The 54,575-nt window shown below is 74.0% G+C and carries 57 protein-coding genes, 4 tRNA genes and 2 pseudogenes (2 of these 63 running past the window's edge); 38 read left to right on the plus strand and 25 right to left on the minus strand.

From position 1 onward, the window contains the following. Positions 1-114, minus strand: the 5' portion of a protein-coding gene (locus FJQ57_RS03345) for a sensor histidine kinase (RefSeq protein WP_246081562.1). It extends 1,044 nt beyond the left edge of the window; 114 of the gene's 1,158 nt are visible here — the first part of the coding sequence; the start codon lies at positions 112-114; the stop codon falls past the left edge of the window. 140 nt (positions 115-254) lie between these two features. On the opposite strand from FJQ57_RS03345, the gene FJQ57_RS03350 reads away from it, so the two are divergent. The 4 genes from FJQ57_RS03350 to rdgB are packed head-to-tail and all read left to right on the plus strand — an operon-like array spanning position 255 to position 3,403. Beyond that, on the plus strand, positions 255-1,193 hold the full coding sequence (locus FJQ57_RS03350; protein WP_139977800.1) for an ABC transporter ATP-binding protein: 939 nt from the start codon (positions 255-257) through the stop codon (positions 1,191-1,193). Continuing rightward, on the plus strand, positions 1,190-2,023 hold the full coding sequence (locus tag FJQ57_RS03355) for an ABC transporter permease (RefSeq protein ID WP_139977801.1): 834 nt from the start codon (positions 1,190-1,192) through the stop codon (positions 2,021-2,023). Before FJQ57_RS03350 ends, FJQ57_RS03355 begins: the two co-directional genes overlap by 4 nt. A 29-nt stretch (positions 2,024-2,052) precedes the next feature. Then, positions 2,053-2,787 carry a ribonuclease PH gene (gene rph, locus FJQ57_RS03360; RefSeq protein WP_139977802.1) on the plus strand — a complete coding sequence of 245 codons (735 nt, stop codon included), beginning with the start codon at positions 2,053-2,055 and terminating at the stop codon, positions 2,785-2,787. After that, positions 2,780-3,403, plus strand: a complete 624-nt coding sequence (rdgB, locus tag FJQ57_RS03365) for an RdgB/HAM1 family non-canonical purine NTP pyrophosphatase (RefSeq protein WP_281284221.1) — start codon at positions 2,780-2,782, stop codon at positions 3,401-3,403. Before rph ends, rdgB begins: the two co-directional genes overlap by 8 nt. Before the next feature lie 92 nt (positions 3,404-3,495). On the opposite strand, the gene FJQ57_RS03370 is transcribed toward rdgB, so the two are convergent. Continuing rightward, positions 3,496-3,759: a hypothetical protein gene (locus FJQ57_RS03370; protein ID WP_139977803.1), complete on the minus strand. Its 264-nt coding sequence runs from the start codon at positions 3,757-3,759 to the stop codon at positions 3,496-3,498. Positions 3,760-4,348: 589 nt separating this feature from the next. On the opposite strand from FJQ57_RS03370, the gene FJQ57_RS03375 reads away from it, so the two are divergent. Then, positions 4,349-4,669: a hypothetical protein gene (locus FJQ57_RS03375; RefSeq protein ID WP_139977804.1), complete on the plus strand. Its 321-nt coding sequence runs from the start codon at positions 4,349-4,351 to the stop codon at positions 4,667-4,669. 194 nt (positions 4,670-4,863) lie between these two features. On the opposite strand, the gene FJQ57_RS03380 is transcribed toward FJQ57_RS03375, so the two are convergent. From FJQ57_RS03380 to bcp, 3 genes are all read right to left on the minus strand, one after another. Beyond that, positions 4,864-5,760, minus strand: coding sequence for a hypothetical protein (locus FJQ57_RS03380; protein WP_170219252.1), 897 nt, complete (start codon positions 5,758-5,760; stop codon positions 4,864-4,866). Positions 5,761-5,790: 30 nt separating this feature from the next. Then, positions 5,791-5,872 (minus strand) — tRNA-Leu (locus tag FJQ57_RS03385). 23 nt (positions 5,873-5,895) lie between these two features. Next, a complete protein-coding gene (gene bcp, locus FJQ57_RS03390; protein WP_139977806.1) occupies positions 5,896-6,393 on the minus strand; it encodes a thioredoxin-dependent thiol peroxidase in 498 nt (165 codons plus the stop codon). A 98-nt stretch (positions 6,394-6,491) separates the two neighbouring features. On the opposite strand from bcp, the gene FJQ57_RS03395 reads away from it, so the two are divergent. The 8 genes from FJQ57_RS03395 (at position 6,492) to FJQ57_RS03430 (ending at position 12,480) form a co-directional block, all read left to right on the plus strand. Further along, positions 6,492-7,199, plus strand: coding sequence for an energy-coupling factor ABC transporter permease (locus FJQ57_RS03395; protein ID WP_139977807.1), 708 nt, complete (start codon positions 6,492-6,494; stop codon positions 7,197-7,199). Next, positions 7,196-7,525, plus strand: a complete 330-nt coding sequence (locus tag FJQ57_RS03400) for a PDGLE domain-containing protein (protein WP_139977808.1) — start codon at positions 7,196-7,198, stop codon at positions 7,523-7,525. The genes FJQ57_RS03395 and FJQ57_RS03400 overlap by 4 nt, the downstream gene beginning before the upstream one ends. Before the next feature lie 4 nt (positions 7,526-7,529). Further along, the gene (cbiQ, locus tag FJQ57_RS03405) at positions 7,530-8,210 is read left to right on the plus strand and encodes a cobalt ECF transporter T component CbiQ (RefSeq protein WP_139977809.1); all 681 of its coding nucleotides are present in this window, start codon (positions 7,530-7,532) and stop codon (positions 8,208-8,210) included. After that, entirely contained in the window at positions 8,207-9,013 is an 807-nt protein-coding gene (locus FJQ57_RS03410) for an energy-coupling factor ABC transporter ATP-binding protein (RefSeq protein WP_139977810.1), read from the plus strand. Before cbiQ ends, FJQ57_RS03410 begins: the two co-directional genes overlap by 4 nt. Then, positions 9,010-9,258, plus strand: a complete 249-nt coding sequence (locus tag FJQ57_RS03415) for a DUF3618 domain-containing protein (RefSeq protein ID WP_139977811.1) — start codon at positions 9,010-9,012, stop codon at positions 9,256-9,258. The genes FJQ57_RS03410 and FJQ57_RS03415 overlap by 4 nt, the downstream gene beginning before the upstream one ends. 41 nt (positions 9,259-9,299) lie before the next feature. Next, a complete protein-coding gene (locus tag FJQ57_RS03420) occupies positions 9,300-9,599 on the plus strand; it encodes a GroES family chaperonin (RefSeq protein ID WP_139978982.1) in 300 nt (99 codons plus the stop codon). A gap of 47 nt (positions 9,600-9,646) precedes the next feature. Beyond that, on the plus strand, positions 9,647-12,076 hold the full coding sequence (locus FJQ57_RS03425; RefSeq protein WP_139977812.1) for a penicillin acylase family protein: 2,430 nt from the start codon (positions 9,647-9,649) through the stop codon (positions 12,074-12,076). A 116-nt stretch (positions 12,077-12,192) separates the two neighbouring features. After that, a complete protein-coding gene (locus FJQ57_RS03430; protein ID WP_139977813.1) occupies positions 12,193-12,480 on the plus strand; it encodes a hypothetical protein in 288 nt (95 codons plus the stop codon). Positions 12,481-12,497: 17 nt separating this feature from the next. Here the strand turns inward: FJQ57_RS03430 and FJQ57_RS03435 are convergent, their stop codons facing one another. Further along, the gene (locus FJQ57_RS03435; protein ID WP_139977814.1) at positions 12,498-12,956 is read right to left on the minus strand and encodes a hypothetical protein; all 459 of its coding nucleotides are present in this window, start codon (positions 12,954-12,956) and stop codon (positions 12,498-12,500) included. Between the two features lie 132 nt (positions 12,957-13,088). Here FJQ57_RS03435 and FJQ57_RS03440 point away from each other — a divergent pair, with 132 nt between their 5' ends. Further along, complete coding sequence (locus FJQ57_RS03440; protein ID WP_139977815.1) at positions 13,089-13,772, plus strand: hypothetical protein; 684 nt, start codon at positions 13,089-13,091, stop codon at positions 13,770-13,772. A gap of 112 nt (positions 13,773-13,884) precedes the next feature. Here FJQ57_RS03440 and FJQ57_RS03445 read toward each other — a convergent pair whose 3' ends face one another. The 4 genes and pseudogenes from FJQ57_RS03445 to FJQ57_RS03455 all read right to left on the minus strand — a co-directional run bounded on the left by FJQ57_RS03445 (position 13,885) and on the right by FJQ57_RS03455 (position 16,087). Beyond that, the gene (locus FJQ57_RS03445; RefSeq protein ID WP_139977816.1) at positions 13,885-14,271 is read right to left on the minus strand and encodes a universal stress protein; all 387 of its coding nucleotides are present in this window, start codon (positions 14,269-14,271) and stop codon (positions 13,885-13,887) included. A 46-nt stretch (positions 14,272-14,317) separates the two neighbouring features. Continuing rightward, the gene (locus tag FJQ57_RS23215; RefSeq protein ID WP_246081563.1) at positions 14,318-14,551 is read right to left on the minus strand and encodes a hypothetical protein; all 234 of its coding nucleotides are present in this window, start codon (positions 14,549-14,551) and stop codon (positions 14,318-14,320) included. A gap of 68 nt (positions 14,552-14,619) precedes the next feature. Then, positions 14,620-15,824, minus strand: a pseudogene (locus FJQ57_RS23740) (tripartite tricarboxylate transporter permease); the annotation flags it as partial. 11 nt (positions 15,825-15,835) lie between these two features. After that, positions 15,836-16,087 carry a tripartite tricarboxylate transporter TctB family protein gene (locus FJQ57_RS03455; RefSeq protein WP_170219253.1) on the minus strand — a complete coding sequence of 84 codons (252 nt, stop codon included), beginning with the start codon at positions 16,085-16,087 and terminating at the stop codon, positions 15,836-15,838. Positions 16,088-16,251: 164 nt separating this feature from the next. Here FJQ57_RS03455 and FJQ57_RS23745 point away from each other — a divergent pair. From FJQ57_RS23745 to FJQ57_RS03465, 3 genes and pseudogenes are all read left to right on the plus strand, one after another. Beyond that, positions 16,252-16,356, plus strand: a pseudogene (locus tag FJQ57_RS23745) (hypothetical protein); the annotation flags it as partial. Positions 16,357-16,510: 154 nt separating this feature from the next. Continuing rightward, positions 16,511-17,449 (plus strand): TAXI family TRAP transporter solute-binding subunit, encoded by a 939-nt coding sequence (locus FJQ57_RS03460; RefSeq protein ID WP_170219255.1) that lies wholly within the window; start codon positions 16,511-16,513, stop codon positions 17,447-17,449. A gap of 102 nt (positions 17,450-17,551) precedes the next feature. Further along, positions 17,552-17,995, plus strand: coding sequence for a ferritin-like domain-containing protein (locus FJQ57_RS03465; protein WP_139977819.1), 444 nt, complete (start codon positions 17,552-17,554; stop codon positions 17,993-17,995). A 63-nt stretch (positions 17,996-18,058) separates the two neighbouring features. Here the strand turns inward: FJQ57_RS03465 and FJQ57_RS03470 are convergent. Continuing rightward, positions 18,059-18,134 (minus strand) — tRNA-Lys (locus FJQ57_RS03470). Between the two features lie 93 nt (positions 18,135-18,227). Beyond that, positions 18,228-19,826, minus strand: coding sequence for a phytoene desaturase family protein (locus FJQ57_RS03475; RefSeq protein ID WP_139977820.1), 1,599 nt, complete (start codon positions 19,824-19,826; stop codon positions 18,228-18,230). Between the two features lie 102 nt (positions 19,827-19,928). On the opposite strand from FJQ57_RS03475, the gene FJQ57_RS03480 reads away from it, so the two are divergent. From FJQ57_RS03480 to FJQ57_RS22225, 4 genes are read left to right on the plus strand one after another with little or no spacing between them, the layout of a single operon-like run. Continuing rightward, a complete protein-coding gene (locus FJQ57_RS03480; protein ID WP_139977821.1) occupies positions 19,929-20,882 on the plus strand; it encodes a pirin family protein in 954 nt (317 codons plus the stop codon). Between the two features lie 28 nt (positions 20,883-20,910). Beyond that, complete coding sequence (locus tag FJQ57_RS03485; protein WP_139977822.1) at positions 20,911-21,741, plus strand: hypothetical protein; 831 nt, start codon at positions 20,911-20,913, stop codon at positions 21,739-21,741. An 11-nt stretch (positions 21,742-21,752) separates the two neighbouring features. Then, positions 21,753-23,660 carry a penicillin acylase family protein gene (locus FJQ57_RS03490; RefSeq protein WP_139977823.1) on the plus strand — a complete coding sequence of 636 codons (1,908 nt, stop codon included), beginning with the start codon at positions 21,753-21,755 and terminating at the stop codon, positions 23,658-23,660. Beyond that, the gene (locus tag FJQ57_RS22225) at positions 23,657-24,199 is read left to right on the plus strand and encodes a GNAT family N-acetyltransferase (RefSeq protein WP_170219256.1); all 543 of its coding nucleotides are present in this window, start codon (positions 23,657-23,659) and stop codon (positions 24,197-24,199) included. Before FJQ57_RS03490 ends, FJQ57_RS22225 begins: the two co-directional genes overlap by 4 nt. 79 nt (positions 24,200-24,278) lie before the next feature. Here the strand turns inward: FJQ57_RS22225 and FJQ57_RS03500 are convergent. Both FJQ57_RS03500 and orn read right to left on the minus strand, forming a co-directional pair. Beyond that, positions 24,279-24,354, minus strand: a tRNA-His gene (locus FJQ57_RS03500). Between the two features lie 53 nt (positions 24,355-24,407). Further along, positions 24,408-25,061, minus strand: coding sequence for an oligoribonuclease (gene orn, locus FJQ57_RS03505; protein WP_281284222.1), 654 nt, complete (start codon positions 25,059-25,061; stop codon positions 24,408-24,410). A 106-nt stretch (positions 25,062-25,167) separates the two neighbouring features. Between orn and FJQ57_RS03510 the strand changes: the two genes are divergently transcribed. Both FJQ57_RS03510 and FJQ57_RS03515 read left to right on the plus strand, forming a co-directional pair. Continuing rightward, entirely contained in the window at positions 25,168-25,890 is a 723-nt protein-coding gene (locus FJQ57_RS03510) for a DsbA family protein (protein WP_139977824.1), read from the plus strand. A 76-nt stretch (positions 25,891-25,966) separates the two neighbouring features. Then, positions 25,967-27,001: an adenosine deaminase gene (locus tag FJQ57_RS03515; RefSeq protein WP_139977825.1), complete on the plus strand. Its 1,035-nt coding sequence runs from the start codon at positions 25,967-25,969 to the stop codon at positions 26,999-27,001. 27 nt (positions 27,002-27,028) lie between these two features. On the opposite strand, the gene FJQ57_RS03520 is transcribed toward FJQ57_RS03515, so the two are convergent. Further along, a complete protein-coding gene (locus FJQ57_RS03520; protein ID WP_246081566.1) occupies positions 27,029-27,937 on the minus strand; it encodes a helix-turn-helix domain-containing protein in 909 nt (302 codons plus the stop codon). Positions 27,938-28,049: 112 nt separating this feature from the next. On the opposite strand from FJQ57_RS03520, the gene FJQ57_RS03525 reads away from it, so the two are divergent. Then, the gene (locus FJQ57_RS03525) at positions 28,050-28,748 is read left to right on the plus strand and encodes an SDR family NAD(P)-dependent oxidoreductase (RefSeq protein ID WP_139977827.1); all 699 of its coding nucleotides are present in this window, start codon (positions 28,050-28,052) and stop codon (positions 28,746-28,748) included. A gap of 105 nt (positions 28,749-28,853) precedes the next feature. Here the strand turns inward: FJQ57_RS03525 and FJQ57_RS03530 are convergent. The 3 genes from FJQ57_RS03530 to FJQ57_RS03540 form a co-directional block, all read right to left on the minus strand. Beyond that, positions 28,854-28,930: transfer RNA gene (locus FJQ57_RS03530), tRNA-Arg, on the minus strand. 18 nt (positions 28,931-28,948) lie between these two features. Beyond that, the gene (locus FJQ57_RS03535) at positions 28,949-29,767 is read right to left on the minus strand and encodes a hypothetical protein (RefSeq protein WP_139977828.1); all 819 of its coding nucleotides are present in this window, start codon (positions 29,765-29,767) and stop codon (positions 28,949-28,951) included. 56 nt (positions 29,768-29,823) lie between these two features. Then, entirely contained in the window at positions 29,824-31,275 is a 1,452-nt protein-coding gene (locus FJQ57_RS03540) for an aminopeptidase P family protein (protein WP_246081567.1), read from the minus strand. Positions 31,276-31,335: 60 nt separating this feature from the next. On the opposite strand from FJQ57_RS03540, the gene FJQ57_RS03545 reads away from it, so the two are divergent. From FJQ57_RS03545 to ettA, 5 genes are all read left to right on the plus strand, one after another. Then, positions 31,336-32,457 carry a PrsW family intramembrane metalloprotease gene (locus FJQ57_RS03545; protein WP_246081568.1) on the plus strand — a complete coding sequence of 374 codons (1,122 nt, stop codon included), beginning with the start codon at positions 31,336-31,338 and terminating at the stop codon, positions 32,455-32,457. Continuing rightward, positions 32,454-34,223: a dynamin family protein gene (locus tag FJQ57_RS03550; RefSeq protein ID WP_246081569.1), complete on the plus strand. Its 1,770-nt coding sequence runs from the start codon at positions 32,454-32,456 to the stop codon at positions 34,221-34,223. The genes FJQ57_RS03545 and FJQ57_RS03550 overlap by 4 nt, the downstream gene beginning before the upstream one ends. Then, positions 34,220-35,896 carry a GTPase gene (locus tag FJQ57_RS03555; protein ID WP_139977829.1) on the plus strand — a complete coding sequence of 559 codons (1,677 nt, stop codon included), beginning with the start codon at positions 34,220-34,222 and terminating at the stop codon, positions 35,894-35,896. The genes FJQ57_RS03550 and FJQ57_RS03555 overlap by 4 nt, the downstream gene beginning before the upstream one ends. Before the next feature lie 150 nt (positions 35,897-36,046). Beyond that, the gene (locus FJQ57_RS03560; RefSeq protein WP_139977830.1) at positions 36,047-36,457 is read left to right on the plus strand and encodes a single-stranded DNA-binding protein; all 411 of its coding nucleotides are present in this window, start codon (positions 36,047-36,049) and stop codon (positions 36,455-36,457) included. Positions 36,458-36,535: 78 nt separating this feature from the next. Next, positions 36,536-38,218 (plus strand): energy-dependent translational throttle protein EttA, encoded by a 1,683-nt coding sequence (gene ettA / locus FJQ57_RS03565; protein WP_139977831.1) that lies wholly within the window; start codon positions 36,536-36,538, stop codon positions 38,216-38,218. 219 nt (positions 38,219-38,437) lie between these two features. On the opposite strand, the gene FJQ57_RS03570 is transcribed toward ettA, so the two are convergent. From FJQ57_RS03570 to FJQ57_RS03580, 3 genes are all read right to left on the minus strand, one after another. Continuing rightward, the gene (locus FJQ57_RS03570) at positions 38,438-38,935 is read right to left on the minus strand and encodes a MarR family winged helix-turn-helix transcriptional regulator (RefSeq protein ID WP_139977832.1); all 498 of its coding nucleotides are present in this window, start codon (positions 38,933-38,935) and stop codon (positions 38,438-38,440) included. A gap of 73 nt (positions 38,936-39,008) precedes the next feature. Next, entirely contained in the window at positions 39,009-40,223 is a 1,215-nt protein-coding gene (locus FJQ57_RS03575; protein ID WP_139977833.1) for an acetyl-CoA C-acetyltransferase, read from the minus strand. Positions 40,224-40,273: 50 nt separating this feature from the next. Next, positions 40,274-41,038 (minus strand): class I SAM-dependent methyltransferase, encoded by a 765-nt coding sequence (locus tag FJQ57_RS03580; protein WP_139977834.1) that lies wholly within the window; start codon positions 41,036-41,038, stop codon positions 40,274-40,276. A gap of 51 nt (positions 41,039-41,089) precedes the next feature. Here FJQ57_RS03580 and FJQ57_RS03585 point away from each other — a divergent pair, with 51 nt between their 5' ends. Beyond that, positions 41,090-41,959 carry an acyl-CoA thioesterase gene (locus FJQ57_RS03585; protein ID WP_170219257.1) on the plus strand — a complete coding sequence of 290 codons (870 nt, stop codon included), beginning with the start codon at positions 41,090-41,092 and terminating at the stop codon, positions 41,957-41,959. A 10-nt stretch (positions 41,960-41,969) separates the two neighbouring features. Here the strand turns inward: FJQ57_RS03585 and FJQ57_RS03590 are convergent, their stop codons facing one another. From FJQ57_RS03590 to FJQ57_RS03600, 3 genes are read right to left on the minus strand one after another with little or no spacing between them, the layout of a single operon-like run. Next, entirely contained in the window at positions 41,970-42,512 is a 543-nt protein-coding gene (locus FJQ57_RS03590) for an SMI1/KNR4 family protein (RefSeq protein WP_139977835.1), read from the minus strand. Between the two features lie 42 nt (positions 42,513-42,554). Then, the gene (locus tag FJQ57_RS03595) at positions 42,555-42,935 is read right to left on the minus strand and encodes a globin (RefSeq protein ID WP_139977836.1); all 381 of its coding nucleotides are present in this window, start codon (positions 42,933-42,935) and stop codon (positions 42,555-42,557) included. Positions 42,936-42,965: 30 nt separating this feature from the next. Beyond that, positions 42,966-44,012, minus strand: coding sequence for a mechanosensitive ion channel family protein (locus FJQ57_RS03600; RefSeq protein ID WP_139977837.1), 1,047 nt, complete (start codon positions 44,010-44,012; stop codon positions 42,966-42,968). 72 nt (positions 44,013-44,084) lie between these two features. On the opposite strand from FJQ57_RS03600, the gene FJQ57_RS22230 reads away from it, so the two are divergent. Both FJQ57_RS22230 and FJQ57_RS22235 read left to right on the plus strand, forming a co-directional pair. Continuing rightward, positions 44,085-44,516: a hypothetical protein gene (locus tag FJQ57_RS22230; protein ID WP_170219258.1), complete on the plus strand. Its 432-nt coding sequence runs from the start codon at positions 44,085-44,087 to the stop codon at positions 44,514-44,516. Then, complete coding sequence (locus FJQ57_RS22235) at positions 44,503-44,886, plus strand: DUF5130 family protein (RefSeq protein ID WP_170219259.1); 384 nt, start codon at positions 44,503-44,505, stop codon at positions 44,884-44,886. The genes FJQ57_RS22230 and FJQ57_RS22235 overlap by 14 nt, the downstream gene beginning before the upstream one ends. Before the next feature lie 77 nt (positions 44,887-44,963). Here FJQ57_RS22235 and pepN read toward each other — a convergent pair whose 3' ends face one another. Next, positions 44,964-47,519, minus strand: coding sequence for an aminopeptidase N (pepN, locus tag FJQ57_RS03610; protein ID WP_139977839.1), 2,556 nt, complete (start codon positions 47,517-47,519; stop codon positions 44,964-44,966). A gap of 209 nt (positions 47,520-47,728) precedes the next feature. Here pepN and FJQ57_RS03615 point away from each other — a divergent pair, with 209 nt between their 5' ends. The 6 genes from FJQ57_RS03615 to FJQ57_RS03640 form a co-directional block, all read left to right on the plus strand. Beyond that, the gene (locus tag FJQ57_RS03615) at positions 47,729-49,318 is read left to right on the plus strand and encodes a CHAP domain-containing protein (RefSeq protein ID WP_170219260.1); all 1,590 of its coding nucleotides are present in this window, start codon (positions 47,729-47,731) and stop codon (positions 49,316-49,318) included. A 70-nt stretch (positions 49,319-49,388) separates the two neighbouring features. Beyond that, positions 49,389-50,015 carry a mycothiol-dependent nitroreductase Rv2466c family protein gene (locus tag FJQ57_RS03620; RefSeq protein WP_139977841.1) on the plus strand — a complete coding sequence of 209 codons (627 nt, stop codon included), beginning with the start codon at positions 49,389-49,391 and terminating at the stop codon, positions 50,013-50,015. 71 nt (positions 50,016-50,086) lie between these two features. Beyond that, a complete protein-coding gene (locus FJQ57_RS03625; RefSeq protein ID WP_139977842.1) occupies positions 50,087-51,244 on the plus strand; it encodes an N-acetylmuramoyl-L-alanine amidase in 1,158 nt (385 codons plus the stop codon). A gap of 29 nt (positions 51,245-51,273) precedes the next feature. Beyond that, positions 51,274-52,158, plus strand: coding sequence for an MOSC domain-containing protein (locus FJQ57_RS03630; protein ID WP_139977843.1), 885 nt, complete (start codon positions 51,274-51,276; stop codon positions 52,156-52,158). 10 nt (positions 52,159-52,168) lie between these two features. Continuing rightward, positions 52,169-53,962, plus strand: a complete 1,794-nt coding sequence (gene metG / locus FJQ57_RS03635; RefSeq protein ID WP_139977844.1) for a methionine--tRNA ligase — start codon at positions 52,169-52,171, stop codon at positions 53,960-53,962. Between the two features lie 16 nt (positions 53,963-53,978). After that, a protein-coding gene (locus FJQ57_RS03640) for a DUF3626 domain-containing protein (RefSeq protein WP_246081570.1) crosses the window boundary here: on the plus strand, positions 53,979-54,575 show its 5' portion. It continues 168 nt past the right edge of the window; 597 of the gene's 765 nt are visible here — the first part of the coding sequence; it begins with the start codon at positions 53,979-53,981; the stop codon falls past the right edge of the window.

Here is a 54,575-nt window from a genome sequence, read left to right on the forward strand (position 1 = left end):
CGTGACCCACACGACGGCGCTGATGCCCAGCACCAGCAGCGTCCGCCAGGTGTGGCCCCACCACGACAGCCGCGGCTGGTAGTCCTCCGGCCGCGGCTGCACCAGGTCGCTCACGGCGACCAGCCTAGGGACCGGGGGACCACGCCGACATCGGTCGGAGGTAGCACCCGCGCCCTCCCGCCCACGACCTTCGTCGCACCACACCATGCCGCCGCCCGATGTGCCGGAACCCTGCGGAGCGGGAGCGTGGAGCCATGATCGAGGTCAACGGACTCACCCGGACGTACGGCGCCTTCACGGCCGTCGACGACGTCACCTTCACCTGCGAGCCCGGCCGCGTGACCGGGTTCCTCGGCCCCAACGGGGCCGGCAAGAGCACGACCATGCGGGTCATGGTCGGGCTCACGCCGCCGACGCGGGGCAGCGTCACCATCGGCGGCCACCGCTACGAGGACATCCCCAACCCGGGCCGCCACGTCGGCGTCCTCCTCGACGCCGGCGCCCAGCACGCCGGCCGCACCGGCCGCGAGGTGCTCGAGATCGGGGCCCGCACCATGGGCCTGCCGAAGGACCGGGTCGACGAGATGCTGGCCATGGTCTCGCTCACCGACAGCGAGGCCGGCCGACGGATGGGCAACTACTCCCTGGGCATGAAGCAGCGGCTCGGCATCGCCCACGCCCTGCTCGGCGACCCCGAGGTGCTGGTGCTCGACGAGCCCGCCAACGGCCTCGACCCGGCCGGCATCCGCTGGATGCGCGACCTGCTCAAGGGCTACGCCCGCCGCGGCGGCACGGTGCTGCTCTCCAGCCACCTGCTGCACGAGGTCGAGCTCGTCGCCGACGAGATGATCCTCATCGGTCGCGGCCGCATCGTCGCCCAGGGTGACAAGGCCACCCTGCTCGCCGGGCAGGGCGCCGCGGCCACCCAGGTGACCGCCGAGGACAACGACGCGCTCGCCGGCGCCCTGACCTCCGCCGGGCACGACGTCACGCCCGACGGCGCGGGCCTGCGGGTCACCGCCACCCCGGCCGAGGTCAGCCGCACGGCGATGGACGCCCGCCTCGTCCTCACCGACCTGCGCGCCGCCGGCGCCGGCCTGGAGGACCTCTTCCTCTCCCTCACCTCCGACACCCAGCGCGAGGCCGCGCCCGCCGCCTCGCCCGCCCCGACCCAGGACGGAGCCGCCGCATGAGCGCCACCTCCCCGACCAGCACCCCGACCAGCACCCCGACCAGCACCCTCCGGCGCACGATCGACATCAGCCAGGACCAGCCGGTGCCGTTCGGCCGGCTCGTCGCGGTCGAGACCCGCAAGGTCTTCGACACCCGCGCCGGGCGGTGGTTCTCGATCGCGATCGTCGGGCTGGTGCTCGTGGTCACCGGCTTCGCGGCGCTGCTGTTCCCCGAGGACCAGCAGACGTACGTCGAGCTGCTCGGCCTCTCCGGCGGCGTGCTCACCTACTTCCTCCCGGTGCTGATGATCCTGCTGGTGACCAGCGAGTGGTCCCAGCGCACCGGCCTGGCGACGTTCACCCTCGAGCCCCGCCGTTCCCGCGTGATCGCGGCCAAGGTCGTGTGCGGCCTCGGCCTCAGCGTGGCCGGCCTGGCGCTCGGTGCGCTCATCGCCGCAGGGGGCACCCTGCTCAGCACCGTCGACGGTGGCGAGGCCGTGTGGACCCTCGGCTGGGAGCCCGTGCAGAGCTTCCTGCTCACCGCCCTGATCGGCGTGCTCGTCGCCTTCGCGCTGGCCATGCTCGTGCGCAGCTCCCCGGCCGCGATCGTGGGCTACTTCCTCTACACCTTCGTGCTCCCGGCGGTGGCCGCCACCGTCGCCGCCCTGGTCGACGGGTTCGACGCGGTCGTGCCCTGGATCGAGCTCAACACCGCCCAGACGCCCCTCATCAGCGGCGACTACCGCGCCACCGGCGAGGAGTGGGCCCAGCTCGGCACCGCGGCCCTGATCTGGCTCGTCGTGCCCTTCGCGCTCGGGCTCTGGCGGCTGCTGCGGGCCGAGGTCAAGTGACGTCGGCAGCGGCCACTACGGTGACGAGCATGAGCACCGACGCCGCCGCCCAGCCCAGCCCGACCCGCGCCGACGGGCGTGCCGACGACGAGCTGCGCCCGGTACGCATCACCCGCGGCTGGCTCGACCACGCCGCGGGCTCGGTGCTGGTCGAGTTCGGGAAGACCCGGGTGCTGTGCGCGGCGTCCGCGTCCGAGGGCGTGCCGCGCTGGCGCAAGGGGTCGGGCCTGGGCTGGGTCACCGCCGAGTACGCCATGCTCCCCGCCGCCACCCACACCCGCTCCGACCGCGAGTCGGTCAAGGGCCGCGTCGGCGGTCGCACCCACGAGATCAGCCGGCTCGTGGGCCGGTCGCTGCGCGCGGTCATCGACTACAAGGCGATGGGAGAGCACACCATCCAGCTCGACTGCGACGTCCTCCAGGCCGACGGCGGCACCCGCACCGCCGCCATCACCGGGGCCTACGTCGCCCTGGTCGACGCCTGCGCCTCCCTCGGCGTCTCTGCCGCCCTGACCGGGTCGGTGGCCGCGGTCTCGGTCGGCATCATCGACGGCGTCCCGCGCCTCGACCTGCCCTACGAGGAGGACGTGCGCGCCGAGACCGACATGAACGTCGTCATGACCGGCACCGGTGCCTTCGTCGAGGTGCAGGGCACCGCCGAGGGCGCGGCCTTCAGCCGCACCGAGCTCGACGCTCTGCTGGCACTGGCCGAGAAGGGCTGTGCCGACCTCACCGAGCTCCAGCGGACGGCCCTCGGTGCCTGACACCGACCCCGGCGTACGGGTCCACCTGGCCTCCCGCAACGCCAAGAAGATCGCCGAGATGGAGCGCATCCTGGCCGAGCACGTCCCCGGTGTGACGGTCCTCGGCCTCGACGACGTCGAGGCCTACCCGGAGCCGGTCGAGGACGCCCCGACGTTCGAGGGCAACGCGCTCATCAAGGCCCGTGCCGGTGTCGCCGCCACCGGCCTGCCGACCATCGCCGACGACAGCGGCCTGTGCGTCGATGCCCTCAACGGCATGCCCGGCGTGCTCTCGGCCCGCTGGTCGGGCCCGCCCAAGGACGACGACCGCAACAACCGGCTGCTGCTCGACCAGCTGGCCGACGTGCCCGACGAGCGGCGTACGGCGCACTTCCGGTGCGCGGTCGCCGTGGTGCGACCCGACGGCCACGAGCACGTCGCGGAGGGCCGGATGGAGGGCACGGTGCTGCGGGAGGTGCGGGGCGAGGGCGGCTTCGGCTACGACGTCCTGTTCGTCGCCGACGACCGGCCTGGCCTCACCACGGCCGAGCTCGACCCGGCCGAGAAGGACGCGGTCTCCCACCGCGGCCGAGCCCTGCGCGAGCTCGCCCCGCTGCTCCCCGACCTGCTGCGCTGAGCCGCACGTCGGCTGTCCATCCAGATCCAGTGCGGCGTGCCCTCGGTCGCCGAGCGCTGGCCCACAGCATGCCGCGCGACATGCTGGGGCGCTCAGCCGACGCTGACGTCCACGACGTTCCGGTCCCTGTCGAACACGAGGTCGAGGCGGCTCGGCACAAGGTCCAGGAACACGGGTGCTCCTGGCGCGAGTGCCCGAACCAGCCATCCGGCAGCGTTGACGACACGTGCTGCCTCGTCGACCTGCATGCCGACCACATCGAGAACGTGCGCCGGGACGACTCCGCGTCCCAGCGGCCGGACCGGGTAGGAACACCAGTGCTCGAGACGGTCCCACTTGTGACGCTTGGCAGGCACCGGACCAGTACTCGTACTCGTACTCGTTGACATTGGTGAGGAAGAGCCGCCCATCGGGCTGGCGGTAGGAGTAGTACGTCGCTTCGCGGCTGCCCCAGAAGTCGAAGAAGTCCAGGACTGCGACGTCCTGGATCCCGTCGTGACGTGTGCAGCACGCGAGCTCGGTGTACAGCGACCATTCAGCCGGTTGTTCGCCGGTGAGCTCGAGGTCGGACGGGTCCTCGGGGAGCAGCTCGTGTGCGCCGCACGCGATCGTCACGTCGGTCCCGGCCTCGTAGGCAGAGGGTGCCTCGTCCTCGGAGAGCGGCTTCATCATGAGCTCGAACCCGGGGTGCCAGGTGACGCCGGAGATCAGGTGACATCACGACGGCCTTTCAGTGAGGAACGAGACGGTGTCGATCCTGCCGTCGATGTCGTGCCACCGGGCCACCGGCGTGCACCCACGGAGGTCGACGTTCGTGACGTGTCGCTGACCCCGGTACCTGGCTGCCATCACAGGCGCCCGGTCATCGGGGGAGAGCGCGCGGGGCGCGGCATGGTCGGGCGGAGCCCGCAGCGCGGCATGGTCGGGCGGTTCTATGTTGTGGGCGTGAGCGACGAGACTGCCTACCCACGGGCAGAGGTCGGTGGCTTCGTGATGGGCATGTTCGTGTCCTACGCCGACTGCGGTGATGCTTGGGTGGAGGCTCCAGACGGGTCGGTGGGGACGCTCATTTGGGAGACCGGTGAGTTTCCGTATTTCGAGGTCTCCATCGAGCCTGGTGAGAGCCAGTGGGGGACCTACGCCGTGCAGTTGCCCTTGCCATTGACCACCGATGCGGAGGCTGCCGCGTACCTCGCAGCGCTACTGCCCGCCCTGCGTCCGCGATGGGCCGAGTGGGCACGGGATCGCGAGAGGTGTTCGGACTAGCTGCGTCCCCACGTCGGCATGGTCGGGCGGATCGCCGGCGCGTGCCGACCATGGATCGGATGTTGGCGGACCCTCCGAGGATCTGGTGGGCGAGGTGATCGAGCGCGGGTCTGACCAGCGCCGCGGCCGACGGTGACGCTGCGGGGTCGAGCAGGCCGGACGCGTCGGGTCGACGCGCATCGACGAGCGTGCGGTCAGGAGGCCCAGCGCCACTGGGACAGCACGGTGCGCAGGTCGCCCTCGCTCACCGCGTCGCCGGAGGCGGGGTAGGACAGCGCGATCGAGTACTGCCGGCCATCGTGGAGCACGAGGTAGGCAATCTGCTTGATCGGCTCGCCGACGTTGTTGGTGCGGTCGTCGATGCGGACCCCGATCGCCCGCTCGCCGTCGACCGTGGTGTCGTCGATGTCGACCGGGGTGGCGCCATCGGTGCTGGCCAGGTTGCGCTTCCAGAGGCCCTCGAGGTCGTCGGGGGAGGTGGCCGTGCCGGCGCTGAGGGCCTCGACGATGATGTTGCTCTGGGCCAGCGGGATCGAGGTGCCCAGCACGATGAGGGTGTCGAGGGTGCCGGTGTCGCCGTCCTCGCTCAGCGTGCCGGCCTCGGCTGTCTGGTCGGTCCAGCCCGGAGCGGGCAGCGGGAACGTGTAGCCCTCGCCCTGCACCACGCCCTCGGTGGGCGGGGCCGAGGTGGGGTCGGACTCGGTCGGCTCGGACTCCGTCGGCTCCGACGCGGTCGGCGTCGACTCGGTCGGGGTGCTCTCGCTCGAGGTGCCCTGCGACGTCGGGTCGTCGCTGCGCACCTCGGTCGGGTCGTCGTCACCGGAGGTGACGGCCAGGGTCACCACGAAGGCGCCGACCACCAGCAGCAGCGCCACCACCGCGCCCACGACGACCAGCCCGCGCCGACCGCCGCCCTTGCCCGGCCCGCCCGGGCCGCCCGGGCCACCGGGTCCGCCGTACGACGGGGGGCCGCCCCAGCCCCCGCCGCCGGCCGCCGGCTGCTGGTAGGGCTGCTGCGGGGTGGGTGTCGGGGAGGGGGTCGGTGGGCCGTAGCTCGGCGGGGGTGCGCCCCACGGGCTCTGGTCGCTCACCCGCTCAGTATGAGGGGTGGGCGGTACGGGTGCCGGAGAGGGGACTTGAACCCCCACGCCCGAAGGCACAGGTACCTAAAACCTGCGTGTCTGCCAGTTCCACCACTCCGGCTGGCAGGCCCAGTCTCCCAGACCTCAGGCGGCGTCGAGACCGAGGTCGCGGCGGAGCTTGGCGACGTGGCCGGTGGCCTTGACGTTGTACTGCGCCACCTCGACGGTGCCGTCGGCGGCGAGCACGAAGGTGGAGCGGATGACGCCCTCGACGGTCTTGCCGTACATCTTCTTCTCCCCGAAGGCGCCCCAGGCGCGCAGCACGTCCTTGCCGGGGTCGGAGAGGAGCCGGATGGTCAGGCCCTCCTTCTCCCGGAACTTCGCCAGCTTCTCCGGCTTGTCCGGCGAGACACCGACGACGGTGAGGCCGGCGGCCTGCAGGGCGTCGAGGGAGTCGCTGAAGTCGCACGCCTGCGTGGTGCAGCCCGGGGTCATCGCGGCGGGGTAGAAGTACACGACCACCCGCCCGCCCTCGGTCCCGCCGGCCTCGGCGAGCAGGTCGGCGAGCGAGACCTCGGCACCGGTGTCGTCGGCGAGGGTGAAGGCGGGGGCGACGTCGCCGGCGGCGAGACGGTCGGTCATGGGGCAGCTCCTGTCCGGGAGAGGGGTGCTGTTGCGAGGAGTTCGCAGCAACCTATGGTGGGTACCGGCCGCGTCGAACCTAGCCTGAGGAGCAGCCCATGCACGTCCCGGACGGGTTCCTGGACGCCCCCACCTCGGTGGCCACCGGTGTCGTCGCCGCGGTCGGGATCGGCGTCGCGCTGCGCAAGGCCCGCCACGAGCTCGACGACCGCACCGCGCCGCTCGCCGGCCTGGTCGCGGCTTTCGTCTTCGCCACCCAGATGCTGAACTTCCCGGTCGCGGGCGGCACCAGCGGCCACCTCATGGGCGGCGCCATCGCCGCGGTGCTGGTGGGGCCCTGGACCGGCGTGCTGGTGACCAGCGTCGTGTTCGCCGTGCAGGCCCTGCTGTTCGCCGACGGCGGCATCACCGCGCTCGGCACCAACATCGTCCTCATGGGCCTGACGACGGTCGCCGTCGGCTGGCTGGTCTTCCGCGGCCTGCAGGCCGTGCTGCCCAAGACGCTGGGCTGGGTGCCGGTCGCGGCCGGGGTCGCGGCCTTCGTCAGCGTGCCCGTGGCCTCTCTCGTCTTCGTCGGCCTGTACGCCGTCGGCGGCACCGCCGACATCCCGCTCGGCACGCTCACCGGCGCCATGGTCGGGGTCCACCTGCTCATCGGCCTCGGCGAGGGCGTCATCACCTTCCTGGCCGTCGGCAGCATCCTCGCCGTCCGACCTGACCTCGTCCGGGGCGCCTGGCCGGTCCTGGCCGCCCGCACCCTCGAGGTCCGACCGGCCAAGGCCACCGCCACCGGGACCCCGGCGTGACCCGCCGTCCGTCCACCCGCGCGGTCGCCTGGGGCGTCCTGGTCGTCTCGCTGCTGCTCGCCGGCGTCGTCAGCTTCTACGCCGCCTCCACCCCCGACGGACTGACCAAGGTCTCCGAGGACCAGGGGTTCGCCGACACCGAGACCGACCACGCCACCGCCGACAGCCCGCTCGCCGGCTACGACGCCGGCCTCGGCAACGAGCGGCTCTCCGGCGGCCTGGCCGGCGTGGTCGGCGTCCTCGTCGTGCTCGCGCTCGGCAGCGGCGTGACGCTGCTGGTGCGTCGTACGGCGTCCGAGACCGACGACACCGCTCCCCGGGCCTGACCCGGTGGGGGGAGCGCACGGGCACCGTCTGCACTTCCACGGCCACTCGCCGGTCCACCGCGCCCCGGCGCACCTGAAGGTCGTCGCCCTCGTCGTCTACATGCTCGGCGTGGTGGCGCTGCCGCTGTCGTGGTGGCCGGCCCTCGTCGCGGCCGCGCTGCTGCTGGCCGGGGTCGTCGCGTCCAGCCGGGTGCCGCCGACCTACCTGCTCAAGCGGATGGTCGTCGAGACCCCGGTGGTCGTGTCCGCCGTGCTGCTGCCCCTGGTCGCCCACGGGCCGCGCACCGAGCTGCTCGGGGTCGAGGTCAGCGAGTCCGGCCTCCACGCCGGGGCCAAGCTGCTCGTCTCGGCCACCCTCGGCGTGCTGGCCAGCCTGACGCTCGCCGCCACCACCGAGGCCCAGGACCTGCTCCGCGGGCTGACCCGGCTGCGCGTCCCGTCGCTGCTCGTGCAGATCATGGGCTTCATGGTCCGCTACCTCGAGGTCGTCACCGACGACCTGCGCCGGATGAAGGTGGCGCGGGAGTCGCGCGGGTTCTCTGCCCGCGACCCGCGCCAGTGGCCGGTGCTGGCCCGCTCGGCCGGAGCGTTGTTCATCCGCAGCTTCGAGCGCGGCGAGCGCGTCCACCTCGCGATGCTCTCGCGCGGCTACACCGGCACGCTGCCCCCGGGACGAGCCGAGTGAGCACCCCCGTCCTCGACGTCCGGGGCCTGGCCTACGCCTACCCCGACGGCCACCAGGCGCTGTACGGCGTCGACCTGCACGTCCACCGCGGCGAGCGCGTCGCCCTCCTCGGCCCCAACGGTGCCGGCAAGACGACGCTGGTGCTGCACCTCAACGGCGTCCTCACCGCCGGCGCCGGGTCGGTCACCGTCGGTGGGCTGCCGGTCGAGAAGCGCCACCTGGCCGAGGTGCGGCGCCGCGTCGGCATCGTCTTCCAGGACCCCGACGACCAGCTGTTCATGGGCAGCGTCCGCGACGACGTCGCCTTCGGGCCGGCCAACCTCGGCCTGCGGGGCGCCGAGCTCGACGCGCGGGTGCGCCGCGCGCTCGACCAGGTCGGCATGACCGAGCACCTCGACCGGCCGCCCCACCACCTGTCCTTCGGCCAGCGGCGCCGGGTCGCGGTCGCAACCGTGCTCGCCATGGAGCCCGACGTGCTCGTGCTGGACGAACCGTCGTCCAACCTCGACCCCGCCTCCCGGCGCGAGCTGGCCGACATCCTGCGCGCCCTCGACGTCACCGTCTTGATGGTCACCCACGACCTGCCCTACGCCCTCGAGCTGTGCCCGCGCTCGGTGGTGCTGGCCGAGGGCCAGGTCGTCGCCGACGGGGCGACGTACGACGTGCTGACCGACGACGCGCTCATGCGGGCCCACCGCCTGGAGCTGCCGTTCGGCTTCGACCCGCGCACCGTCGACCCCGCGCTCCTCCCGACGGCCCGGGCCGCGCAGCCGGTCGTCGACTCGGATAGCCTGCCCCGGTGAACAACGAGCCCGCCGACCTCGAGCGCGAGATCGAGGCGACCCGGGAGCGCCTGGCCGGCACCATCGACCAGCTGCTCCACCGCTCGCACCCCAAGACGATCGTCAGCCGCGAGGTGGCCTCGATCAAGGGCCACTACGTCGACCTCGGGTCCGGCGAGCCCCGCACCGACAACATCCTCAAGACTGTCGGCATCGTCGTCGGCACCGTCGTCGTCCTCGTGGTGCTCCGGCGCGTCACCCGCTGACCGTGGCGCCGACCGGCGGGGCCGACAAGCACCCCATCAAGATGCTGCACGACCGCGTCCTGTGCGAGGTCGACAGCGAGGCGGGGGAGCGGCGCTCCTCCGGCGGCATCGTCATCCCGGCCACGGCCGCGATGGGCGCCCGGCGGCTCGCCTGGGCCCGCGTCGTCGCCGTCGGGCCGCACGCCCGCGCCGTCGAGGTCGGCGACCGGGTGCTCTTCGACCCCGACGACAAGGCCGAGGTCGAGGTGCACGGCGACACCTACGTCGTCATGCGCGAGCGCGACGTGCACGCCGTCGCCGCCGACCGGCTCGGCGACGAGGCGGCCGGGCTCTACCTCTGAGCCCCGCTCGACCGTAACCACGGTCACACCCCGCGCGTTGGGACGGCATGCGTCGTCTCCTGCCCGCCACGCTCGCGGTCCTGCTGCTGCCCCTGGGCGTCGCGATGCCCGTGGCCCTGCCCGCCGCCGTCTCGACCGGTCAGGCCACCGCGGCGGCCCCCGCTGCCCCGGCCACCACCGCTCCCGCCGAGCGCCGCCGCCCCCGCTACGACGCCACGATCCGGTGGACCCGGCACGGCGTCCCGCACATCCGGGCGCGGTCGTTCGGCTCCCTCGGGTACGGCAGCGGGTACGCCGCCGCGGAGTCGTCGATCTGCACGCTGATGGACACGGTGGTGACCGGCCGCGGCCACCGGTCCCGCTGGTTCGGCCCGGGCGGTGACTACGACGACCAGGTGTCGATGAACGGCACCAACCTCCAGGTCGACACCGTCGTCGGCGACATCCACGCCCGCCGCGTGGTGGAGAAGCTGCTGGCCGGCCGCGCGGGGCCCGGCGCCGAGACGCGCGCGATGGTCAAGGGGTACGTCGCGGGCGTCAACCGCTGGTTGCGCACCCAGCGCGTCACCGACCCGGCCTGCAAGGGCGCCGGCTACCTGAGGCCGACCCTGACCGCCCTGGACCTCTGGTACGGCGTCTACCTGGCCAACCTGCTCGCCTCGACCGGCGTGTTCGTCAAGGAGATCGCCGACGCCGCGCCGCCGACCCTCGGCGACCCGGGCCTGCCCGAGCTGCCGGTCAGGGCCGAGCAGGTCGACGAGGACGCGCTGCTGCGCGCGCTGGGCCGCGACCCGCAGCGCCCCTTCGGCTCCAACGCCACCGCCGTCGGAGGCGCCTCCACCTCCACCGGCCGCGGCATGGTGCTGGGCAACCCGCACTTCCCGTGGCGCGGCCGCTACCGGTTCACGCAGCAGCACCTGACCATCCCCGGCAGGTACGACGTCGCCGGCGCCTCGCTCATCGGCTCGCCCGCGGTCAACATCGGCTGGAACAAGTCCGTCGCCTGGAGCCACACCGTGTCCACGGCCTACCGGTTCACGCCCTACGAGTACCGGCTGCTCGGCCGCACCAGCTACCTGACCACCTCCGGGGTGAAGGAGCTGCAGCGCCGGCCGGTCAAGGTCACCGTCCGTGGCTCCGACGGTCGCCTGCGCACCGTCACCGAGGACGTCTGGCGCACCGACGAGGGCTACGTCGTCGACTCGCCCGCCACGCTGATGCCGTGGAACGCGCTCAGCGTCTGGGCCATCCGCGACGCCAACGCCGAGCACCTGCGCACCGTCGACACCTTCCTGCAGATGGGCAGGGCGACCAGCGTCCGCGACCTGCTGCGCCGCCAGGACCGCGGCGGCGGCATGCCCTGGGTCAACACCACCGCCGCCGACCGCCGCGGCGACGTCCTGTACGCCGACCACTCGGTCGTCCCGCACGTCACCAACGAGATGAAGCAGCGCTGCCTCACCGCGGTCGGCCTCGTCCTCGACCAGGTCGCCGGGCTGCCCGGCCTCGACGGCGGCCGCGCGGGCGGCGACTGCGCGTGGGGCGCCGACGCCGACGCCCAGCGCCCGGGCATCCTCGGCCCGAAGCGGCTGCCCGCCGTCGTGCGCCGCGACTGGGTGGTGAACGCCAACGACTCCTACTGGTTGCCCAACCCCGCCTCCCGGCTCGAGGGCTACCCCACGATCATCGGCTGCGAGCGCTGCGAGCGGACGATGCGCACCCGGATGGTCTCGCAGTACGTCATCGACCGGCTGCGCAGCGGCCGCAAGGAGACGCCGACCTCCCTGGCCCGCCACCAGCACGAGAACCGGGTGCGTGCGGCCGAGGTGATGCGCGTCGGCGGCGACCTCGACCGCGTCTGCGCGGCCACGGGGGAGACGCGGGCGTGCGCGGTGCTGCGCGCCTGGGACGGCCACTCCGACCGGACGTCGGTCGGCAACCACCTCTTCGAGGCCTTCCTGCAGCGGGTGCCGGAGTCCGGGCTGTGGGTGGTGCCGTTCAGCGCGGCCGACCCGCTCGGCACGCCGCGCGACCTGGCAGACGCCAACCCGCAGGTGGTGGCCGCGATGCGCGACGCCATCGCGGCGCTGCGCCGCCGGGGGGTCGCGTTCGACGCGCCCTGGGGCAGCCTGCAGGTCGCCGGCGACCGCGGCGCACCCGCGCTGCCGCTCGGTGGCGGCAACGGCGACGACGCCGGCAACGCCAACGCCCTGGCCGCCTACGAGCCGTCGGCCAACGGCCGCCGCTTCCGCCCGGTCACCTACGGGTCCTCGCACATCCAGGCCATCGCCTTCACCGGCCGGCGCGGCGTCGACGCGCGCACGATCCTCACCTACGGGCAGTCGGAGGACCCGCGCTCGCGCTTCTCCTCCGACCAGACGCGGCTGTTCTCCCAGGAGAGGTGGGTCCGGTTCGCCTGGACCGAGCGGCAGCAGCGGCGCCAGATGCTGCGCGTCGAGCGGCTGCGCGGACGCTGACCGGACGCTGACCGGGGGCTGACCCGGGGGAGGTGCCGTACCACCCCCGCGCGCGGTGCGGCGCCGCGCGCGGGGTGAGCAGACTGGGCGGTCCGTCCACCGAGGAGAGGACCCCCATGTCCAAGCTCACCGTCGCTGTCATCTTCGCCGCCGGGTACGTCGTCGGCGCCCGCGCCGGGCGGGACCGCTACGAGCAGATCCGGGCCCAGGCCCAGAAGGTCGCCGACAACCCGCGGGTCCAGTCCGCTGCGGGCTCGGCGAAGGAGAAGGCCGGCGAGGTCGCCGCCACCGCGGCCGCCGCGGCCAAGGACAAGGCCGCCGAGGCCGTCGACGCCGCCAAGGAGCGGGTCGGCTCCGACCACGCCGACGGGACCGGCGGGCCGAGCACCTCCACGGGCATCTGACGCGCCGCCCGACGGGGTCAGCCGAGGGGCGCGAGCCCGTCCAGCCGCCAGGCCCCGTCGGCGCGACGCAGCGTGGCCCCGAGCGCCGAGGTCGTGCCCCCCGTCGCCAGCTCGACCCGCACGGTCGCGCGGTCGCCGTCGACCTCCGCCGGGGCTGCCACCACGTCGTCGACCGGCTGGGGCTGGGCGGTGCCGTCGAGGCAGCTCGTGACGGCGTACGGCAGGTCCGCGGCGGGGTCGAGCAGCGGCGCCAGGTCGGCGCAGTCGGCGTCCGCCACGGCCCGCACGACCTCCGCCGCGACCTCCTCGGGGCCGGGCCCCGCCGCTCCGGACGGCTGCGGCTCCGGGCCCTGCGACGGCCCGCCGGCCTGCACGCCCACGAACGCCCCGAGGTCGACGACCGCGGCCAGCGCGAGGGCGACCAGCAGCACCGCCCGCGGGCGACCGACCTGGGGGCCTCGGGTCGGTCGGGTCACGACGGGATCGTTCCACCTCGATGTGGCAGGTGGGTCACCTGGGGCGCGACGTTTGCCTCGCGGGGTCGGGGGTAGTCGAGGCGGGCGCCGGTCCTCACCACCGGCACCCTCCCCACCACGAGAGCGATGATCATGCGTCTGTCCCGAGACCTGTCCCGCGGTGTCGCCGCTGCCGGCGCCACCCTCCTGCTCGCCTTCGGCGCCACCGCCTGCGGTGGCGACGAGGAGCCCGAGACCACGGCGTCCGAGGCCCCGAGCGAGACCCCCAGCGAGACCCCGACCGAGTCGGAGTCCACCGAGACCGAGACCCCCACCGAGACCGAGACGGCCGAGTCGGAGGCCCCCGAGCAGGGCGGCGCCTCCGCGGCCGAGATCACGCCGCCGGGCGAGGAGCTGTCGTTCGGCGACACCGCCACCGTGCCGGCCGACTTCGCGGGCAACGAGGGCGTGGTGACCGTGACCGTGACCGGCATCGAGAAGGGGGACCCGGCGATCCTGGAGGGCGTCGAGGGTGGCGAGGGCCAGACCCCGTGGTACATCACCTACGACATCGCCGGGGTCGAGAACGCCGAGGGCCTCGCGGGCCTCAGCCTGAGCGTCGACGGCATCGACGCCGGGGGCACCCCGGGCGCGCAGTTCATCAACTTCACCTCGGGTCCCGCGGGCTGCGAGGACGAGGACGCCCCGACCGACTGGGACGGCGCCAGCTACACCAACTGCAACATCGTGGTCTCCAAGACCCCCATCACCACCGCCGCCTTCGCCGAGGGCGACGACTACAGCCTGATCCTGGGCGAGCCCGTCACCTGGTCCTGAGCGACCCCCACCGCAGACCGCGGACCGCAGGCCCCGTCCGGGTGGACGGGGCCTGCGGCGCTTCCTGACGGTCCCCCGGGGCGGCCCGGCACAGCCGGGTCGCCGCCCCGCGTCAGGGCTTGACGGCCAGCACCGGCACCTCGGACTCGAGGATCACCGACTGCGACACGCTCCCGAGCAGGAGCTTGCCCACGGGGCTGCGCTTGCGCACGCCGATGACGATCAGCGAGGCGTCGAGCTCGGCGGCGCGGGCCAGCACCGTCCCCGCGGCATCGGGGTCGCAGACCTGCTCGACCGTCGCGGGCACGCCGGCTGCGGCCACCCGGGCCTGCAGGTCGGCGAGCTCGTCGGGGGTCGCGGTGCGCTCCTGCAGCGGCTTGTCGGCAGTGGCCACGTTGACGACGTGGGCGGGGACGCCGAGCAGGCCGGCGTACCGCAGGCCCGTCTCGAGCACGGGGTCGGCCGCGGCGTCCGTGGCGAGGGCGATGACGACGGTCATGAGGGGTCTCCTGGGGTCGAGGGGGCGGGGCGTGCGGGCACGGGGGTCAGTCGTCCTCGACGAAGACGACGTCGCGCTTGCGGCGGATCACCGGCAGCACCGAGACGATGAGGGCCACCGCGGCGACGGCGAGCAGGGTGGCCGACAGGGGCCGGGTGATGAACGTCGTCGGGTCGCCCTGGGAGATGAGCATCGCCCGGCGGAAGTTGTCCTCCAGCAGCGGCCCGAGGACGAACCCGAGCAGCAGGGGAGCGGCCTCGCAGCCGCACTGCACCAGCACGAAGCCGAGCAGGCGAAGAACGCGATCATCAGCACGTGGTAGGCGTTCAGGCCCACGGCGTAGGTGCCGATCGAGGCCAGGACGACGATGGTCGGGAAGAGGATCCAGTACGGCGTCTTGAGCATCCGCACCCAGATCCCGATGAGCGGCAGGTTGAGGGCCACGAGCAGGGCGTCGCCGATGAAAATCGACACGATCAGCCCCCACACCAGCTCCGGCTGCTCGTCGATGACCTTCGGGCCGGGCGTGATGCCCTGGATGATGAAGGCGCCGACCATCAGGGCCATCACCGGGTTGGACGGGATGCCGAGGGTGAGCAGCGGGATGAACGACGTCTGGGCGGCCGCGTTGTCGGCCGACTCCGGCCCCGCGACGCCCTCGAGGGCGCCGTGGCCGAACTCCTGGGGGTTGCGGGAGAGCTTCTTCTCCGCGGAGTAGGAGGCGAAGGAGGCCAGGATGTGGCCGCCGCCGGGCAGGATCCCGAGCAGCGTGCCGATCACGGTGCCGCGGCCGACCGGGCCGGGCATCCGCCGGAAGTCGTGCCGGCTGGGCCACAGGCCGCTCACGCCGGACACGAGGCCGCCGCGGCTCTGCGGGTCGCGAAGGTTGCGCAGGATCTCGGCGATGCCGAAGACACCGACGGCGAGCGCGACGAAGCTGACCCCGGAGAACAGCTCCGGGATGCCGAAGGTGAAGCGGGGCTGGCCGGTGTAGGGTCCTGGCCGACGGTGCCGAGCAGGATCCCGAGCGCGATCATCGCCAGCGCCTTCAGCACCGACCCGCGGGCCAGGGCGATCGACATCACCAGGCCGAGCACGACGAGCGCGAAGTACTCCGCCGACCCGAACGACAGCGCCACCTGGGCCAGCGGGGGTGCGGCGGCCGGGAGGACCAGCGTCCCGACCGTGCCGGCCACGAACGACCCGAGGGCGGCGGTGGCCAGGGCGACCCCGGCCCGCCCGCGACGGGCCATCTCGTGCCCGTCGATGGCCGTCACCGCCGAGGAGGACTCGCCGGGCAGGTTGATGAGGATGGCGGTCGTCGACCCGCCGTACTGGGCGCCGTAGTAGATGCCGGCGAGCATGTTGAGCGCGGTCGTCGGGCTGTCGAAGGAGAAGGTGACCGGCAGCAGCATCGCGATCGTGGCGGTGGGCCCGATGCCCGGCAGCACGCCGACCGCGGTCCCGAGGGCCCCGCCGACCAGGCAGAACAGGACGTTCTCCCACTGCAGCGCCGTCTCCAGGCCGAGCGAGAGGTTGGAGAGGAGGTCCACGTCTCGTCCCCTCAGGCGCCGAACAGCGGCAGCCGCAGCTGCAGGCCGACGACGAAGATCAGGTAGCAGGCGACCGTGATGCCGGCGGTCGCGAGGACCGCCTTGACCACGGTGGTCGTCGGTGAGGCCAGGGCGCTGGTGATCGCGGTGGCCGCGATCGCCAGGACCAGGCCTGCGACGGGGACGAGGTAGGCGAAGGCGACGACGGAGCCGAGGACGCAGGCGATGGCCCGCCACGGCAACCGGGTCAGGCCCGGGGTCACTCCCCGCCGCGCACGAAGCCGACCGCGACCGCGATGCCGAGGGCCACGAGGAGGAGGCCGAGGAGGAACGGGAACATGCCCGCGCCCATCTCGCCCCACGACCCGAGGCCGTAGCCGCGGGCGGCGAGCGCGAAGGCGGGCCGCGGCCATGGTGGCCGCGCGCGGTGTCCGTCCGACCGGGTCGGGTCGGTCGCGCCACGGTCTGCGTCGAGGACGACGGTGCCGGGCTGGGCGACGAGGAGCTGCGCCGCGCAGGGGAGCGCTTCTGGCGCTCCTCCCGCCACGCCGACCGCCCCGGGACCGGGCTCGGCCTGGCGCTCGTCGACGCCTTGCCCGGGCCAACGGCGGGTCGATGCGCGTCGAGCGCTCGCGCCTCGGCGGCCTCGCCGTGGTGCTCGACCTGCCCCGGGCGGAGGCCGCGTCGTGAGTCCCGTGACCCGGCTCGACCGCCGGCGGCTGCTGCGCGCGGCCGGCCTGTCGGCCGCGCTCCTCGGCGTCGGCGGGTCGGTGGCCTCGGCGACGCCCCGGTCGCGGGCGCGGCCCGACCTGGTGGTCGCCGGTGGCGAGGTCGGCGGCACCTTCCTGCGCTTCGGGTCGCTGCTGGCCGCCGAGCTGCGGCGCACCGGTGCCGTCGGCGACGTCGACGTGGTCGCCACCGCGGGTTCGGTGGAGAACCTGCGGCTCCTCGCGGCCGGCTCGGCCGACCTCGCCCCGGCCCTGGCCGACTCGTGGGACCCCGCGGTCCGCGGCGTCCGCGCCGTGGCCCGGCTCTACCAGACGACGCTGCACTGCCTGGTGCGCGCCGACTCGCCGGTGCGCGACGTCGCCGACCTGGCCGGCGCCCTCGTCGCCACCGGGCTGGCCGGGTCGGGCACCGCCGAGACCGCCGAGCGCCTGCTGGTCGACCGGCTCGACGCCCGGCTGCGCCCCGGCCCGCGCTCCACGGGTGTGGTCGCCCTCGCCGGCGGGGCCGTGGACGCCCTGCTGTGGTGGGGCGGTCGGCCCTCGCCCGAGCTCCTGGCCGTGGCCCGGACCCACCCCATGCGGGCCCTCGACCTCGCCTCGGTCGTCGACGCGGCCCGGGCCGACGGGGCGGCGTACCAGCGGGTGCGGCTGCCGGGCGACGTCTGGGGCCAGCCCGACGTCGGCATGGCCGGCGTGGCCGCCCTCCTGCTGTGCCGCGCCGACCTCGACGAGGAGGTCGTGCGGCCGCTCGTCGACGTCCTGCTCACCCGCGGCCCGCAGCTGGTGCCGCAGCCCTCCGGCGGCCTGCAGTACCTCGCGCCCGCGAGCCTGTGGGACACCGGCGAGGTCGACCTGCACCCGGCCGCGGCCCGGCGCTACCGGCAGCAGCACGGCTGAGCGGCGGGGCCGGGCGTGGGGTGCGGGTGTCCGGTGGGTGTGCCGTGAGGGCGGCGGCGCGGAGGAAGGTGGTGCCAACACCACCGATCGAAGGAGCTCCAGATGACCGACGACGCCAAGGCAGCCAAGGAACTGGTCGAGACGCTGAAGGACGGGGAGAAGGGCTTCGCCGACGCCGCCGACAAGCTGCGCGACAGCGACCACGCCGCGTGGGCGACGGTCCTGCACCGGCTCTCCGAGCAGCGCAAGGACTTCCAGCGCGAGATCGTCGACCTCGGACACGCCTACGGCGACGACGTGGACAAGAGCGGGACGCTCACCGCGGCCGTGCACCGCGGCTGGCTGTCGTTGAAGGACGCCCTGACCGGCGACAGCGCCGAGGGGGTGCTGAAGGCCGTGCTGACCGGGGAGGACCACGCGATCTCGGAGTACGACGACGCGCTCGAGGAGGACCTGAGCGCCGGCTTCCGCGAGGTCGTCACCCGCCAGCGTGCCGCGGTCGTCGCCGCGCGCGACGAGGTGAAGGCGCTCCAGGTCGCGAGCTAGACCACGCCTCCCGCGCCGGAGACGACCGCAGGCCCTGTCCCGGTGGGACAGGGCCTGCGGTGCTGGTACGCCATCAGGGACTCGAACCCCGAACCCGCTGATTAAGAGTCAGCTGCTCTGCCAATTGAGCTAATGGCGCATGCGTCGAGCGCGAGACGGAACGTTACCAGCGGGCGGCGGGCCCGTGAAATCGCGATCGGGGTGAAGGGGCGTGAGCCGCCTCACCGACCGGTCAGCGTGAGGCGAGGACGGCCTGGGCGGCGTTGTGGCCGCCGAGGCCCGAGACCGCACCGCCCCGGCGGGCGCCGGAGCCGCACAGCAGCACCGCGTCGTGGTCGGTCTGCACGCCCCACTGCTGGGCGGGGGTCTCGAGACGGGCGCGCCCGGCCGCCCACGGCCACTCCAGGTCGCCGTGGAAGATGTGGCCGCCCGGCATGGCGAGGTCGCGCTCGACGTCCTGCGGGATCTTGGCCTCGATGCACGGCCGGCCCTCGGGGTCGCGGGCGATGCAGGTGGCGATCGGGTCGACGAGGTGCTGGTCGAGCGCGGCGAAGGCGCGCTCGACGGCCAGGTCGCGGGTGCCGTCGGGATCGGCGTCGAAGAGCGAGGCCGGGGTGTGCAGGCCGAAGTAGGTCAGGGTGTGGGTGCCCGGCGGCACGTCGCCCAGGATGCTCGGGTCGGTCAGCGAGTGGCAGTAGACCTCGCCCGGCAGGACCGTCGGGAGGCGCCCGGCCGCGGCGTCGGCGTACGCCGCCTCGAGCTGGCTGTAGTCCTCGGCGAGGTGCAGCGTGCCGCTGAACGCGGTGGCCGGGTCGACCCCGGAGCGCAGCCGGGGGAGCCGGTCGAGCAGCACGTTGATCTTCAGCTGCGACCCCTCGGGCTTGGTGCCGGGGTCGGGCTCCTCGCCGAGCAGGATGCGCAGCACCCAGGGGGCGACGTTGGCCAGCACGTGGTCGGCGGCGACGGTGTGCTGCGAGCCGTCGGCGGCGGTCCAGGTGACCTCGGCACCGGGACCCGCGGCGTCGGTGCGGATCGCCGAGACGCCCGCCTCGGTCAGCACCTCGGCGCCGGCCTCGACGGCGGTGCGCAGCAGGGCGTCGGTGACCGCGCCCATGCCGCCCACGGGCACCCGCCACTCGCCCGTGCCGTTGCCCAGCAGGTGGTAGAGGAAGCAGCGGTTCTGCACCAGCGACGGGTCGCGCAGGGAGGCGAAGGTGCCGATCAGGGCGTCGGTGGCGACGACCCCGCGCACGGTGTCGTCGCGGAACCGGCGCTCCACGGCCTCGCCCAGCGGCCGCTGCACGACGTCGCGCCAGGTGGTCGGGTCGATGCGCTCGCGCAGGTCGCGCTCGGACGGCAGCGGCTGGAGCAGGGTGGGCGCGACCACCCGGGCCAGCGCGGCCACCTCGGTGTAGAAGCTGCGCCAGGCGTCGTGCTCGGCGTCGGAGCCGGTGAGCTCGGCGAAGGACGCCCGGGTCGGCTCCTTCTCGTTGCGCTCGACCAGCAGCCCGCCGGGCTTCCCGTCGCGCAGCGTGGGCGTGTAGGACGCCGTGCGCCGCGACGACAGGGTGACCTGGAGGTCGAGGTCGGCCATGAGCGGCTCGGGCATCAGCGAGACGAGGTAGGAGTAGCGCGACAGGCGGGTCGGCACGCCCGGGAACGCCGCGGCCGAGACCGCGGCGCCGCCGGTGTGGTCCAGCCGCTCCAGCACCAGCGTCGACAGGCCAGCGCGGGCGGCGTACGCCGCGGCGACGAGGCCGTTGTGGCCGCCGCCCACGACGACGACGTCGTAGCGGCTCCGGCTGCTGCTGGCGGGGGTGCTGGCGCTCACCGGCTCACCGTAGCGAGCCCCGGGAATGTAGAAGCTTCAACTACTGTTGGACCGGACAGCACGCTGGAGCCCGCCGGCGCCGACCCGAGGAGACTGGTGGCCATGCCCGCACAGACCGTCGACGACCTGACCGTCCTGGACCGCATCCCCGCGCCCGGGCTGGGTGACCAGCCGCGTCCGGTGTGGAGCGTGACCACGGCCCCGCAGGGCCACGAGGGGGAGGGGTTCCCGGTGCGCCGGGCCTTCGCCGGCATCGACCTGGCCCGCCTCGACCCGTTCATCATGATGGACCAGATGGGCGAGGTGGAGTACGCGCCGGGCGAGCCCAAGGGCACGCCGTGGCACCCGCACCGCGGCTTCGAGACCGTCACCTACATCATCGACGGCGTCTTCGACCACCGTGACTCCCACGGCGGCGGCGGGTCGATCACCAACGGCGACACCCAGTGGATGACTGCCGGGTCCGGGCTGCTGCACATCGAGACGCCGCCGGAGTGGCTGGTGCAGCAGGGCGGGCTCTTCCACGGCATCCAGCTGTGGGTCAACCTGCCCCGTGACGCCAAGATGACCGCCCCGAAGTACCAGGACATCCGCTCCCGCGAGGTCTCCCTGCTCACGACCCCCGACGCCGGCGCGCTCGTGCGGGTCATCGCCGGAGAGGTCGCGGGCCACGGCGGCCCCGGCGCCACGCACACCCCGATGACGCTCGTCCACGCCACCGTCGAGCCCGGCGCCCGTCTCGAGCTGCCGTGGGACGTCGACTTCAACGCCCTCGTCTACGTGCTCGGCGGCCACGGCTCCGTCGGCGACGGCGACCAGGCCGCCTCCGTCCGGACCGGGCAGACCGCCGTCCTCGGCGCCGGCGACTACCTCACCGTCACCGCCGACGGCAGCCAGGAGAGCCGCTCGCCGACGCTCGACGTGGTCGTGGTCGGCGGACGCCCCATCCGCGAGCCGCTGGCCTGGGCCGGGCCGTTCGTGATGAACACCAAGGACGAGGTCCTCGAGGCCTACCGCTCCTTCCAGCGCGGCGACTTCGGGCACGTCCCGGCCTGAGCCGTCCTGGGCGGGCAGGATGGGTGCCGTGCAGGCGCCCGACCGACCGCTGACCGCCGAGGGCGTGCTCGCCTGGGCCCGTGACCGGGACGCCACGCCCGCGGCGGTGCGGCCCCACCCCCACCCGTTCGAGCAGGACCAGCGGGCCGGTGGCTTCGCCTGCGTCGGGGAGACCCACCTGTACGTCGCCCTGCACGACGGCTCGTCCACCACCCGCTCGCTCGTCGACGTCGACGCCGGCACCGGCGTCGACGGCGTCCTGGACGAGGAGTGGGCCCGGTCCCGGCACCGGCAGCGGGCGCTCGACCCGCGCAGCCTCGGTCCCTGGCAGTCGGTCGCGGTCGCTGCTGTCGAGGCCGGCACGGTCCCGGCCCGCCTGCCCGCGGCCGTGCTCGCCGACCTGGGAGCCGCCGCCTTCACCGAGGCCGACCGCGACCACGCCGACTGGCTCTGGCTGCGCCTGCACCGCAGTCCGCACCCGCCGCTTCGGGCCCTGGCCGGCGACGACCGCCTGCTCGCCCCGCCCCCGCCGCCCGGCCGGGCCGGTCGGCGTACGCACCCGTGCCCGCTGTGCGCCACGCCCGCGCCCCACCTGGACCGCTACCCCCGGGCGGTGTGCGACGAGTGCGCCCGCCGGACCGTCGACCGCCACGGTGCGCCGGTGGTCGGGTGGAACGCCTCGCTCGGCGGCGGGTTCGAGGCCCGCGCTCCCGATGCGGAGGGGGCGCCGGCGGGGTCGGGCGCCGTCAACGACGACGTGACCCGCACCGGCGAGGTCTGGGTCGACGGGCACCCGTGCCGGATGGGCGAGGCGCGGTTCGGGGGCATCGTGGTGGAGGCTGTCGGCGACGTGTCTTAGGGTCACCTCACATGGCCCACGTCTTCCGCGACGCGCACGGCGTCCCGCACGTGCGCGGCCGTGACGTCCTCGACCTGGCCCGGGGCCAGGGGGCGGCGCTGGCGCACGACCGGGCGTGGCAGCTGGAGTGGCTGCGCCGTCGCGCCACCGGCACGACGGCCGATCTCGTCGGGGTCGGCGGCGAGGCCTGGGACCGGTTCGCGGTCCGGGTGCGGATCGCCGACACCGGGCGGCGAGCGCTCGACGCCCTGTCGCCCGAGAGCCGGGCCTTCGTGGCGGCGTACGTCGAGGGCGTCAACGCCGGCCTCGCCGCGACGTCCCGCCCGCCCGAGCTCACCGCCCTCGGCCGCGACGCGCAGCCCTGGGAGGAGTGGACGCCGCTGGCCACGTTCCACGCCCAGCAGGTGATGTTCGCCGACATCGGGTCGCTGCTGTGGGAGCGCACCGCACGCGAGGTGCTCGGCGACGACGCGGCGCTGCTCTCGCACGAGGGTCCGCTGCCCGCGGGCAGCAACGCCTGGGCCGTCGGCGGCGACCGCACCGCGACCGGGCTCCCGCTCGTCGGCGGTGACCCGCACCGCACCTTCGAGTCGCCGGGCGTCTACCACCAGGTGCGTCTCGCCTGCGACGACCCCGACGACGACCTCGACGTGGTCGGCTTCGCCTTCGCCGGGGTGCCGGGCGTGCAGCACTTCGCGCACGCCGGCGAGGTCGCCTGGGCCATCACCAACGCCATGGCCGACTACCAGGACCTCGACGACGTCGGGCCCGACCACGACGGGCCGACCGTGCTGCCCGGCGTCGGGTTCCGCGGGCCCTCCACCGAGCTCGGCGACCTGGGCTTCGAGGCCCTGCTGCCGCTGCTGCGCGCCCGCACCGTCGACGACGTCGACGCCGCGCTCGACCACTGGGTCGAGCCGGTCAACAACGTCGTCATCGCCGACGTCCGGGGCACGGTGCGCTACCGCTGGGCCGGCCGCGTGCCGACCCGCGACGCGTCGGGCGCCTGGACGGGGTGGGTCACCGACGCCCACCGCGTCGACGTCGGCCCCGACGGCCAGGTCGTCACCGCCAACGAGCGCCGCGGGCCCGAGAGCGCCGAGATCGGCCACGAGTTCGCCCCTCTCTTCCGCGCCCAGCGCATCCGCGCGCTGCTCGACGGGCGCACCGGTCTCACCGTCGACGACTTCGCCGCCATCCACGCCGACGACCGGCTCGGTGCCGTCGACGCCCTGCGCGCCCTGGCGCCCGCCCGCTTCGCCGGGTGGGACGGCCGGATGGCGGCCGGGTCGGCCGACGCGGCGGCGTACGCGGTGTGGCGGACGGCCCTGGTGCGCCGGGTCGCCGCCCTCGGGGTCTTCGACGGCCTGCGCGACCGCTCGCCCGACCCGCTGGTGGCGCCATGGTTCGACGTGACGACGTACGTCGCGCTGGCCCTGCCGACGCTCGCCGCCGCCGACCGGCCGTTCGGCATCGACCTGGCCGAGCAGGCGCGCCTGGCCGAGGCCGACCTCGACGCCGCCGAGGCGGCCGGCGAGGTGCCGGCGACCTGGGGTGCGACGCACGTCTTCGACCCCCTCCACGCCTTCGACCTCGCCCCACACCTCCAGGCGCCCGCGGTGCCCGCCGTGCCCGTGGGCGGCGACCTCGACTGCGTGCGCTGCGTGGCGTCGCTGCCCGGCGTCACCGACGTCGCCTACCGCGGCTCGGTGGCCCGCTACGTGTGGGACCTCTCCGACCGCACGGCGAGCGGCTGGGCGGTCCCGATGGGTGCCTCCGGCGTGGCCGGCGACCCGCACCACGTCGACCAGCTGCCGCTGTGGGCCGAGGCCCGGCTCGCGCCCGTGGTCACCGACTGGGCGCGCCTGGTGGGCGACGACGACGTGGACGCCGTGCTCCACGCCCTGGAGGAGTCATGACGCTCGGCCTGCGCCCGCTCGACCCCGCCACCGAGGCCGAGGTCGTGCACGCCTGGGTCACCCAGGAGCGGGCGCGCTTCTGGATGATGCAGGACCACACGCTGGACGAGGTGCGCGAGATCTACCAGTGGATCCACGACCAGCCGACCCACGCGGCGTACCTCGTGCGCGACGGCGACGTGCCCGTCGGGTTGTTCCAGACCTACGACCCGCGGGCCGAGGAGGTGGGGGAGCACTTCCTCGTCGAGCCGGGCGACGTGGGCATCCACCTGCTCCTGGCCCCGCCCGTCGGGGCCGAGCCGCGCCCGGGCTTCACCGCCGAGGTCGCCGCGCTCGTGCTCGGGTCGGTGTTCGCGGATCCCGAGGCGCAGCGGGTCGTCGTCGAGCCCGACGCACGCAACGCCAAGGCCGTCGCCCGGGCCGAGCGGATGGGCTGCACGATGGGTGAGGTCGTGGAGCTCTCGACCAAGCCGGCCCGGCTCGGGTTCCTGCCCCGGTCGGCCTACGTGAGGGTCTTCGCGCAGGACGGTGGGGCGTAGAGGTCGAGCGGGGCTGCCTGCGGGTCGGGGGCGGACGCAGCGGACCCCGGCCCGCTGCTGCGGACCGGGGTCACGGTGCTGGGGTGAGTAACGGGACTCGAACCCGCGACATCCGCCACCACAAGGCGGCGCTCTACCAGCTGAGCTATACCCACCATGCCGGCTCCGCAGGATCACCGCGTGCCGGACGGGGACGAGTGTAGACCGATCAGGCCCCGGACCCGGAATCGGCCCCGGTCGGTCCGGCGGCGCCCGTGAGCGACCCGCCGTGCCGCTCGGCCACGGCGCGCGCGGCGGCGGTGTCGGGGCCGGGCGCGGGCACGAAGACCGTGTCGCGGTAGTAGCGCAGCTCCTCGATGCTCTCCTGGATGTCGGCCAGCGCGCGGTGGTTGCCCTGCTTGGTCGGCGCGGCGTAGTAGGCGCGCGGGTACCAGCGGCGGGAGAGCTCCTTGATGGAGGAGACGTCGACGATCCGGTAGTGAAGGAAGGCGTCGAGGTCGGTCATGTCGCGGGTGATGAAGGACCGGTCGGTCGCCACCGTGTTGCCGGCCAGCGGCGGCCGGCTGTCGGAGGGGCAGTGCTCGCGCAGGTAGGCCATCACCTGCTCCTCGGCCTCGGCCAGGCCCACGCCCCGCTCGAGCTCCTCGAGCAGACCGGAGCTCTCGTGCATCGAGCGCACGAACGGCACCATCTGCTCCAGCGCCTCGGCGGGCGGCTTGATGATGATGTCGACGCCGTCGCCGAGGACGTTGAGGTCGAAGTCGGTGACGAGCGCGGCGATCTCCACCAGCGCGTCGGCGCCGAGGTCGAGCCCGGTCATCTCGCAGTCGATCCAGACCAGGCGTTCGGTGGCGTTGCTCACGACCGGCCACCCTACGTCGTCGCTCTCAGGGCCGGTTCAGACCGGCGGGCTAGCCTGCCGCCGTACGACGGACGAGCAGGTGAGACGACCCGGGAGGGGCCTCGAGGTGGCAAGCAAGGCCAAGGCGCAGACCAAGGCGGCGGAGCGGCAGGAGCGGCTCGAGCAGCTCAAGCGCCAGCAGGCGGCCCAGGAGCGCAAGCGCAACCTGATGGTGGGCGGCGTGGTCGTGCTCGTCGTGGCGGTCCTCGCGGCGACGATCTTCCTGCTCACCCGGGGCGGGGGCGACGACGCCGCGGCGTCCGCCGCCGGCCAGAGCGAGTACGGCGTCACCATCGGCCCGGCCGACGCGCCGACCCAGGTCGTCATCTACGAGGACTTCCTCTGCCCGGCCTGCGGTGCCTTCGAGGCCGCGACCCGCGACCAGCTGGCCCAGGCCGCCGAGGAGGGCAAGGTCCGCGTCGACTACCGCCCCTTCGAGCTGCTCGGCCAGTACGGCGACTACTCGGCCCGCTCGGCCGCGGCGTTCGGCGTCGTGCTGCAGGAGTCGGGCCCGGAGGTCGCGAAGAAGTTCCACGACCTGCTCTACGAGAACCAGCCCGAGGAGGGCGCGTCGTCCTACCCCGACGCCGATGCCCTCATCGACCTCGCGGTCGAGGCCGGCGCCGACGAGGCGGCCGTGCGCCCGGGCATCGAGGCCGGGGAGAACGACTTCTCCGACGGCGCGACGAAGGAGGCCGAGGACGCCGGCGTCCAGGGCACCCCGACCATCTTCGTCGACGGCGAGCGCACCCAGCTCTCGCCCGAGCAGCTGCTCGCCGAGATCGGCTGACCGGGCGCACCGCACGGCTGCACGAAGGCCGGACCCCGGTGGCTCCGGGGCCACGCTCGCTGGCACCATCCGGCGGGTGACCACGACCCCGGAGCCCCACCCCCTCGCCGACGTCGTCGCCGGCCTGCCCAAGGCCGAGCTGCACGTGCACCACGTCGGCTCGGCGTCGGTGCGGATCGTCTCCGAGCTGGCGGCCCGCCACCCCGGCACCGTGCCGTCGGACCCCGACGAGCTGCGCGCGTTCTACGCCTTCCGCGACTTCGCGCACTTCATCGACGTCTACCTCGCCGTCGTCGCGCTCGTCCGCACGCCCGACGACGTGCGCTACCTGACCTACGAGATCGCCCGCGACCTGGCCACCACCCAGTCGGTGCGGTACGCCGAGCTCACCTGCACGCCGTACACCTCAGTGCGCGCGGGTGTGCCCATCGAGGGCTACACCGAGGCGCTCGAGGACGCCCGGGTCGCCGCCGAGCGCGACTTCGGCCTGGTGCTCCGCTGGATCTACGACATCCCGGGCGAGGCCGGCATCCCGGCGGCCGACGACACGCTGTCCTACGCGCTCGACCACCGCACGGACGCGCTGGTCGGGTTCGGGCTGGGCGGGCCGGAGGTCGGGGTGCCGCGCCCGCAGTTCAAGCCGCACTTCGACGCCGCCCGGGCCGCCGGCCTGCACTCGGTGCCCCACGCCGGCGAGACCACCGGCCCCGAGACCGTGTGGGACGCCTTGCGCGAGCTCGGCGCCGAGCGCATCGGCCACGGCACCTCTGCGGCCCGCGACCCCGAGCTGCTGGCCCACCTGGCCGACCGCGCGATCCCGCTCGAGGTGTGCCCGTCGTCCAACATCGCCACCCGCGCCGTCGCCTCGCTCGCCGAGCACCCGCTGCGCACGTTCGTCGACGCGGGGGTCGTGGTGACGATCAACTCCGACGACCCGCCGATGTTCGGCACCACCCTCAACCGGGAGTACGAGATCGCGGCCGACCTGCTCGGCCTCGACCTGCCCGGGCTGGCCCACCTCGCGCGCGCGGCCGTGGCGGCGTCGTACGCCCCCGAGGAGGTCAAGGTGCGGATCCTCGACGAGGTCGCGGCGTACGTCGAGCGCGCCTAGGCCCCGCCCCGGCCGCACCAGCGGCCCCTAGACGGGCTCGGTCTGCTCGGCCTGCTCGGCCTGGTCGGCTTGCCCGGAGGGGGCTGCGACGCGCGACGCCCCGGCGACGAGGGCGAGCCGGAAGCGGCTCTCGTCCTCGGTGCCGGGGGCGGCGGTCATGACCACGATCTTGAGGTCGGCCTCCCCGTCGGTGAGGGTGTCGCAGTCGACGGTGAGCGGTCCGACGGCCGGGTGGTGGACGACCTTGCGGTCCTCGCGGTGCGCGCCGACGGTGCCGGCCGCCCACAGCGTGGCGAACCGCTCGTTGCCCTCCAGCAGGTGGCGCACCAGCGCGGCCAGCCGCGGGTCGTGCGGGTGTCGCCCGGTGGCGCGACGCAGGTCGGAGACGACGGCGCGCTCGGTGCGGGCGGCGTGCTCGACGACGACGGGCCACTGCGGGATGACCGCACCGTCGCCGGCGACCGGGAAGACGCAGCGCGCGAAGCTGCGGGCCACGACCGGCAACCGCGCCGGGTCGCCGAGCAGGGCCGCCCAGCCGGGGTTCCACCAGACGAGCTGCCAGTCGGCGGCGAAGACGGCGACCGCGGCGTCGTCGAGCCGGGACACCAGGCGCAGGACGCCGGGGGAGAGGTGCTCGGAGACCAGGCCGTCGTGGGGCACCGCGAGCGAGGCGAGCCGGAACAGGTGGTCGCGCTCGGCGGTGTCGAGCTGCAGCGCCCGGGCCAGCGCGGCCGCGACCTGGGCCGAGGGCGTGGTGGCCCGTCCCTGCTCGAGCCGGACGACGTAGTCGACCGAGACGCCCGCGAGCTCGGCCAGCTCCTCGCGGCGCAGCCCGGTCGCCCGTCGCCCGTGCCGCGCCGGCAGGCCGACGGCCTCCGGAGGCAACCGGTCGCGCCAGGCGCGGAGCGTGGGGCCGAGCTCGGTCGGGGAGGTCACCCCTCGATCATGCCGCGGCCGGGGCCGGGGGCCGACCCGCCAGGGTGGTACGCCGACTCCTACCGTCGAGGCGTCCCTGGTGGCCCGCTCGCCGGCGCCGCAGGGTGGAGTCATGACCACCACCTTCATCACCGGGGCCAACAAGGGCCTCGGCCTCGAGACCGCCCGCCGCCTGGTGAACCTCGGCCACACCGTCGTCCTCGGGGCGCGCGACCCGGAGCGCGGCGCGGCCGCCGCCGCCGACCTCGGGGTCCGCTTCGTGCGCATCGACGTCACCGACGACTCCTCCGTCCGGGCCGCGGCCGCCGACGTCGAGGCGCACGAGGGCCACGTCGACGTCCTCGTCAACAACGCCGGCATCCCGGGCGCGGCGGTCGACGCCGAGGCGCTCACCGGCCGCGACGTCCTCGAGGTCCTCGATGTCAACGTCGCGGGCGTCGTGCGCACCACCACGGCCTTCCTGCCCCTGCTGCGCCGCTCGCCGGACCCCGTCATCGTCAACGTCAGCAGCGGGATGGGCTCGCTCGAGCACACCCACGACCCCGACCGGGCCGAGTCGCAGGTCATCGCCCCGGCCTACACCGCCTCCAAGGCCGCCCTGACGATGCTGACCACGCAGTACGCCAAGGCGCTGCCCGACGTGCGGGTGAACGCCGCCGACCCCGGCTACACCGCCACCGACCTCAACGGGCACAGCGGCCCGCAGACGGTCACCGAGGGCACCGACGCGGTCGTGGCCCTGGCCACCGAGGGACCCGGGCACGGCTCGGGCCGGCTCGTGGACCGCCACGGCGAGACCGCCTGGGGCTGAGCGGGGCGCCGGAGGCGGCACCCGGCTCGGCGCCCCGTTCGCGCCCCGTTCGCACCTCGTGCTTGCGCCCCCGGTGACCGGGGGGACCTGCGGTCACGACCTGGGTGGCGCCCCCGGCAGGACTCGAACCTGCGACCAGGACATTAGAAGTGACCCGCTCTGTCCAGCTGAGCTACGGAGGCCGGCGAGGCCGAGGATAGTCAGGCGAAGGCGTCGACGACGCGCGAGGCCTGGGTCTCGGCGAGCGCGGGGAGGGTGCCGAGGACGCTCGCGGCGTCCTGGCCGACGACGTAGCCGCCGACGACCGAGACGAACCGGCCGTCGAGGAGCGGCGCGGCGACGAGCTGGAAGACGACGGGGACCTGCTGGCCGCCCGCGGTGATGGTGCCGGAGGCCTCGATGGCGGCCTGGTCGGAGGCGCCGCTGACCGGCGTCGAGTCGTCCACTGTGATCTGCAGGTCGATCGTCACGCCGTCGTCGTCGGTGGTCTGCACCGACGTGCACTGCGCCAGGGTCTCCTTGAAGGTGGCGAAGGCCTCGAGGACGGCGCCGGCGTCGGCGTAGGCCTCGACCTGGCTGTTGATGGTGGTCTGGCCGGAGTCGGACTGCAGGCCGAGGTCGGTCTCGGCCTCTTCGTCGGGGTCGGAGCCGAGGGCGTCGCTGAACTCGCCGACGTCGCCCAGGCAGGTGTCCCCGAACGGGCCGTCGTCGGCGTCGCCGCCGTCCTCGCCGTCGTCGGCCTGGGGTGTGAAGCCGGCGGGCAGGTCGGCCGGGGTGAGCAGCAGGGCCTCGAGGTCGGCCTCGGTGGGGACGGCGCCGGAGCCGCCATCCTCGGAGTCGCTGGTGGCCTCCGAGGAGGGCGCGTCCGAGGTCGGCGCGGCCGAGGAGCTCGAGCTGCGGTTGTTGTCGGCGTCGCTGTCGTCGTCGCCGCCGCCGCACGCGGCGAGCGAGAGGCCGAGGACGAGCGCGGCGCTGGCGGACGCCGTACGGCGCAGGACGGTGCGGGGGTGGGAGGTCACGCGCCGGACCCTAGGAGGCGGGGCGTGCGCCCGCACCCTCCCTCGGTGGGGCGTGCTCAGCGACGGTGCTGGTCCATCCAGGCCTCGACGTCGTCGGCGGTGCGGGGGAGCGAGGCCGAGAGGTTGCGGGGGCCGTCGTCGGTGAGGAGCACGTCGTCCTCGATGCGGATGCCGATGCCGCGGAGGTGCTCGGGGGCGAGGAGGTCGTCCTCCTGGAAGTACACGCCGGGCTCGACGGTGAGCACCATGCCGGCCTCGAGCGTGGCCTCCTTGTAGGCCTCGGGAGCGGCGCGGCCGCAGTCGTGCACGTCGAGGCCGAGCATGTGGCTGGTGCCGTGCAGGGTCCAGCGGCTGTAGACCTTCGAGTCGGGGTCGAGGGCCTCCTCGGCGCTCACGGGCAGCAGGCCGAGGTCCTCGAGCCCGAAGGCGAGCACCCGCATCGAGGCGTCGTGGATGCCGGCGAAGGGGCGGCCGGGCACCGCCGCGGCGATGCCGGCCTCCTGCGCGGCCAGCACGAGCTCGTACAGCTCGCGCTGCAGGGCGGTGAAGCGGCCGTCGACGGGCAGGGTGCGGGTGACGTCGGCGGTGTAGAGCTCGCGGCCCTCGACGCCCATGTCGAGCAGCAGCAGCTGGCCCGGGAGGACCGGGCCGTCGTTGTCGATCCAGTGCAGCGTGGTGGCGTGCGACCCGGCGCCGACGATGGAGTCGTAGCCGATGTCGTTGCCCATCGCGCGGGCGCGCCGGAAGAACGTGCCCTCGATCCAGCGCTCACCGAACTCCAGCACCCGGTCCCACTCGGCGACGGAGTCGGCGAACCCGAGCGCGGTGATGTCGCAGGCCTCCTGCAGCTGGTCGACCTCCCAGTCGTCCTTGACCAGGCGCAGCTCGGAGACCACGCGGGCCAGGTCGGCGTCGAGGCCATCGTCGCCGGGCACCTGGCGGTCGACGTCGGCGGAGACCCCGCGGTGCACCCGGGTCTTGCCGGGCCGGGCGAGCACGTCGGGCAGCTCGTCGACGTGCTTGACGGTCATGCCGAGCCGGTCGGCGAGCTCGCCGAGCGAGGGCCGCTTGCCGGCCCACAGGGCGCCGTACGCGCGGTCGCGGAAGAACTCGTCGCTGTCGCGGCCCGACCGCGGGCGGGCGTAGAGGACCGACTCGCCGTCCTCGACGACCAGCACGGCGTCGGTGGTCTGGTTGCCGGTGAGGTAGACGTGGCCGGTGTCGACGCGGAAGCGGTAGTCGGTGTCGTTCGAGCGCACCTTGAACCCGCCGCCGGGCAACACCAGCCGCTCGCCCGGGAACGCCGCGGCGAGCCGCTCGCGGCGCTGCGCGGTCCGCTCGACGAACGACGCGGGCGGCACGACGTCCTCGCGGTCGTCCCAGCCCTCGCGCATGAACGCGGCGTACGCCGCCGGGACGGCCGGGTCGTGCGACTCCACCTTGAGCGCCTCGGTGCCCTCGGGCAGGGTCTCGTCAGGGGTGCCGGTCGCGGGGGTCTGCTCGCTCACGCCAGCCGACTGTACGCCGGGTGGGCCGAGCTCAGGGTGCCTGCCCGATAGGCTGCGCGCGTGCAAGGACGCCGCCTCGACAGCCGCTCGTTCACGGTCGTGGCGACCGTGGCGGTGGCCGGTGGCGCCCTGGTGATGCTCGTGGTCCTCGCCTTGTCGGGCGCGCCCGCGGTGACGCTGCTCGCGACGGCGCTCGCGGCCCTGCCGGTGGTGCCGCTCGTGGCTGCGTACCTCTGGCTCGACCGCTACGAGCCCGAGCCGCGCACCCTGCTCGTGCAGGCGCTCCTGTGGGGGGCCTTCGCCTCCACGGCGATCGCGATCGTCCTCGGCGGCGTCGGCGGGCTGTTCGTGCCCGTGCGCGACGAGGTGTCGCTCGCCGTCGTGGCGCCGGTGACCGAGGAGGCGGCCAAGGGCCTGTTCCTCGTCCTGCTGCTGTGGTGGCGGCGCCACGAGATCGACGGGGTCCTCGACGGCATCGTCTACGCCGGCATGGTGGGCATCGGCTTCGCCTTCACCGAGAACGTCCTCTACCTCTCCGCGGCGTGGAACGGCAGCGACAGCATGGGCCCCGGCGGCCTGGTCGGCATCACCTCGACCTTCGTGCTGCGCTGCGTCTTCAGCCCCTTCGCGCACCCGCTGTTCACCGCCTTCACCGGCATCGGCATCGGCCTCGCCGTCGGGTCCCGGTCGACGTCGGTGCGCATGCTCGCCCCGCTGGGCGGATACCTCGTGGCGGTGCTCGCCCATGCGACCTGGAACGGTTCGACCATCTTCGGCACCGCCGGCTTCGCCGGGGTGTACGTCGTCCTGATGCTGCCCGCCCTCGGCGGGCTGACCGCGCTGGCCCTGTGGGCCCGGCGCTCGGAGGCCACCATGCTCACCGCTGCCCTGCACGACGCGGCGGCGCGCGGCCTCATCCCCGCCACCGACATCCCCTGGGTGGTCGACCTGCGCGCCCGGCGCGCGGCCCGCCGCCACGCCCGGCTGGCGGGCGGCCCGGCCGCGGCCCGCGCGATGGGCGACTACCAGCAGGCGCTGGTCGAGCTCGGGTTCCTGCACTCCCGGCTGCTGCGTGGCACCCCGCCGCCCGACTGGCAGGCGCGGGGCGCCGCCCACGTGGAGCGGGTGCGCGTCGTCCGCCCCTACGTCGCGTTCCCCGGACAGGTGGTGCCGACGGCATGAGCGGGTCCCCCACCCCGACCACCCCGGCCGCGACCGCCGACGACAGCCGCATGGTCACCGCCCTGGTGCGGCTGCGCCAGGCGCTCGTCGAGGCCGAGCTGCCCCTCGACCTGCCCGGCACCGAGGAGCTGCGTGCCTCGCGCTCGGCGGTCATCGACCAGCTCGAGGACTACGTCATCCCGCGGCTGATGACGCTCGAGGCGCCGCTGCTCGCCGTCGTCGGCGGGTCGACCGGTGCCGGCAAGTCGACGCTGGTCAACTCCCTCGTCGGCGAGCGCGTCACCACCTCGGGCGTCCTGCGCCCCACCACCCGCTCGCCGGTGCTCGTGCACCACCCGGGCGACGGCCACTGGTTCGGCCAGGACCGGCTGCTGCCCGACCTGGTGCGCGTGCAGCACACCACCGACGACCCCGACTCCTTGCAGCTGGTGGCCTCCGACTCGGTGCCGCCGGGCCTGGCCATCCTCGACGCGCCCGACGTCGACTCCGTCGAGGAGCGCAACCGGCTGCTGGCCGCCCAGCTGCTCGCCGCGGCCGACCTGTGGCTGTTCGTCACCTCGGCCGCGCGGTACGCCGACCAGGTGCCGTGGGGCTTCCTGCGGCAGGCCGCCGAGCGGTCGACCTCGGTCGCGATCATCCTCGACCGCACCCCCGACGAGGCCATCCAGACCGTCTCCACCCACCTGGCCCGGATGCTGGCCAGCCGGGGCCTCAAGGACTCGCCGCTGTTCGTCGTCACCGAGGGCGTCATCGACCGTGACGGGCTGCTGCCCCCGGCCAACGTGGTCGAGGTGCGCACCTGGTTGGAGTCCCTGGCCGCCGACGTCGACGCGCGGCACGCCGTCGTGCGCCAGACCCTCGACGGCGCCGTGCGCACCGTCACCCACCGGGTCCACCCGGTGGCCGACGCCTGCGTGGAGCAGACCGCGATCGCCGTACGGCTGAAGGAGGCGGTCGACCGGGCCTACGACGCCGCCGTCGCCGACGTCAACGCCGCCTGCGCCGACGGCACCCTGCTGCGGGGCGAGGTGCTGGCGCGGTGGCAGGAGTTCGTCGGCACGGGCGAGCTGCTGCGCTCGCTCGAGACCCGGGTCGGTGGCCTGCGCGACCGGCTGGTCAACGCCATCAAGGGCAAGCCCCAGCAGGCCGAGCGGGTCACCGTGGCCGTGGAGTCCGGCCTCGAGACGCTCATCCTCGAGCACGCCGAGGCCGCGGCCGAGCGGGCCCACGCCGCCTGGAGCCAGCAGCCGGCCGGCGCCGGGCTCCTCGAGCACGCTCCGGGCGACCTGGGCCGCGCCTCGCGCGACCTGCGCCGCCGGGCCGAGGCCGCGGTGCGCGAGTGGCAGTCCGACGTGCTCGACATGGTGCGCGCCGAGGGGGCCGACAAGCGCACCACCGCGCGCTTCCTGGCCTTCGGGGTCAACGGGCTCTCGGTCGCGCTCATGGTCGTCGTCTTCGTCCACACCGCCGGCGTCACCGGCACCGAGGCCGGCATCGCCGGCGGCTCGGCCGTGCTCGGGCAGAAGCTGCTGGAGGCCGTCTTCGGTGACCAGGCCGTGCGCTCGCTGGCCGAGCGGGCCCGCCGCTCGCTCGAGGAGCGCGTCACCGGCCTCATGGACGCCGAGCGTGCCCGCTATCTTTCCCGCGTCGACGCGCTGGCGCTGCGACCGACCGCGGCGGAGGGGCTGCGCGAGGCCGCCCGGCGGGTCGAGGACCTGCGCTACGAGGCGTCCAAGCGGGACGCCCCCACTGGAGAGACCCTGTGACCTCACTGCTCGAAGGCGCCCGCAAGCTCGTCACGCGCGGCACCGACATCGGTGCCCGCATCGAGGCGCTCGAGGCGGCGGCCGAGGCGGCGCGCGGGCGGGTCGACGACGACGTGGTCGACGAGGCCGTCACCGTGTCCGCCCGCGCCGCCGGGCGCCTGCGGCTCTCGGCCGAGCACACCGTCGTCGCGATCGCGGGGGCGACGGGGTCGGGCAAGTCGTCCACCTTCAACGCGCTGACGGGCCTCGAGCTCTCCTCCACCGGCGTGCGTCGGCCCACCACGTCGTGGGCCACGGCCTGCGTCTGGGGCTCGGCCGGCGCGGCCGACCTGCTGGAGTGGCTCGGCATCCCGCCGCGCCACCAGACCATGCGCGACTCGCTGCTCGACTCCTCCCAGGACCGCACCGCGGCCGGTCGGGCCGACCGCGAGCTCGACGGCGTCGTCCTGATGGACCTGCCCGACCACGACTCCACCGAGGTCAGCCACCACCTCGAGGTCGACCGGCTGGTGCTGCTCGCCGACCTGCTGGTCTGGGTCCTCGACCCGCAGAAGTACGCCGACGCCGCCATCCACGACCGCTACCTCGCCCCGCTGGCCACCCACGCGGGCGTCATGGTCGTCGTGCTCAACCACATCGACACCGTGCCCGAGGAGCGTCGGCAGTCGATGGTCGACGACGTGCGCCGGCTGCTCGACCTCGACGGGCTGCCGTCGGTGCCCGTCTTCCCGGTCAGCGCGCGCCAGGGCATCGGCATCGACGACCTGCGTCGCGAGATCGCCTCCCGCGTCGAGGCCAAGAAGCTGACCCGGCAGCGGCTCGAGGCCGACCTGCGGAGCGCGGCCGGGCGCCTCGACGAGGCCAGCGGCGGCGCCGAGCCGCGTGAGCTCCCGCCGGCGCGGGTGCGCAAGCTCGAGGACGCCCTGGCCGACTCCGCCGGCGTGCCGGTCGTGGTCGACGCGGTCGAGCGGTCCACCCGGTTGCGGGCGGGACGGGCGACGACGTGGCCCGCAGTCTCGTGGGTTTCCCGCCTCAAGCCCGACCCGCTGAAGAAGCTCGACCTCGACCTGGGCGCGGCCGGGGCGGCGCTGGCCGGCCGCGAGGACCGCCGGCCGCGGCTCCCCGCGACCAGCCCGGTCCAGCGCGCTCGCGTCGACACCGAGGTGCGGGCCCTGGCTGACGACGCCTCGGCGGGGCTCGGGCCCTCGTGGGTCGAGGCGGTGCGCCGAGCCTCCACGTCGCGGCTGCCCGAGGTGGCCGACCGGCTCGACCGCGCCCTGGCCTCGACCGACCTCGGCGTCGAGAAGCTCCCCGTGTGGGCCGGGCTCGTGCGGGTGCTGCAGTGGGTGCTCGTCCTGGCCGCCCTGACCGGCCTGGTGTGGACCGGCTTGCTCGTCGTCGGCGGCGACCTCTCCGGCAACGCCCCCCAGCTCGCCGGGATGCCGGTGCCGCTGCTGCTGCTCGTCGGGGGAGTGGTGCTGGGCGTCCTCCTCGCCCTCGCCTGCCGGGCCCTGGTCGCCGGCACCGCCCGCGCTCGCGCCGAGGCGGCCGACGAGCGGCTGCGCGCAGCCGTGCACGAGGTCGCCGACGAGCTCGTCGTCGCGCCCGTGCGGGCCGAGCTGGCGGCGTGCTCGACGGTGCGCAGCCGCGTCGCCACCGTCCTCAAGGACTGACGGCCGGCTCCACCGTCCAGGAGTCGTCCACAGGACGACGCCCGGATCCCTCCGTCCACAGGCCCGCCGCGCCCCGACGTGGCTGTCGGTGGTGCCGCCTTGGCTCGTCCTGCCCGCACCGTGCGGGCAGCACGAGCGGAGGAGCAGGACATGAACGAGACGACGGTGACCCTCCAGGGCTACCTCGGTGGGCCGGTGGCGCTGCGGCAGGCCGCGGGGGTGCCGGTGGCGAGCTTCCGGGTGGCAGCCACCCCGCGCCGCCGCACCCGCGACGGCGACTGGGTCGACGGCCAGACCCAGTGGTACTCCGTGACCACCTGGCGCAACCTCGCCGAGCACTGCGCGGCCTCGCTGCACCGTGGCGACGCGGTCGTCGTGCACGGGCGGCTGCGGGTGAGCACCTACGTCACCAAGGCCGGCGCCGAGGCGCTCGACCTGCAGGTGGAGGCGCTCACGGTCGGGCACGACCTGACGCGCGGCACCACCACCTTCACCCGCCCGGTGCGGGCCGAGGCGGCGCCCCCGGCCGAGCCGGCCGTCGCGGCCGTCGGCGCCGCGTGAAGCCGGCCACCACGGCCGGCCGCGGGCCGCCGGACCCGCGCGGGCGGCGTGCCCGCGACCCGTCTAGGCTCGGGGACCATGGCTGACTACGTCTTCACGCTGCGCAACGTGCGCAAGGCCCACGGTGACAAGGTCGTGCTCGACAACGTCACCCTCTCGTTCCTCCACGGGGCCAAGATCGGCGTCGTGGGCCCCAACGGCACCGGCAAGTCCTCGCTGCTGCGCATCATGGCGGGCCTCGACCACGCCAACAACGGCGACGCGATCATCGACCCCGGTGCGACCGTCGGCATGCTCCAGCAGGAGCCGCCGCTGACCGAGGGCAAGACGGTCCTGGAGAACGTCGAGGAGGCCGTGGTCGAGCTGAAGACCAAGATGGCGCGCCTCGACGAGCTCTACATGATGATGGGCGACCCCGACGCCGACCAGGACAAGGTCGCCACCGAGGCCGGAGACCTGCAGTCCGAGCTCGACGCGGCCAACGTGTGGGACCTCGACAGCCGGCTCGGGCAGGCGATGGACGCCCTGCGCTGCCCGCCGTCCGACTCCATCGTCGACAACCTCTCCGGCGGTGAGCGCCGCCGCGTCGCCCTGTGCAAGCTGCTGCTGCAGCAGCCCGACCTGCTGCTGCTCGACGAGCCCACCAACCACCTCGACGCCGAGTCGGTGCAGTGGCTCGAGGGGCACCTGGCCTCCTACCCGGGCGCCGTGCTGGCCATCACCCACGACCGGTACTTCCTCGACAACGTCGCGCAGTGGATCCTCGAGCTCGACCGCGGCAAGACCCACCCCTACGAGGGCAACTACTCGACCTACCTCGAGACCAAGAAGGAACGGCTCAAGATCGAGGGCCAGAAGGACGCCAAGCGCGCCAAGATGCTCGAGAAGGAGCTGGAGTGGGTCCGCTCCAACGCCAAGGCCCGCCAGACCAAGAGCCGCTCGCGCCTGGCGCGCTACGAGGAGATGGCGGCCGAGGCCGACCGGATGCGCAAGATCGACACCTCGGAGATCAACATCCCCGCGGGTCCGCGCCTGGGTGACGTCGTCCTCGAGGCCGAGCACCTCGGCAAGGGGTTCGACGGCCGCACCCTCATCGACGACCTGTCGTTCTCGCTGCCGCGGGCCGGCATCGTCGGTGTCATCGGCCCCAACGGCGTCGGCAAGACCACCCTGTTCCGGATGATCACCGGCGGCGAGGAGCCCGACAAGGGCTCGCTGACCGTCGGCCAGACGGTCAAGCTGTCCTACGTCGACCAGAGCCGCGGGGGCATCGACCCGCAGAAGAACGTCTGGGAGGTCGTCTCCGACGGGCTCGACTTCATCAAGGTCGCCAACTTCGAGATGAACTCGCGCGCCTACGTCGCCTCGTTCGGCTTCAAGGGCCCCGACCAGCAGAAGAAGGCCGGCGTCCTGTCCGGCGGTGAGCGCAACCGTCTCAACCTCGCGCTCACGCTCAAGATGGGCGGCAACCTGCTGCTGCTCGACGAGCCCACCAACGACCTCGACGTCGAGACCCTGAGCTCGCTCGAGGACGCCCTGCTCGACTTCCCGGGCTGCGCCGTGGTCACCTCCCACGACCGGTGGTTCCTCGACCGCATCGCCACCCACATCCTGGCCTGGGAGGGCACCGACGAGGACCCGGGCCAGTGGTTCTGGTTCGAGGGCAACTTCGCCTCCTACGAGGCCAACAAGATCGAGCGCCTCGGCCTCGAGGCCGCCCGGCCGCACCGCGTCACCCACCGCCGCCTCACCCGCGACTGACGGGGCGCGGTCGCCGCGGCCACCGGTGGCTGAGGTGCGAGGAGCGCCAGCGACGAGCCTCGAAGCCCCCGCAACCGATCTCGCAGCCTGACCCCGCGGTCAGGCCGTCGAGGCCGGCTGCGGTGGTCTCGACGGGCGGTCGCGGGTCGTGCCTCACCGGCACGCTCGATCGACGGGCTGGCGCCCACGCGGGGCGCTCGTTGCTCGCGGCCCGCTGCGTCAGCGGATCTCGCGCCCGGGGTGGCCGGCGATGAGGTGGTCGGCCACGGCGTTCATGGCCCGGCCGAGCGCGGCGAGGTCGTCGGGGTCGACGAGGTCGACGAGGTGCTCGCGCACGCTCTCGACGTGGTCGGGCGCGACACCCTCCAGCAGCCGGCGGCCCTTGGCCGTCATCACCGCGACGACCCCGCGCCCGTCCTCGGGGGAGTCCTCGCGCACGACGAGGCCGGCCACCTCCATGCGCTTGACCGTGTGGGTCACCCGGCTGCGGCTGTGGGCGAGCGCGTCGGCGAGGTGGGCCATCCGCATCCGGTCGCTGCTCTCGGAGAGCCGGACGAGGATCTCGTACTCCACCATCGAGAGGCCGTGCAGGCGGCGCAGGTCGTCGTCGAGCCGGTCGAAGAGCAGCGTCGTGCCGAGCACCAGGGCCCGCCAGGAGACCTGCTGGTCGTCGTCGAGCCACCGGGGCTCGGGGGTGCTGACGGGGCGGACGGCCATCGTGCCAGCCTAGACGTGCCGGACGCCCGACCGCTGGCGGCCGGGCGTCCGGGTGCGAGGAGGAGCGGGTGGGTCAGAGCCGCTCGAGGATGAGCGCCATGCCCTGGCCGCCGCCGACGCACATCGTGATGAGGCCGGTGGACTTGTCGTGCCACTCCAGCGAGTTCAGCATCGTGTTCTGCAGCCGGGCGCCGGTCATGCCGAACGGGTGGCCCACGGCGATGGCGCCGCCGTTGACGTTGAGGCGGTCGAGGTCGATGCCGAGGTCCTGGTAGGACGGCACGACCTGGGCGGCGAAGGCCTCGTTGATCTCGACGAGGTCGATGTCGCCGATGCTCATGCCGGCGTGGGCCAGCGCGCGCTTGGTGGCCTCGACCGGGCCCAGGCCCATGATCTCGGGCGAGAGGCCGCTGACGCCGGTGGAGACCACGCGGGCGAGCGGGGTCAGGCCGAGCTCGGCGGCCTTGGTGTCCGACATCAGCACGACGGCGGCGGCCCCGTCGTTGAGCGGGCAGCAGTTGCCGGCGGTGACGACACCGTCGGGGCGGAAGACGGGCTGCAGGGCCGCGATGGCGTCGTAGGTGACGCCGGCGCGCGGGCCGTCGTCGGCGGTGACGACGGTGCCGTCGGGCGTGGTGACCGGCGTGATCTCGCGGGCCCAGAAGCCGTCGGCGATGGCCTTCTCGGCCAGGTTCTGCGAGCGGACGGCGAACTCGTCGAGCTCGCGACGGTCGAGGCCGCGCAGGCGGGCTACGTTCTCGGCCGTCTGGCCCATGGCGATGTAGGCGTCGGGCAGGCGGCCGTCCTCGCGCGGGTCGTGCCAGTCCTGGCCGCCCTCGGCGGTCTTCTTGGTGCGCTCCTCGCTGTCGGCGAACAGCGGGTTCTTGGTGTCGGGCCAGTGGTCGGAGGTGCCCTTGGCGAACCGCGAGACCATCTCGACGCCCGCGGAGATGATGACGTCGGCCTCGCCGGACTTGATGGCGTGGAAGCCCATCCGGGTCGTCTGCACCGACGACGCGCAGTAGCGCGTGATGGTGGCGCCGGGCACGTCGTCCATGCCGTTGAGCACGTTGACGATGCGGCCCATGTTGTTGCCGGACTCACCGCCGGGCAGGCCGCAGCCGAGGTAGAGGTCGTCGACGGTGTTGGCGTCGAGCGCCGGGATCTTCTCGAGCGCCGCCTTGACGATCGTGGCGGTGAGGTCGTCGGGACGCAGGTCCTTCAGCGACCCCTTGTTGGCCCGCCCGATGGCGGAGCGGGCGGCGGCGACGATGACGGCTTCGGGCATGCGAGGGGGCTCCGCTCGGTGAGGTGCGTGGTGCTCGGGCTCCGGCCAGACTAGGGCGCGCCCGGTCGGCCGTCCCGGGGCCCGGGTGTGACCGTGGCCACGAACACCCATTCCTGGCCGGGACGGTCGGGAGCGTCCCGCACCTCCTCGACCTCGAGGCCGACGGCGGCGAGGGACGCCTCGACCTCGTCGCGCTCACGGAAGCGCAGCGTCGAGGTCGAGACCAGCGTCGCGTCGGCGAAGGTCGCGGTCCAGGTGAAGGTCACGAGCGGCAGCGCGACCGAGACGACTACGCGCGTCATCGCCACCGGGCCCTCGCCCGGCACGTGCCGGACGTCGGCCTCGGAGCTGGTCCAGCGCTCCCAGGCCCGGCGGGCCGGCACGCGGGTCTCGAGGACGAGGCACCCACCGGGCCCCAGCGTCCGGCGTACGCCGCGCAACGCGGTCGTCCAGGCCTCGTCGGTCGTGAACACCTGGGCGACGTTGCTGGTCATCACGGCCAGGTCGCGGGTGCCATCGAGGTCCGCGGGCAGGGTGGTCGCGTCGCCGTGCAGCCAGCGCACCCGGTCGGCGTGCGGCTTGGCGCGGGCGACGTCGAGGGACGCCGCGGCCGGGTCGACCCCGACGACGTCGAGGCCCGCGGCGGCCAGGCGCACGGCCAGCGAGCCGGTGCCGCACCCGACGTCGAGCACTGATCCCGCGCCGAGGTCGGCCACCAACGCCTCGTAGGCATCGAGGTCGTCGCGGGGGCCGTCGAAGGCGTTGTACAGGCGGGCCAGGCGGGGGTGGGCGAACACGGCGTCGGGCTCGGGCACCCACCGGACGCTACGCGCGCGTCACTGCCGGGGCCTGCGATCATCGCGGCCGTGCGCCACCTCTACCGCTGCCCGATGCGCTGGGCCGACCTCGACATGCTCGGCCACGTCAACAACGTGACCTACGTCGACTACCTGCAGGAGGCGCGCGTCGACCTGGTCCGCACGCTGCAGCAGGACCGCGCCCACCACCCGGGGGGCGACGCCGACCTCGAGGACGGCGTCGTCGTGGTGCGCCACGAGATCACCTACCGGGCGCCGCTGGGGCTGCGGTTCCGCCCGGTGAGCGTCGAGTGCTGGGTCAGCGAGGTCCGCGCGGCGTCGTTCACCCTCGACTACGAGGTCTTCCACGACGACCCCGAGGCCGAGGGCGGCCGGCGGGTCTACCTGCGGGCGCGGTCGCTGCTGACGCCGTACGTCTTCGCCCAGGAGCGGCCGCGCCGGCTGACGGCGGAGGAGAAGCACGCCCTCCAGCGGTACGCCGAGCCGGCCGCCACCCCGCCCGCCGCCAGGATCGGGGTGGTCGACCGGGGCTCGTGCCGGCACTACCCGCTGCAGGTGCGCTTCTCCGACGTCGACCTCTACCGCCACGTCAACAACGTGACCTACGTGGAGTACTTCCAGGAGGCACGGATCCGGCTGATGGCCGACCTGACCCGCGACTCGGGGGTGCCGACGCCGCAGTTCGTGGTCGCCCAGACCGACATCGACTACCTGCGCCCGGTGCTGCTGCGCCCCGCGCCGTACGACGTGTGGTCGCGCATCGCCTCGATCGGCCGGCGCTCGATGGTGGTGGAGTCCGAGGTCGCCGACGGCGAGGAGACCCTGGCCCGCTCGCGGGTCGTGCTGGTGTTCTGGGACGGCGAGCGGCAGGCCTCGGCCGAGCCGACGCCGGAGTTCCGGGCCGTCGTCGAGGGCTGAGCCGGCACCGTCAGCCGCGGCCGAGGGCCAGCCGCCGCTCGACCCGGGCGTCGAGCTCGGCGAGCTCGCGCACGAGCAGGTCGGTCAGGCCCACGCCGGCCGGCTCCGGCGGGGCGTCGGGCTCGTCGTGGCGCCAGAGCACCACCCGGCCGTGGGCGTCGACGCACCACCGGTCGGCGTCGCCCAGCACGCGCAGCACCGGCACCAGGCCCTCGACGCCCTCCCGGCGCAGCGCGTCGAGCGCGCGCCGCATGTCGAGGAAGTCGGGCGCCTCGGGGGAGAGGGAGAAGACCTGCACGCCGCGCAGGAACGTCCAGGAGGGGCCGACCTCGAGCTCGACGGCGCGGGGCCACACCGCCTCGGACGCCTCGACGAAGAGGCCGCCGAGCGAGTGCAGGAGCAGCTCGCGCACGTCGGGGGTGAAGGCGAACCCGACGTGCCGCTCGAACGCGCCGACGTCGGCCTCGGTGGGCTCCGCGCCCTGCTGGGCGAAGACGTCGTAGCGGGTGCGGTCGCGCTCGCGCACGAAGGTCAGGAGGGCGTCGATGCTCATGGCGGTGTCCTACCGCCCTGAGCTGCTGCCCACTCCCACCGCTCAGTCCATCGTGTTGACCATGAACTGGGCCGCGTGCTCGACGTAGTCCCAGAACCTCTGGTCCTGCTCGGGGGTCAGGTCGACCGAGTCGAGGGCGTCGCGGAAGTGCCGCAGCCAGTGGTCCTTCGCGGCAGGCGTCACCGCGAACGGCGCGTGCCGCATCCGCAGCCGCGGGTGGCCGCGGTGGTCGGAGTAGGTGGTCGGCCCGCCCCAGTACTGCACGAGGAAGTACAGGAACCGCTCCTCGGCCGGGCCGAGGTCCTCCTCGGGGTACATCGGCCGCAGCACCTCGTCGGTGGCCACGCCCTCGTAGAACCGGTGGACGATCCGGCGGAAGGTGTCGAACCCGCCGATCTCGTCGTAGAAGGTGGCCTCGCTCATGGGGTCCAGTCTGCCGTCCTGGGGTGCGGCTCAGGACGAGGAGGGCTCGCGGTCGGCCGGGGGAGCGCCCGTGCTGGCCGAGCCGGCCTTGGGCGCGGGCTCGTTGCGGGTCCAGACCACCCGCTGCGGGAACGGCATCTCGATGCCCTCGGCGTCGAAGCGGGCCTTGATGCGCTGGCGCAGCTCGCGGGCCACGGCCCACTGCTCGCCGGGCGTGGTCTTGAGGACGACGCGCACGGTGACGCCGTCGATGGCCAGGTCCTGCACGCCCCACACCGACGGCTCCTCGATGACCTGCGACTTGAACTCCTCGTCCTCCCACAGGTCGTGGGCGACCTCGCCCAGCACGCGGCGGACCCGGGCGAGGTCTTCGTGGTAGGCGACGTTGACGTCGAGCACGGTGCGGGCCCAGTTCTGGCTCTGGTTGCCGACGCGCATGATCTGCCCGTTGGGGACGTACCAGACGGTGCCGTTGACGTCGCGGACGCGGGTGACGCGCAGGGTGACGGCCTCGACCGTGCCGATGGCCTCGCCCAGGTCGACCTGGTCGCCGACGCCGTACTGGTCCTCGATGATCATGAAGACGCCCGAGAGGAAGTCCTTGACCAGCGACTGGGCGCCAAAGCCGAGCGCGATGCCGACGATGCCGGCGCTGGCGATGATCGGGGCGATGTCGACGCCGACCTCGCTGAGCATCATCGTGGTGAACACCGCGGCGATGAGGCCGGTGACGATGCTCTTGAACAGGCTGCCCATGGCCTCGGCGCGCTGGTGGCGGCGCTGGGTCTGCACCAGGTTGACCCGGTCGGGCAGCACGCCCTTGGCGGCGCGGCCGACGACCCGGCTGATGGCCTTGTGGGCCACCCAGCGGATCGCCATCGCGAGCACGAACAGCCCGACCAGCACCAGCGGCTTGCCGATGATGATGTCGGAGTAGTCGGCCAGGGTGCGGTTGTCGGTGATGTCGAAGACGGCGTTGCAGATGGTCTGCCCGGCTTCGCAGGGACTGGTCGCGGCGGAACCGGAGGACCCGTCGGTGGTGGGCGTGTCCGTCGTGGCGAGAGCGGCGGAGAGCATGCCGTCATGGATAGCAGGCAGGGACAGCGGACCGCGGTCCCCCCACCCCTCCGGGGCCGATAGGATCAGGGGGTGACCGCGTTCCCCACCGTCCCCGCCGTACGCCGGCTCGGCGCCGTCGCGGCTGCGACCACCGTGCTCGTCGGCGCCGGCGCGCTGACTGCCGGCCCGGCCTCGGCCGCCGTCCCCGAGGGGTGGCCCGACACCAAGCCGGTCGACATGCTCGAGGCGCTCGCCGTCCTCGTCGGCATCCCGCTCGTGCTGTTCGTGCTCATCGTGGCCGCCGTCTACCTCCCGGGCATCGTCCGCGGCGAGCGGGTGGCGCCGGGCGCCACCGGCCCCGAGGACCAGTGGCTCGGCGGACGCCGCAGCACCGACTCCCTCGAGGCCACGCGGTCGGCCGGCGCCCTGGGCGCCAGCACCACCTCGGGGTCCTCGAGCGTCCTCGACGGCTCCGAGGCCGAGGCCGAGCACGCGGACGGTGGGGCCAGTGCCCGCTGGTGAGTGGCTGAGCAGCTCCGAGCGGGCCGCGCTCGACGCCACCATCCGCCGGTCCGAGCAGCTGTGCCGGGCCGAGTTCTCCGTCTTCGTCGGCCGCGCGCAGGGTGAGCCCCGCGCCTTCGCCACGAGCCTCCACCGGTCCCTGGTCGCGCCCGACCGCAGCGTGCTCGTGATGGTCGACCCGACCGCCCGCGCCGTCGAGGTCGTCACCGGCGCCGACGTGCGCCGCCGCCTCGACGACGCGCACGTCGACCTGGCCGTGGCCACGATGATCGCCAGCTTCCGCGACGACGACCTCGCCGGCGGCCTGCGCCGCGGCGTCCAGCAGCTCGCCGAGAGCGCCCGCCCCCAGCGCACCCTGCACTCCAGCTGACCCACTGCGCTGGCCGAGTGCGCTGACCCGGTGCGCCGACCCGTCGTGGATCCACGACGGGTCGGCGAGGGGGACGGTCAGCCCCGGGCGTCGCGCTCCTGCGCGTCGAGGGCCCGGGCGACCTCGGCCCGGTTCTCGCGCACGTAGCGCAGCGCGCCGGGGTTGGCGGTGGCGCTCTCGAGGAACGCGTCGAGCTGGGCCAGCACCTCGGCCGAGGCGGTCGAGCGCGGGAAGACGTACTCGAGCGCGACCGAGGCCTTGTGGGACCCGAGGCGCTCCCAGACGTGCTGGACCTCGTCGAGGTAGCGCGCGACGTACGGCGTCAGCAGCTCCTCCTGGCCCGCGACCGGGAACGCGAGGGTGACGCTGCGGGCGGTCTCGTTGGGCGTCGACGGGTCGAGCATGGCCTGCTGCCAGGCGCGCTCCTTGGCCTCGACGGTCGGCATCGCGGCGCGGGCGGCCGCGGCGCGCTCCTGGCCGGAGATGGTCTGGTCGCGCTCGAGCTCGGCGTCGATGCGGGCGTCGTCGGCCCGGCCGCGGGCGGCGAGACCGGTCAGCAGGCTCCAGCGCAGGTCGGTGTCGACCTCGAGGCCCTCGACGACCTGGGATCCGTCGAGCAGCGCCTCGAGATCGGCCAGCGCCTCGTCGCTGCGGGCGGCGGAGGCGTAGCTGCGGGCGAAGGTGAGCTGCTGGTCGCTGCCCGGCTCGGCGCCGTCGAGCAGCTCGCGCAGGCCGCGCTCCCAGCGGTGGCGCAGGGCGTCGCGGTGCGCGGGAGCGGAGTACTGGTTGACCGCGAGCGCCGCGGAGGAGGGGAGGCGGGTGACGCCCCAGGCGTCGGTCTCCTGGCCGATGTTGCCCAGCACGAGCTCGACGAAGTCGGTGGCCGAGAGCTCGCCGTCGCGGGTCATGTCCCACGCCGCGCCCCAGACCAGCGCGCGGGCCAGGGAGTCGTCGAGGCGGGACAGGCCCTCGATGACGGTGGCCAGCGACCGCTCGTCGAGGCGGATCTTGGCGTAGGCCAAGTCGCCGTCGTTGAGCAGCAGCAGCGCGGGTGCGTCCATGCCGACGGCCGCGGGGACCTCGGTCTGCTCGCCCTCGACGTCGATCTCGAGGTAGTCGCGCCGCACCAGGCGGCCGTCCTGCTCGTCGTACAGGCCGATGCCGAGGCGGTGGCGACGCAGGGTCGGGTGGTCGGGGTGGGCCGTCTGGCGCACGACGAGGGAGCGGATGGTGCCGTCGTCGGCCACGTCGAGCTCGGGGGCCAGCGTGTTGACGCCGGCGGTCTGCAGCCACTCCTCGGCCCAGCCGGCGAGCTCGCGGCCCGAGGCCGCCTCGAGCGCGGCCAGCAGGTCGGAGAACTCGGTGTTGCCGTAGGCGTGGTCGGCGAAGTACTGCCGGAGCCCGGCCAAGAACGGCTCGAGACCCACCCACGCGACGAGCTGCTTGAGCACCGAGGCGCCCTTGGCGTAGGTGATCATGTCGAAGTTGACCTCGACGGCCTCGAGGTCGTGGTTGTCGGCCGCGATCGGGTGGGTGCTCGGCAGCTGGTCGGCGCGGTAGCCGGTCTGCTTGCGGGCGTTGGCGAACCCGGTCCAGGCGTCGTCGAACTCGGTGGCCTCGGCCTCGCACCAGTAGCAGGCCCACTCAGCGAAGGACTCGTTGAGCCACAGGTCGTCCCACCACTTCATGGTCACGAGGTCGCCGAACCACATGTGGGCCATCTCGTGGGTGATGACCGAGCAGCGGAACTCGTAGAACGAGCGGGGCTGGCGCGAGCGGGGGAGGTACTCGTCGCGCAGGGTCACGCACCCGGCGTTCTCCATCGCGCCCATGTTGTACTCCGGCACGTAGAGCTGGTCGTACTTCTCGAACGGGTAGGCCATGCCGAACTTGTCCTCGAAGAACGCGAAGCTCTGCGAGGTGAGCTTGACCAGCTCCTCGCGGTCGAGGTGCTCGACCAGCGACTGGCGGCAGTAGTGGCCGAGCGGGATCTCGCCGTACTGGCCCTGGTAGGTGTCGAAGACGCCGTGGTACTCGCCGGCCACGATCGCGGTGATGTACGTCGACATCCGCTTGGTCGTCGGGAAGGTCCAGGTCGCGGCGCCCTCGCCGGCCGGCACGGGCTCGGGCGTCGGGGCGTTGGACACCACGACCCAGTGGGCGGGCGCGGTGACCCGGAAGTCGAAGACGGCCTTGAGGTCGGGCTGCTCGAAGGTGGTGAAGACGCGCCGGGCGTCGGGCACCTCGAACTGGGAGTAGAGGTAGACGCGGTCGTCGACGGGGTCGACGAAGCGGTGCAGGCCCTCGCCGGTGTGGCTGTAGGTGCACTCGGCCCGCACGACCAGCTCGTTGTCGGCCTGCAGGTCCGGCAGCGGGATCCGGCTGTCGGCGTACGACGCGGGGTCGAGCGGGGTGCCGTTGAGCGTGATCTCGTGGATGGTGGCGTCGACGAGGTCGGCGAAGGTCGACGCCCCCGGCTCGCGGCAGGTGAAGCGCAGGGTCGTGGTGGAGCCGAAGGTCGCGCGCTGCGGGTCGACGGCGCTCGTCAGGTCCAGGTCGACGGTGTACGACGAGACGTCGAGGAGGGTGGCACGGGTCGCGGCCTCGTCCCTCGTGAGGTTGGTTCCGGGCATGCCGGCCATCCTGGCACCCGGCCGGCGGAGCCGGCCCGCCGGGCGGGGTGAACGACACGCCGGTAATTCGCGGTGCTTGCTTCTGGGGCTCCTGTGAATTATGTGGTTTGTGTTGCGAAACGCGGCGGATGTGCTTGACAGTGGTCCCCGTGCCCCTCGCCACGCCTGCTGCCCCACGCCCTCGGGGACGTCGACTGAGTCGTCTCCTGGTGCCGGTCCTCGCTGCCTCGGCCCTCGTCGCGGTGCCGGCCGGCGCACCGCCGTCCCAGGCCACCTCGCGCTACCTGTGCACCGGCTACGCCGCCTGCGCCAAGGCGGGCTACAGCCACGCGGGCTACGCCTCGCGCAACCAGACGATGTACTGGCGCATGTACGCCGGGCACAACTGCACCAACTACGTCGCCTACCGGATGATCCAGGCAGGCATGTCGACCGCGCGCCCCTGGAGCGGCTCCGGCATGGCCTACAACTGGGGCTTCGCGCGCAAGGACATCACCGACAGCACCCCCGCCGTGGGCGCGGTGGCCTGGTGGAACCGCAACGTCACCGGCGCCGGGTCGAGCGGCCACGTCGCCTACGTCGAGAAGGTCGTCTCCCCGACCGAGATCGTCATCTCCGAGGACTCGTGGTCGGGCGACTTCCACTGGCGCACGATCTACAAGAACGGTCCCGGCTGGCCCTCCGGCTTCATCCACTTCATCGACAAGCCGGCCACCCCGGTCCTCAAGGCCACCATCGGTGCCACCGTCACGGGCGTGCCGCAGGTCGGGGTGCCGTTGACGGCCGGACTGGCGACGTTCTCGCCCGCTGCGGGCGCCCACGCCCTGCAGTGGATGGCCGACGGCGTGCCGATCGCGGGGGCGACCGGCCTGACCTACGTGCCGACGGCCGCGACGCTGGGGAAGGCGATCTCGGTCCGCAACACGGCGTCCCGCCCGGGCTACACCAGCGCGTCGGCCACCTCGCCCGCCACGGCCAAGGTGGTCGCGGGCGTGCAGCAGCGGGGCACCAAGCCCGCGGTGTCCGGGGTGCCGGTGGTCGGCCAGGTCCTCACGGTCGTGCCGGGCACGTGGACGCCCACGCCCGAGGAGCGGGTCTTCCGCTGGCGCGCCGACGGCGTGTGGCTCGAGGGCCGCAACGGCACGTCCTTCACCGTCACCGCCGACCTCGTCGGCAAGAAGATCTCCGTGGTCGAGGTGGCCAAGCGGGCCGGCTACACCAAGCTGTCCAACAACTCCGCCGACACCGCACCGGTCGACGCCGGCGTCGTCGCCCTCACGACCGACTTCGCGCCGGCGGGCACGGCCCGCAGCGGCTCGACGCTCACCTACGCCCCCGGCGCCTGGACGCCGACCGACGCCCGGGCCGCGCTGCAGTGGTTCCGCGACGGCGTCCCGGTCCCCGGGGCGGTCGGCCCGTCGTACGCCCTCGGTGCGGCCGACGTCGGCCGCCGGGTCACGGTGCAGGCGAGCGTGACCAAGCCCCGCTTCCGCGGCGTCGTGCGCTCGGCCGACTTCGGCGTGGTCACCGCGCCGTCCACGGTCCAGCTGCGCGGCTACGGCCGCAAGCGTGGCGCGCTCGCCAGGGTGCGGGTCGTGGCCCCGGGGGTCGCGGCGCCGACCGGCACCGTGTGGGCGCGCATCCGCGGCAAGGTCGTGCGCGGCGCGGTCGTCAACGGGGCCGCCGAGCTCCGGCTGCGCGGGCTCAAGCCGGGCAAGCGCACGCTCATCGTCGTGTACGCCGGCAACGGAGTCGCGGAGTCCGGGCGGGCGACCGTGCCGGTCGTCGTCAAGCGCTGAGGTCCGCGTCCGGCCGGTCCTGTCCGCACGGGTGGGACGGGATGTCGGTGGTCGATGGTTGTCTGGTGGCATGAGCGACAAGACCAACGCCGACTTCTGGTTCGACCCGCTGTGCCCGTTCGCGTGGATCACCTCGCGCTGGATCCTCGAGGTCGAGCAGGTGCGTGACATCGAGGTCACCTGGCACGTGATGAGCCTGGCCTACCTCAACCAGGACAAGGACATCCCCGACGAGTACCGCGCCATCCTGGCCCCGGCCTGGGGCCCGGTGCGGGTGTGCATCGCGGCCGAGCAGAAGCACGGCAAGGACGTGCTGCTCCCGCTCTACACCGCGCTCGGCAACCGCATCCACCTCGAGGGCCAGAAGCTGCACGAGCTCGACGACGCCGGGCGGTCGCTCGTCTCCGACGCCCTCGCCGAGGCCGGGCTCGAGGCCGAGCTGGTCGAGGCGATGGACGACTCCTCGCTCGACGCCGCCGTCGCCGAGAGCCACCACCGCGGCATGGACCAGGTCGGCGACGACGTCGGCACGCCGACCATCGCCTTCGAGGGCGCGGCCTTCTTCGGCCCGGTGCTCTCGGCCATCCCCAGGGGCGAGGACGCCGGCCAGCTGTGGGACGGCTGCGTCGCGGTGGCCAAGGTGCCCTACTTCTACGAGCTCAAGCGCTCGCGCACGGGCGACCTCGACTTCTCCTGACGGCGGTCGGCTCCCGCAGGGGTGGGTGCCCGGTGTTGCTCCTGTGACAGAAGTGACGCAAGATCGAGGAGATGTCGATCTCGGGAACCCGCACCCTGCGCCGCACGACGGCGCCCGCCGCCCTGGTGGTCGTCGCGGCGCTCGTGTGGCCGACGACCACCGGCGGCCCGGCCGCCAGCGCTGACGAACGGCCCGGCCCCGCCGCCGGCCGGGCGCCCACGACGGCCCGGATGGCCCCGGCGGGTCCGGGCCTGCGTGCTGCCGACGTGCCGCTGGCCCGGGGCCAGGAGACCGTGGAGGCGCCGCCGTTCGCGATGGTCGGCCTCACCTGGCGCGGTGGCCCGCGCCCCGTCAAGGTCAGCACCCGCACCGACGGCCGGTGGTCGGCCTGGCGCGACCTCGGGCTCCTGCACGACGGGCCCGACGCCGCGACCTCGGAGCGCCGCCGGGCGGTCACCGGCACCGACCTCGCCTGGGTCGGCCGCGCCGACGCGGTCCGGGTCGACGTCGCCGGGCCGCGCCCCGACGCCTTGACCCTGGTGCTGCTCGACCCCTCCGGCGCGCCCACGACCCCGCCGGCGGCCCGCAAGGACACGCCGGGCACGAGCGCCCGCAAGCCCGCCCGCTTCAAGCCGCGGCTGCGCAGCCGCGCCAGCTGGGGTGCTCCTCGCGCCTGGCGCACCGGCCGGCCGACGTACAACCGGACGGTGCAGCAGGTGCACGTGCACCACACGGTCAACAGCAACAGCTACGGCAAGGACGACGTGCCGGGCCTGCTGCGCGGCATCTACCGCTACCACACCCAGAGCCTGGGCTGGTCGGACATCGGCTACAACTTCCTCGTCGACCGGTTCGGTCGCACCTGGGTCGGTCGGGCCGGCGGGGCGAAGAAGGCCGTGCGGGGTGCGCACACCCTCGGGTTCAACAGCACCTCGACCGGCGTCGCGGTCATCGGCAACTTCGAGACCGCCACGCCGAGCAGCCGCGTGATCGGCGCGCTGGCCAAGCTGTCGGCGTGGAAGCTGCGGGCCCACGGGCGCAAGCCCCAGGGCCGGGTGCGGGTCTGGTCGCACGGCTCCGACCGCTACCCCGCGGGCCGCACCGTCACGCTGCCCACCATCGACGGCCACCGCGACACCAGCCAGACCGCCTGCCCGGGTCGACGCCTCTACACCCGGCTGCCCGACGTGCGCCGGCGCGCCGCGACCTGGATCGCCAAGCACCGGTGAGCGGCGCCTCTCACGCGTAGCCTGGGCCGGTGCCGGCGACCCTGACGCGCATCACGCGCTTCCCGCTGAAGTCCGCACGTGGCGAGGACCTCGCCGAGGGCGTCGTCGAGCCGCAGGGGCTCGCGGGTGACCGGCGCTGGATGCTCGTCGACGCCGGCGGCAAGGCGGTCACGGCCCGGCAGGTGCCGCGGCTCGTGCTCCTCCACCCGGTGATCACCGCGACCGGCCTGCGGGTCACCGCGCCCGGTGCCGACCGGCCGCTCCTCGTCGCTCGCCCCGACGGTGCCGAGCAGGTGCCGGTGCGGGTCTTCTCCTCCTCGTTCACCGCCGCCCCGGCCGGGCCCGAGGCCGACGCGTGGTCCAGCGCGGCGCTCGGGGTCGACGTACGGCTGGTGCACCTGGACGACCCGGCCCGGCGCCCCACCAGCCCCGACTTCTCCGAGGCCGGCGACCGCGTCTCGCTCGCCGACGGCTACCCGCTGCTGATCGCCACCGAGGCGTCCCTGGCCGCGCTCAACGACGAGGTGCTGGCTGCCGCCCCGACCGGCCGCGACCCGCTGCCGATGGACCGGTTCCGCCCCAACGTCGTCGTGGCCGGCGTCCCGGCCTGGTCGGAGGACGACTGGCGCGTCGTACGCATCGGCGAGGCGGTGTTCCGCGCGGTCAAGGGCTGCGCCCGCTGCGTGCTGACCACGGTCGACCCCGAGACCGGGGAGAAGGAGCGCGAGCCGCTGGCCAGCCTGGCCCGCATCCGCCGGTACGACGGCAAGACCTGGTTCGGGGTCAACCTGGTGCCCGACACGCCGGGTGCCGTCGTCCGGCTCGGCGACGAGGTCGAGGTGCTCGAGGCCGCGCCGCCCGGGGCGGGGCCGCTGCGCGTGCCCACCCGGAACGCGGTGGCGGAGGCTCACTAGCCTTGCGGGCATGACCCACGTCCTGTCCGCCCCCGCCTGGCCCTACGCCAACGGCCCGCGCCACATCGGCCACGTCGCCGGCTTCGCGCTGCCCGCCGACGTCTTCAGCCGCTACTCCCGGATGGCCGGACACGACGTGCTGATGGTCTCCGGCTCCGACGAGCACGGCACGCCGATCCTCATCGCCGCCGACGAGGCCGGGCTGACCCCCCAGGAGCTCGCCGACCGCAACCACCGGTTGATCGTCGAGGACCTGGTCTCGCTCGGCTGCAGCTACGACCTCTACACCCGCACCACCGGCGGCAACCACCACGCGGTGGTGCAGGAGCTGTTCACCGGGGTCTACGAGAACGGCTACTTCGTCGAGCAGACGACGTACGGCGCCATCTCGCCGTCGACCGGACGCACCCTGCCCGACCGCTACATCGAGGGCACCTGCCCGATCTGCGGGTACGACGGCGCCCGCGGCGACCAGTGCGACAACTGCGGCAACCAGCTCGACCCGGCGGACCTGAAGAACCCGGTCTCGCGCATCAACGGCGAGACGCCGGAGTTCCGCGAGACCCAGCACTTCTTCCTCGACCTGCCCGCCCTGGCCGAGGCGCTGGGGGCCTACCTCGACGAGCGCGAGGCCACCGGGCTCTGGCGGCCCAACGTCATCCGCTTCAGCCAGAACATCCTCAAGGAGATCCGCCCGCGCGCGATGACGCGCGACATCGACTGGGGCATCGCCGTCCCGCTCGACGGCTGGCGCGACGACCCGGCCAAGAAGCTGTACGTGTGGTTCGACGCGGTGATCGGCTACCTCTCGGCCTCGATCGAGTGGGCCCGTCGCCAGGGTCGGCCCGAGGCGTGGCGGGACTGGTGGAACGACCCCGCGGCCCGCACCTACTACTTCATGGGCAAGGACAACATCGTCTTCCACGCCCAGATCTGGCCGGCCGAGCTGCTGGCCTACAACGGCCAGGGCAGCAAGGGCGGCGAGCAGCACCGGCTCGGCGTGCTCAACCTGCCCACCGAGGTCGTGTCCTCGGAGTTCCTGACCATGGAGGGCAAGAAGTTCTCCTCCTCCAAGAACGTCGTCATCTACGTGCGCGACCTGCTCAGCCGCTACCAGCCCGACGCGTTCCGCTACTTCGTGGCCGCCGCCGGCCCGGAGAACCAGGACAGCGACTTCACGTGGTCGGAGTTCGTGCGGCGCACCAACGACGAGCTCGTCGCCGGCTGGGGCAACCTGGTCAACCGCACCGCGAGCCTGATCGCCAAGAACTTCGGCGAGATCCCGCCCGCGGGCGTGCTCACCGACGACGACGAGCGGGTGCTCGCCGTCGCCGAGCAGGCGTTCACGGTCGTCGGCGACCTGCTCGGCCGGCACCGGCAGAAGCAGGCCATCGGCGAGGCCATGCGTGCCGTGGCCGAGGTCAACAAGTACGTCTCCGACACCGAGCCGTGGAAGCTCAAGGGCGACGACCAGCGCGAGCGCCTGGGCACCGTGCTCCACGTGGTCGCCCAGTGCGTCGCCGACCTCAACCTGGTGCTCGCGCCGTTCCTGCCGCACTCGGCCAACGCCGTCGACGCCGCGTTCGGCGGCGCGGGCGACGTGGCCCCGATGCCGCGCATCGACGACGTCGACGACCTGGAGGGCGGGCCGGGCTACCCCGTCATCACCGGCGACTACACCGACGTCCCCGCCTGGCGCCGTCGCCCGATCGAGGTCGGCACCCCGGTCGGCAAGCCCACGCCCGTGTTCACCAAGCTCGACACCGCGGTCGTCGAGGAGGAGCTCGAGCGGCTGGGTCTCTGAGGTCGTGCGACCCGCGGTGACCCTCCAGCTCCACCCCGACCGGGTGGGGCGACCGGGCGCCGACGGGCTGGTCCTGGAGGCGATCGCCCGCGACGGCACCTACCGGTCGCAGTTCGAGACCGGCACGTCCAACGGCGGGCTGACCGCCCATCCCGGCGGCGACCGGTGGCGGTGGGAGAGCCGGCTCTTCGACGGGCGGTACGACGACCGGCCGGCGTCCGCCCGCCCCGTCTACGGCGCCTGGAACCGCCGTGCCGACCCGTACGGCGGCGCGGTCCGCTTCGGCTCGGCCCACCTGCGGCTGCGCGACCACGTGGTGGGGCGGACGACGTTCTGCTTCCCCGACTCGGTCCTCGAGCCCACCGACCACGGCGGCCCCGACCTCCTCCCGCACCTGTGCGACCTCGCCGACGCCGCGGCCGCGGCGGGCCTGGACGACCTGGACGACTACGTCGAGGCGCACGTGCACGGCGGCGTCCGGGTCGCCGACGACGTCGAGGCGGTCGTCCTCGACCCCTGCTTCCGCGACGGCCCGGTGCACGAGGCCGCAGACCGCCTCGGCTGCGCGGTCGAGTGGCACCCCGGCTTCCGGGTCGCCACGGCCGACCTGCCC

The sequence above is a fragment of the Nocardioides litoris genome, from assembly GCF_006346315.1.
In the GTDB taxonomy this organism is placed as follows: domain Bacteria; phylum Actinomycetota; class Actinomycetes; order Propionibacteriales; family Nocardioidaceae; genus Nocardioides; species Nocardioides litoris.

Excerpts from the sequence above, each read along its gene's own strand:
- FJQ57_RS03350 (WP_139977800.1), top strand. The coding sequence starts at position 255 with ATGATCGAGGTCAACGGACTCACCCGGACGTACGGCGCCTTCACGGCC.
- FJQ57_RS03355 (WP_139977801.1), top strand. The coding sequence starts at position 1,190 with ATGAGCGCCACCTCCCCGACCAGCACCCCGACCAGCACCCCGACCAGC.
- rph (WP_139977802.1), top strand. The coding sequence starts at position 2,053 with ATGAGCACCGACGCCGCCGCCCAGCCCAGCCCGACCCGCGCCGACGGG.
- bcp (WP_139977806.1), bottom strand. The coding sequence starts at position 6,393 with ATGACCGACCGTCTCGCCGCCGGCGACGTCGCCCCCGCCTTCACCCTC.
- FJQ57_RS03395 (WP_139977807.1), top strand. The coding sequence starts at position 6,492 with ATGCACGTCCCGGACGGGTTCCTGGACGCCCCCACCTCGGTGGCCACC.
- FJQ57_RS03420 (WP_139978982.1), top strand. The coding sequence starts at position 9,300 with ATGCTGCACGACCGCGTCCTGTGCGAGGTCGACAGCGAGGCGGGGGAG.
- FJQ57_RS03425 (WP_139977812.1), top strand. The coding sequence starts at position 9,647 with ATGCGTCGTCTCCTGCCCGCCACGCTCGCGGTCCTGCTGCTGCCCCTG.
- FJQ57_RS03430 (WP_139977813.1), top strand. The coding sequence starts at position 12,193 with ATGTCCAAGCTCACCGTCGCTGTCATCTTCGCCGCCGGGTACGTCGTC.
- FJQ57_RS03440 (WP_139977815.1), top strand. The coding sequence starts at position 13,089 with ATGCGTCTGTCCCGAGACCTGTCCCGCGGTGTCGCCGCTGCCGGCGCC.
- FJQ57_RS03445 (WP_139977816.1), bottom strand. The coding sequence starts at position 14,271 with ATGACCGTCGTCATCGCCCTCGCCACGGACGCCGCGGCCGACCCCGTG.
- FJQ57_RS03465 (WP_139977819.1), top strand. The coding sequence starts at position 17,552 with ATGACCGACGACGCCAAGGCAGCCAAGGAACTGGTCGAGACGCTGAAG.
- FJQ57_RS03480 (WP_139977821.1), top strand. The coding sequence starts at position 19,929 with ATGCCCGCACAGACCGTCGACGACCTGACCGTCCTGGACCGCATCCCC.
- FJQ57_RS03490 (WP_139977823.1), top strand. The coding sequence starts at position 21,753 with ATGGCCCACGTCTTCCGCGACGCGCACGGCGTCCCGCACGTGCGCGGC.
- FJQ57_RS22225 (WP_170219256.1), top strand. The coding sequence starts at position 23,657 with ATGACGCTCGGCCTGCGCCCGCTCGACCCCGCCACCGAGGCCGAGGTC.
- FJQ57_RS03525 (WP_139977827.1), top strand. The coding sequence starts at position 28,050 with ATGACCACCACCTTCATCACCGGGGCCAACAAGGGCCTCGGCCTCGAG.
- FJQ57_RS03550 (WP_246081569.1), top strand. The coding sequence starts at position 32,454 with ATGAGCGGGTCCCCCACCCCGACCACCCCGGCCGCGACCGCCGACGAC.
- FJQ57_RS03560 (WP_139977830.1), top strand. The coding sequence starts at position 36,047 with ATGAACGAGACGACGGTGACCCTCCAGGGCTACCTCGGTGGGCCGGTG.
- ettA (WP_139977831.1), top strand. The coding sequence starts at position 36,536 with ATGGCTGACTACGTCTTCACGCTGCGCAACGTGCGCAAGGCCCACGGT.
- FJQ57_RS03570 (WP_139977832.1), bottom strand. The coding sequence starts at position 38,935 with ATGGCCGTCCGCCCCGTCAGCACCCCCGAGCCCCGGTGGCTCGACGAC.
- FJQ57_RS03575 (WP_139977833.1), bottom strand. The coding sequence starts at position 40,223 with ATGCCCGAAGCCGTCATCGTCGCCGCCGCCCGCTCCGCCATCGGGCGG.
- FJQ57_RS03590 (WP_139977835.1), bottom strand. The coding sequence starts at position 42,512 with ATGAGCATCGACGCCCTCCTGACCTTCGTGCGCGAGCGCGACCGCACC.
- FJQ57_RS03595 (WP_139977836.1), bottom strand. The coding sequence starts at position 42,935 with ATGAGCGAGGCCACCTTCTACGACGAGATCGGCGGGTTCGACACCTTC.
- FJQ57_RS03600 (WP_139977837.1), bottom strand. The coding sequence starts at position 44,012 with ATGCTCTCCGCCGCTCTCGCCACGACGGACACGCCCACCACCGACGGG.
- pepN (WP_139977839.1), bottom strand. The coding sequence starts at position 47,519 with ATGCCCGGAACCAACCTCACGAGGGACGAGGCCGCGACCCGTGCCACC.
- FJQ57_RS03620 (WP_139977841.1), top strand. The coding sequence starts at position 49,389 with ATGAGCGACAAGACCAACGCCGACTTCTGGTTCGACCCGCTGTGCCCG.
- FJQ57_RS03625 (WP_139977842.1), top strand. The coding sequence starts at position 50,087 with ATGTCGATCTCGGGAACCCGCACCCTGCGCCGCACGACGGCGCCCGCC.
- metG (WP_139977844.1), top strand. The coding sequence starts at position 52,169 with ATGACCCACGTCCTGTCCGCCCCCGCCTGGCCCTACGCCAACGGCCCG.